Annotated in this window: 72 protein-coding genes and 1 tRNA gene (2 of these 73 running past the window's edge); 58 read left to right on the forward strand and 15 right to left on the reverse strand. The window is 36.6% G+C overall.

The window, feature by feature from the left end:
• From AC061C_RS04190 to AC061C_RS04200, 3 genes are all read left to right on the forward strand, one after another.
• Positions 1-1,425: the 3' portion of an efflux RND transporter permease subunit gene (locus AC061C_RS04190; RefSeq protein WP_478290161.1), read on the forward strand. Its footprint begins 993 nt before the window's first position; the window shows 1,425 of its 2,418 coding nt (coding positions 994-2,418); its start codon lies beyond the left edge, outside the window; the stop codon is at positions 1,423-1,425.
• Positions 1,426-1,686: 261 nt separating this feature from the next.
• Positions 1,687-2,514 (forward strand): prolipoprotein diacylglyceryl transferase, encoded by an 828-nt coding sequence (gene lgt / locus AC061C_RS04195; protein ID WP_478290162.1) that lies wholly within the window; start codon positions 1,687-1,689, stop codon positions 2,512-2,514.
• A gap of 20 nt (positions 2,515-2,534) precedes the next feature.
• Positions 2,535-3,410 carry a sulfurtransferase gene (locus AC061C_RS04200; RefSeq protein WP_478290163.1) on the forward strand — a complete coding sequence of 292 codons (876 nt, stop codon included), beginning with the start codon at positions 2,535-2,537 and terminating at the stop codon, positions 3,408-3,410.
• Between the two features lie 399 nt (positions 3,411-3,809).
• Here AC061C_RS04200 and AC061C_RS04205 read toward each other — a convergent pair whose 3' ends face one another.
• Together AC061C_RS04205 and AC061C_RS04210 are read right to left on the reverse strand one after the other, a co-directional pair.
• The gene (locus AC061C_RS04205; RefSeq protein WP_478290164.1) at positions 3,810-4,592 is read right to left on the reverse strand and encodes a TlpA family protein disulfide reductase; all 783 of its coding nucleotides are present in this window, start codon (positions 4,590-4,592) and stop codon (positions 3,810-3,812) included.
• A gap of 557 nt (positions 4,593-5,149) precedes the next feature.
• Positions 5,150-5,740 (reverse strand): S24 family peptidase, encoded by a 591-nt coding sequence (locus AC061C_RS04210; protein WP_478290165.1) that lies wholly within the window; start codon positions 5,738-5,740, stop codon positions 5,150-5,152.
• 192 nt (positions 5,741-5,932) lie between these two features.
• Here AC061C_RS04210 and AC061C_RS04215 point away from each other — a divergent pair, with 192 nt between their 5' ends.
• From AC061C_RS04215 to AC061C_RS04320, 22 genes are all read left to right on the forward strand, one after another.
• On the forward strand, positions 5,933-6,145 hold the full coding sequence (locus AC061C_RS04215) for a hypothetical protein (RefSeq protein ID WP_478290166.1): 213 nt from the start codon (positions 5,933-5,935) through the stop codon (positions 6,143-6,145).
• Positions 6,146-6,286: 141 nt separating this feature from the next.
• Complete coding sequence (locus tag AC061C_RS04220; RefSeq protein ID WP_478290167.1) at positions 6,287-8,353, forward strand: hypothetical protein; 2,067 nt, start codon at positions 6,287-6,289, stop codon at positions 8,351-8,353.
• Positions 8,350-9,282 (forward strand): AAA family ATPase, encoded by a 933-nt coding sequence (locus tag AC061C_RS04225; protein ID WP_478290168.1) that lies wholly within the window; start codon positions 8,350-8,352, stop codon positions 9,280-9,282. The genes AC061C_RS04220 and AC061C_RS04225 overlap by 4 nt, the downstream gene beginning before the upstream one ends.
• Entirely contained in the window at positions 9,282-9,923 is a 642-nt protein-coding gene (locus tag AC061C_RS04230; protein WP_458566448.1) for a hypothetical protein, read from the forward strand. Before AC061C_RS04225 ends, AC061C_RS04230 begins: the two co-directional genes overlap by 1 nt.
• A gap of 12 nt (positions 9,924-9,935) precedes the next feature.
• On the forward strand, positions 9,936-10,295 hold the full coding sequence (locus AC061C_RS04235) for a hypothetical protein (RefSeq protein WP_458566449.1): 360 nt from the start codon (positions 9,936-9,938) through the stop codon (positions 10,293-10,295).
• Entirely contained in the window at positions 10,295-10,477 is a 183-nt protein-coding gene (locus AC061C_RS04240) for a hypothetical protein (protein ID WP_478290169.1), read from the forward strand. The genes AC061C_RS04235 and AC061C_RS04240 overlap by 1 nt, the downstream gene beginning before the upstream one ends.
• Positions 10,474-10,770 carry a hypothetical protein gene (locus AC061C_RS04245; protein WP_458566451.1) on the forward strand — a complete coding sequence of 99 codons (297 nt, stop codon included), beginning with the start codon at positions 10,474-10,476 and terminating at the stop codon, positions 10,768-10,770. The genes AC061C_RS04240 and AC061C_RS04245 overlap by 4 nt, the downstream gene beginning before the upstream one ends.
• Before the next feature lie 236 nt (positions 10,771-11,006).
• The gene (locus AC061C_RS04250; RefSeq protein ID WP_478290170.1) at positions 11,007-11,699 is read left to right on the forward strand and encodes a hypothetical protein; all 693 of its coding nucleotides are present in this window, start codon (positions 11,007-11,009) and stop codon (positions 11,697-11,699) included.
• A gap of 126 nt (positions 11,700-11,825) precedes the next feature.
• A complete protein-coding gene (locus tag AC061C_RS04255) occupies positions 11,826-12,026 on the forward strand; it encodes a hypothetical protein (protein ID WP_458566454.1) in 201 nt (66 codons plus the stop codon).
• 16 nt (positions 12,027-12,042) lie between these two features.
• Positions 12,043-12,234 carry a hypothetical protein gene (locus AC061C_RS04260; protein WP_458566455.1) on the forward strand — a complete coding sequence of 64 codons (192 nt, stop codon included), beginning with the start codon at positions 12,043-12,045 and terminating at the stop codon, positions 12,232-12,234.
• A 17-nt stretch (positions 12,235-12,251) separates the two neighbouring features.
• Positions 12,252-12,368: transfer RNA gene (locus tag AC061C_RS04265), tRNA-OTHER, on the forward strand.
• Between the two features lie 21 nt (positions 12,369-12,389).
• Complete coding sequence (locus tag AC061C_RS04270; protein WP_478290171.1) at positions 12,390-12,686, forward strand: hypothetical protein; 297 nt, start codon at positions 12,390-12,392, stop codon at positions 12,684-12,686.
• On the forward strand, positions 12,661-13,032 hold the full coding sequence (locus tag AC061C_RS04275; RefSeq protein ID WP_478290172.1) for a hypothetical protein: 372 nt from the start codon (positions 12,661-12,663) through the stop codon (positions 13,030-13,032). The genes AC061C_RS04270 and AC061C_RS04275 overlap by 26 nt, the downstream gene beginning before the upstream one ends.
• Positions 13,033-13,178: 146 nt before the next feature.
• Positions 13,179-13,382, forward strand: coding sequence for a hypothetical protein (locus AC061C_RS04280; RefSeq protein WP_478290173.1), 204 nt, complete (start codon positions 13,179-13,181; stop codon positions 13,380-13,382).
• A 1-nt stretch (position 13,383) separates the two neighbouring features.
• Positions 13,384-13,617, forward strand: coding sequence for a hypothetical protein (locus tag AC061C_RS04285; protein WP_478290174.1), 234 nt, complete (start codon positions 13,384-13,386; stop codon positions 13,615-13,617).
• Positions 13,614-13,946 (forward strand): hypothetical protein, encoded by a 333-nt coding sequence (locus tag AC061C_RS04290; protein ID WP_478290175.1) that lies wholly within the window; start codon positions 13,614-13,616, stop codon positions 13,944-13,946. Before AC061C_RS04285 ends, AC061C_RS04290 begins: the two co-directional genes overlap by 4 nt.
• A 136-nt stretch (positions 13,947-14,082) precedes the next feature.
• A complete protein-coding gene (locus tag AC061C_RS04295; protein ID WP_478290176.1) occupies positions 14,083-14,400 on the forward strand; it encodes a DUF4406 domain-containing protein in 318 nt (105 codons plus the stop codon).
• Positions 14,400-14,921 carry an LvrA C-terminal domain-related protein gene (locus AC061C_RS04300; protein WP_478290177.1) on the forward strand — a complete coding sequence of 174 codons (522 nt, stop codon included), beginning with the start codon at positions 14,400-14,402 and terminating at the stop codon, positions 14,919-14,921. The genes AC061C_RS04295 and AC061C_RS04300 overlap by 1 nt, the downstream gene beginning before the upstream one ends.
• Positions 14,922-15,011: 90 nt before the next feature.
• Entirely contained in the window at positions 15,012-15,296 is a 285-nt protein-coding gene (locus AC061C_RS04305; protein ID WP_478290178.1) for a hypothetical protein, read from the forward strand.
• Complete coding sequence (locus AC061C_RS04310) at positions 15,293-15,784, forward strand: hypothetical protein (protein WP_478290179.1); 492 nt, start codon at positions 15,293-15,295, stop codon at positions 15,782-15,784. The genes AC061C_RS04305 and AC061C_RS04310 overlap by 4 nt, the downstream gene beginning before the upstream one ends.
• Before the next feature lie 220 nt (positions 15,785-16,004).
• Positions 16,005-16,586: a hypothetical protein gene (locus AC061C_RS04315; RefSeq protein WP_478290180.1), complete on the forward strand. Its 582-nt coding sequence runs from the start codon at positions 16,005-16,007 to the stop codon at positions 16,584-16,586.
• Between the two features lie 204 nt (positions 16,587-16,790).
• Positions 16,791-17,003, forward strand: a complete 213-nt coding sequence (locus AC061C_RS04320) for a hypothetical protein (RefSeq protein WP_478290181.1) — start codon at positions 16,791-16,793, stop codon at positions 17,001-17,003.
• Here AC061C_RS04320 and AC061C_RS04325 read toward each other — a convergent pair.
• Entirely contained in the window at positions 16,989-17,483 is a 495-nt protein-coding gene (locus AC061C_RS04325; protein ID WP_478290182.1) for a hypothetical protein, read from the reverse strand. The two genes, AC061C_RS04320 and AC061C_RS04325, sit on opposite strands and share 15 nt — an antisense overlap.
• Before the next feature lie 2 nt (positions 17,484-17,485).
• The gene (locus AC061C_RS04330; protein ID WP_478290183.1) at positions 17,486-18,046 is read right to left on the reverse strand and encodes a hypothetical protein; all 561 of its coding nucleotides are present in this window, start codon (positions 18,044-18,046) and stop codon (positions 17,486-17,488) included.
• Positions 18,047-18,107: 61 nt separating this feature from the next.
• Here AC061C_RS04330 and AC061C_RS04335 point away from each other — a divergent pair, with 61 nt between their 5' ends.
• Positions 18,108-18,308, forward strand: coding sequence for a hypothetical protein (locus tag AC061C_RS04335; RefSeq protein ID WP_478290184.1), 201 nt, complete (start codon positions 18,108-18,110; stop codon positions 18,306-18,308).
• Here AC061C_RS04335 and AC061C_RS04340 read toward each other — a convergent pair.
• From AC061C_RS04340 to AC061C_RS04365, 6 genes are read right to left on the reverse strand one after another with little or no spacing between them, the layout of a single operon-like run.
• A complete protein-coding gene (locus AC061C_RS04340; RefSeq protein WP_478290185.1) occupies positions 18,297-19,754 on the reverse strand; it encodes a phage minor head protein in 1,458 nt (485 codons plus the stop codon). The genes AC061C_RS04335 and AC061C_RS04340 overlap by 12 nt on opposite strands.
• A 47-nt stretch (positions 19,755-19,801) precedes the next feature.
• Complete coding sequence (locus AC061C_RS04345; RefSeq protein ID WP_478290186.1) at positions 19,802-21,127, reverse strand: phage portal protein family protein; 1,326 nt, start codon at positions 21,125-21,127, stop codon at positions 19,802-19,804.
• 3 nt (positions 21,128-21,130) lie between these two features.
• A complete protein-coding gene (locus tag AC061C_RS04350) occupies positions 21,131-21,601 on the reverse strand; it encodes a hypothetical protein (protein WP_478290187.1) in 471 nt (156 codons plus the stop codon).
• A gap of 1 nt (position 21,602) precedes the next feature.
• A complete protein-coding gene (locus AC061C_RS04355) occupies positions 21,603-21,770 on the reverse strand; it encodes a hypothetical protein (RefSeq protein ID WP_478290188.1) in 168 nt (55 codons plus the stop codon).
• Complete coding sequence (locus AC061C_RS04360) at positions 21,770-23,302, reverse strand: hypothetical protein (RefSeq protein ID WP_478290189.1); 1,533 nt, start codon at positions 23,300-23,302, stop codon at positions 21,770-21,772. Before AC061C_RS04360 ends, AC061C_RS04355 begins: the two co-directional genes overlap by 1 nt.
• Positions 23,295-23,738 (reverse strand): terminase gpP N-terminus-related DNA-binding protein, encoded by a 444-nt coding sequence (locus AC061C_RS04365; protein ID WP_478290190.1) that lies wholly within the window; start codon positions 23,736-23,738, stop codon positions 23,295-23,297. Before AC061C_RS04365 ends, AC061C_RS04360 begins: the two co-directional genes overlap by 8 nt.
• Before the next feature lie 143 nt (positions 23,739-23,881).
• Here AC061C_RS04365 and AC061C_RS04370 point away from each other — a divergent pair, with 143 nt between their 5' ends.
• The 22 genes from AC061C_RS04370 (at position 23,882) to AC061C_RS04475 (ending at position 39,356) form a co-directional block, all read left to right on the forward strand.
• A complete protein-coding gene (locus tag AC061C_RS04370) occupies positions 23,882-24,868 on the forward strand; it encodes a hypothetical protein (protein ID WP_478290191.1) in 987 nt (328 codons plus the stop codon).
• Positions 24,869-24,877: 9 nt separating this feature from the next.
• Complete coding sequence (locus AC061C_RS04375; RefSeq protein ID WP_478290192.1) at positions 24,878-25,840, forward strand: phage capsid protein; 963 nt, start codon at positions 24,878-24,880, stop codon at positions 25,838-25,840.
• Positions 25,841-25,912: 72 nt separating this feature from the next.
• Positions 25,913-26,248, forward strand: coding sequence for a hypothetical protein (locus AC061C_RS04380; RefSeq protein ID WP_478290193.1), 336 nt, complete (start codon positions 25,913-25,915; stop codon positions 26,246-26,248).
• The gene (locus AC061C_RS04385) at positions 26,245-26,733 is read left to right on the forward strand and encodes an N-acetylmuramoyl-L-alanine amidase (protein ID WP_478290194.1); all 489 of its coding nucleotides are present in this window, start codon (positions 26,245-26,247) and stop codon (positions 26,731-26,733) included. Before AC061C_RS04380 ends, AC061C_RS04385 begins: the two co-directional genes overlap by 4 nt.
• Positions 26,720-27,232, forward strand: coding sequence for a hypothetical protein (locus AC061C_RS04390; protein WP_478290195.1), 513 nt, complete (start codon positions 26,720-26,722; stop codon positions 27,230-27,232). The genes AC061C_RS04385 and AC061C_RS04390 overlap by 14 nt, the downstream gene beginning before the upstream one ends.
• A 23-nt stretch (positions 27,233-27,255) precedes the next feature.
• Complete coding sequence (locus AC061C_RS04395) at positions 27,256-27,807, forward strand: hypothetical protein (RefSeq protein ID WP_458554115.1); 552 nt, start codon at positions 27,256-27,258, stop codon at positions 27,805-27,807.
• Positions 27,807-28,961 carry a DUF2586 family protein gene (locus tag AC061C_RS04400; protein ID WP_478290196.1) on the forward strand — a complete coding sequence of 385 codons (1,155 nt, stop codon included), beginning with the start codon at positions 27,807-27,809 and terminating at the stop codon, positions 28,959-28,961. Before AC061C_RS04395 ends, AC061C_RS04400 begins: the two co-directional genes overlap by 1 nt.
• Before the next feature lie 3 nt (positions 28,962-28,964).
• Positions 28,965-29,405, forward strand: a complete 441-nt coding sequence (locus AC061C_RS04405) for a hypothetical protein (protein WP_478290197.1) — start codon at positions 28,965-28,967, stop codon at positions 29,403-29,405.
• Between the two features lie 57 nt (positions 29,406-29,462).
• Positions 29,463-29,882: a hypothetical protein gene (locus AC061C_RS04410; RefSeq protein ID WP_478290198.1), complete on the forward strand. Its 420-nt coding sequence runs from the start codon at positions 29,463-29,465 to the stop codon at positions 29,880-29,882.
• A 169-nt stretch (positions 29,883-30,051) separates the two neighbouring features.
• Positions 30,052-31,926 (forward strand): tape measure protein, encoded by a 1,875-nt coding sequence (locus AC061C_RS04415; protein ID WP_478290199.1) that lies wholly within the window; start codon positions 30,052-30,054, stop codon positions 31,924-31,926.
• 1 nt (position 31,927) lies between these two features.
• Complete coding sequence (locus tag AC061C_RS04420) at positions 31,928-32,566, forward strand: DUF6046 domain-containing protein (RefSeq protein WP_458566527.1); 639 nt, start codon at positions 31,928-31,930, stop codon at positions 32,564-32,566.
• Between the two features lie 2 nt (positions 32,567-32,568).
• A complete protein-coding gene (locus AC061C_RS04425; RefSeq protein WP_478290200.1) occupies positions 32,569-33,555 on the forward strand; it encodes a hypothetical protein in 987 nt (328 codons plus the stop codon).
• The gene (locus tag AC061C_RS04430) at positions 33,556-34,047 is read left to right on the forward strand and encodes a hypothetical protein (protein ID WP_458554126.1); all 492 of its coding nucleotides are present in this window, start codon (positions 33,556-33,558) and stop codon (positions 34,045-34,047) included.
• A complete protein-coding gene (locus AC061C_RS04435) occupies positions 34,044-34,262 on the forward strand; it encodes a hypothetical protein (protein ID WP_458554127.1) in 219 nt (72 codons plus the stop codon). Before AC061C_RS04430 ends, AC061C_RS04435 begins: the two co-directional genes overlap by 4 nt.
• Before the next feature lies 1 nt (position 34,263).
• The gene (locus AC061C_RS04440) at positions 34,264-34,557 is read left to right on the forward strand and encodes a hypothetical protein (RefSeq protein WP_458554128.1); all 294 of its coding nucleotides are present in this window, start codon (positions 34,264-34,266) and stop codon (positions 34,555-34,557) included.
• Between the two features lies 1 nt (position 34,558).
• A complete protein-coding gene (locus tag AC061C_RS04445) occupies positions 34,559-34,855 on the forward strand; it encodes a hypothetical protein (RefSeq protein WP_458566522.1) in 297 nt (98 codons plus the stop codon).
• Entirely contained in the window at positions 34,855-35,694 is an 840-nt protein-coding gene (locus AC061C_RS04450; protein WP_458554130.1) for a nucleotidyltransferase, read from the forward strand. Before AC061C_RS04445 ends, AC061C_RS04450 begins: the two co-directional genes overlap by 1 nt.
• Positions 35,684-36,166: a hypothetical protein gene (locus tag AC061C_RS04455; protein WP_478290201.1), complete on the forward strand. Its 483-nt coding sequence runs from the start codon at positions 35,684-35,686 to the stop codon at positions 36,164-36,166. The genes AC061C_RS04450 and AC061C_RS04455 overlap by 11 nt, the downstream gene beginning before the upstream one ends.
• Positions 36,163-36,999, forward strand: a complete 837-nt coding sequence (locus AC061C_RS04460) for a hypothetical protein (protein ID WP_458554132.1) — start codon at positions 36,163-36,165, stop codon at positions 36,997-36,999. The genes AC061C_RS04455 and AC061C_RS04460 overlap by 4 nt, the downstream gene beginning before the upstream one ends.
• 4 nt (positions 37,000-37,003) lie before the next feature.
• Positions 37,004-37,966 (forward strand): hypothetical protein, encoded by a 963-nt coding sequence (locus AC061C_RS04465; protein WP_458566519.1) that lies wholly within the window; start codon positions 37,004-37,006, stop codon positions 37,964-37,966.
• A gap of 30 nt (positions 37,967-37,996) precedes the next feature.
• On the forward strand, positions 37,997-38,524 hold the full coding sequence (locus AC061C_RS04470; protein ID WP_458554135.1) for a hypothetical protein: 528 nt from the start codon (positions 37,997-37,999) through the stop codon (positions 38,522-38,524).
• 193 nt (positions 38,525-38,717) lie between these two features.
• Positions 38,718-39,356, forward strand: coding sequence for a thymidylate synthase (locus AC061C_RS04475; RefSeq protein WP_478290202.1), 639 nt, complete (start codon positions 38,718-38,720; stop codon positions 39,354-39,356).
• Positions 39,357-39,560: 204 nt separating this feature from the next.
• Here the strand turns inward: AC061C_RS04475 and AC061C_RS04480 are convergent, their stop codons facing one another.
• Positions 39,561-40,019: an RNA methyltransferase gene (locus tag AC061C_RS04480; protein ID WP_309757761.1), complete on the reverse strand. Its 459-nt coding sequence runs from the start codon at positions 40,017-40,019 to the stop codon at positions 39,561-39,563.
• A 635-nt stretch (positions 40,020-40,654) separates the two neighbouring features.
• On the opposite strand from AC061C_RS04480, the gene asnS reads away from it, so the two are divergent.
• The 3 genes from asnS (at position 40,655) to AC061C_RS04495 (ending at position 44,365) form a co-directional block, all read left to right on the forward strand.
• The gene (gene asnS, locus AC061C_RS04485) at positions 40,655-42,091 is read left to right on the forward strand and encodes an asparagine--tRNA ligase (protein ID WP_458554140.1); all 1,437 of its coding nucleotides are present in this window, start codon (positions 40,655-40,657) and stop codon (positions 42,089-42,091) included.
• Positions 42,092-42,168: 77 nt separating this feature from the next.
• Positions 42,169-43,635 (forward strand): RNA polymerase factor sigma-54, encoded by a 1,467-nt coding sequence (rpoN, locus tag AC061C_RS04490; RefSeq protein WP_458566516.1) that lies wholly within the window; start codon positions 42,169-42,171, stop codon positions 43,633-43,635.
• A gap of 142 nt (positions 43,636-43,777) precedes the next feature.
• Complete coding sequence (locus tag AC061C_RS04495) at positions 43,778-44,365, forward strand: Uma2 family endonuclease (RefSeq protein ID WP_458554142.1); 588 nt, start codon at positions 43,778-43,780, stop codon at positions 44,363-44,365.
• A gap of 313 nt (positions 44,366-44,678) precedes the next feature.
• Here AC061C_RS04495 and AC061C_RS04500 read toward each other — a convergent pair whose 3' ends face one another.
• A complete protein-coding gene (locus AC061C_RS04500; RefSeq protein ID WP_417975689.1) occupies positions 44,679-45,014 on the reverse strand; it encodes a hypothetical protein in 336 nt (111 codons plus the stop codon).
• 88 nt (positions 45,015-45,102) lie between these two features.
• Positions 45,103-45,696 carry a thymidine kinase gene (locus AC061C_RS04505; protein WP_144894199.1) on the reverse strand — a complete coding sequence of 198 codons (594 nt, stop codon included), beginning with the start codon at positions 45,694-45,696 and terminating at the stop codon, positions 45,103-45,105.
• A gap of 234 nt (positions 45,697-45,930) precedes the next feature.
• Between AC061C_RS04505 and AC061C_RS04510 the strand changes: the two genes are divergently transcribed.
• From AC061C_RS04510 to AC061C_RS04535, 6 genes are all read left to right on the forward strand, one after another.
• Complete coding sequence (locus AC061C_RS04510) at positions 45,931-46,908, forward strand: DUF8457 domain-containing protein (protein WP_478290203.1); 978 nt, start codon at positions 45,931-45,933, stop codon at positions 46,906-46,908.
• A 66-nt stretch (positions 46,909-46,974) separates the two neighbouring features.
• A complete protein-coding gene (gene rsmI / locus AC061C_RS04515; RefSeq protein WP_417944882.1) occupies positions 46,975-47,688 on the forward strand; it encodes a 16S rRNA (cytidine(1402)-2'-O)-methyltransferase in 714 nt (237 codons plus the stop codon).
• A gap of 2 nt (positions 47,689-47,690) precedes the next feature.
• On the forward strand, positions 47,691-48,743 hold the full coding sequence (locus AC061C_RS04520) for a flavin monoamine oxidase family protein (RefSeq protein ID WP_458566513.1): 1,053 nt from the start codon (positions 47,691-47,693) through the stop codon (positions 48,741-48,743).
• Between the two features lie 13 nt (positions 48,744-48,756).
• Positions 48,757-49,101 carry a HopJ type III effector protein gene (locus AC061C_RS04525; protein ID WP_458566512.1) on the forward strand — a complete coding sequence of 115 codons (345 nt, stop codon included), beginning with the start codon at positions 48,757-48,759 and terminating at the stop codon, positions 49,099-49,101.
• 107 nt (positions 49,102-49,208) lie between these two features.
• Positions 49,209-50,909, forward strand: a complete 1,701-nt coding sequence (gene recJ / locus AC061C_RS04530; protein WP_478290204.1) for a single-stranded-DNA-specific exonuclease RecJ — start codon at positions 49,209-49,211, stop codon at positions 50,907-50,909.
• A 10-nt stretch (positions 50,910-50,919) separates the two neighbouring features.
• Positions 50,920-52,188 carry an MFS transporter gene (locus tag AC061C_RS04535; protein WP_478290205.1) on the forward strand — a complete coding sequence of 423 codons (1,269 nt, stop codon included), beginning with the start codon at positions 50,920-50,922 and terminating at the stop codon, positions 52,186-52,188.
• On the opposite strand, the gene AC061C_RS04540 is transcribed toward AC061C_RS04535, so the two are convergent.
• Both AC061C_RS04540 and AC061C_RS04545 read right to left on the reverse strand, forming a co-directional pair.
• Positions 52,189-52,941 (reverse strand): UDP-2,3-diacylglucosamine diphosphatase, encoded by a 753-nt coding sequence (locus AC061C_RS04540; protein ID WP_478290206.1) that lies wholly within the window; start codon positions 52,939-52,941, stop codon positions 52,189-52,191.
• Between the two features lie 4 nt (positions 52,942-52,945).
• Positions 52,946-53,410 carry a 6-pyruvoyl trahydropterin synthase family protein gene (locus AC061C_RS04545; RefSeq protein WP_417975704.1) on the reverse strand — a complete coding sequence of 155 codons (465 nt, stop codon included), beginning with the start codon at positions 53,408-53,410 and terminating at the stop codon, positions 52,946-52,948.
• Between the two features lie 310 nt (positions 53,411-53,720).
• Here AC061C_RS04545 and AC061C_RS04550 point away from each other — a divergent pair, with 310 nt between their 5' ends.
• On the forward strand, positions 53,721-54,993 hold the 5' portion of the coding sequence (locus AC061C_RS04550) for a RemA C-terminal-like gliding motility protein (protein ID WP_478290207.1). It continues 1,049 nt past the right edge of the window; only the first 1,273 of its 2,322 coding nucleotides appear in the window; its start codon is at positions 53,721-53,723; its stop codon lies off the right edge, out of view.

A 54,993-nucleotide genomic window follows, 5' to 3' on the forward strand; every position in this document is an offset into this window, starting at 1 on the left:
TTAATGACAAATTTAACAACAGCTATTGGTTTTGCTACTTTTGTGGCTTCAAACAATCAATTGTTATTAGAATTTGGAGTGGTTACATCCATCAATATCATGGCACTTTTCTTTTTGTGCATTATTGTGATTCCTATTTTTCATAGTTACATTCCCGCACCAAAAGAACGCCATATCGAACACCTGGATCGCGATTATGTAAAGGCTTTTATGGGATGGATTCTGAGAAACGTAAAATACAATCGCTTTACCATTTATGTAGTTTCCATTGTACTGCTAGTCATTAGTATCATCGGGATTTATGAAATGCGTATTTCTGGTAGTTTGATAGAAGACATGCCAAAAAAAGAGGCCTTTTTTGAAGATATTGTTTTCTTCGAAAAAGAGTTTGATGGGGTAATGCCACTAGAAATCATGATTGACACCAAGCGTAAAAAAGGGGTTATGAAGTTGTCTACCCTCAGGCGAATGGACGAACTAGAGGAGGCTATTGATGAAATTCCAGAGCTTTCAAAACCGATTTCTATTGTCAATCTAGTCAAGTATTCCAAGCAAGCGTATTACAACGGAAAACCAGAATACTACGATTTACCCACTTCGCAGGAGCAATCTTTTATATTGTCTTACGCAAAAAATGCGGCTAAAAATTCAAAGGACAACGTAATGAAAAGCTATGTGGATTCTACAGGACAATTTGCCCGTATCACAACATTTATGCGTGATGAAAGCGGTGATAAAATTGCCAAAATTGAAGCTGAAATTAGAAAAAAAGCTACTAAAATTTTCCCAGAAAACCAGTACAAAGTAACCATTACGGGCAAAGCACTCGTTTTCCAGAAAGGAACAGGATACTTGCTCAACAATTTACTTTCGTCACTAGCTTTTGCCTTTTTACTGACGGCACTTTTAATAGCATTTATGTTCCGTTCGTTCAAAATGGTATTGGTTTCTATCATTCCTAATCTATTACCATTAATGTTAACCGCCGGAATCATGGGCTTTCTAGATATTCCCTTGAAACCGTCTACGATCTTGGTTTTCGGAATTGCCTTTGGACTCTCTGTAGATGACACCGTGCGCTTCCTATCGCAATACCGAGAAGAATTAAAGAAAAACAACTGGAAAATACGCAAATCTGTTTATGCAACATTTACAGATGCCGGCTTGAGCATGTTCTATACTTCTATCGTATTGTTCTTTGGGTTTTCTGTATTTATGCTGTCTAGTTTTGGAGGAACAATTGCCCTAGGCGGATTAATTTCTTTGACCTTATTATTCGGTATGTTATCAAATTTAATGTTGTTGCCAGCTTTGGTACTCACCTTGAATAAAACATTGGCCAACGAGCAAGATTTCATCGAACCTAAAATAGACATTATTGAGCCAAGCGATGCAGCCATTGATGATTTAGAACTCAGAAAATAATATCAGGAGCTCTTTCCGGCTATGCGTTGCAATCTTCCTGTTTTAAAAAAAACAGGAAGGATTTTCACTGCTATCCGGGCTAGGGAACTGTTTGATTTAGAGAAATTTTTTAAACTAAACGATTTAAAAACCTCAAAAATAGTAGAACAGCACGTTGCACTAAAAAAAGCATTACATTAGGATTGCAATTGTTTTATAGTGTACCCCTAAAACTTACACAGCACGACTATAAATTAATACTAAAACATTGAGAAAAAAATTATGATTGGATTATATATAAATTGGGATGTAGACTCAGAAATCATCAATATAGGCGGATTCCCTATAAAATATTACGGACTATTATTTGCTGCGGGTTTGCTGTTGTCCATGGCAATACTTAAGAAAATTTATAAGGCAGAAAATTTAAATGATAGCGCACACGAAGCATTATTTCTATACGGCATCATCGGGATTTTTGTTGGAGCGAGATTGGGGCACTGCTTCTTTTATGATTTTGATTATTATTCTAAAAATCTAATCGAAATTATTTTACCAATAAAAAAAACGATCACTGGGGATTATAAATTCGTAGGTTTCTCGGGATTAGCCAGTCACGGAGGAACAGTAGGTTTACTTATTTCTCTTTATTTATATTCAAAAAAATATAAAATCAAGTACCTCAAAATCCTAGATTTAATTGCAATTGTTGCTCCACTTGGAGCGGCGTTTATAAGGCTTGCCAACTTAATGAACTCAGAAATGATTGGCAATCCTACAACAATGCCTTGGGCATTTATTTTTAAACGTGTTGACACTATACCAAGGCATCCAGCTCAATTGTATGAGGCCATTGCTTACTTTATTATTTTTCTATTACTCTTTATAACCTACAAAACTAAAAACATAACAATAGGAAATGGTTTTTACTTTGGCCTAGCAATTACGCTAATTTTCAGCATGCGAATCTTAATCGAGTTTGTCAAGATCAATCAAGTATCATTTGAAGAAGGCATGAAGCTAAATATGGGACAAATTTTAAGTATTCCTTTTATACTAATTGGATTGTATTTTACAATAAGAAATGGACGAAATAAGGAAATGAACTAAAAAAAAACCGCAATAAAATCATGGCATACAGCGAAATAACAAATACGACAAAACGCCTGTCACCACTTATTGAGGCTGCTGAGTTATTGGAATTGTACAAAAACGATGCAGTAGTTCTTGTTGATGCTAGCAACGGAAAAGATGCTAAAATAACGTACGAGGCTAAACATTTAGACCAAGCATTGTTTGTCGATTTAAATACTGATTTGGCTGATATCAAAAATGATCTCGCAGATGGAGGAAGACATCCTTTGCCAGAAATTGAAAAATTTGCGGAGACGTTGACAAAGCTCGGAATAACAAATAGCAGTCACGTTGTCATTTATGATGATAAAAACGGAGCCAATGCTGCAGCTCGATTTTGGTGGATGTTGCGATCAATTGGTCATGAAAAAGTTCAAGTTTTAAATGGAGGATTACAGCAAGCCGAAAATATGGGGTTTCCAACAAATGATAAAACAGAAACGCCAAAGCTTGTCCCAAACTACACATTCGACAATTGGAAACTACCAACTGCAACAATTACCGAAGTGGAAAACAATTCTCAGAACGAAAATTATTTGGTTATTGATGTTCGAGAAAACAGTCGGTATCGCGGCGAGTATGAGCCTATAGATTTAGTGGCAGGTCATATTCCTGGGGCAATCAACATTCCTTTTACTACCAACTTAAATCAAAATGGGCGGTTTTTATCCGCATCAGAACTAAAACAAAAATATCAAGAAATTTTTGGAGCTATTAAACAAGAGAACATCATTATTCATTGTGGCTCTGGCGTTACCGCATGCCAAACTCTTTTAGCAATCGATTATGCTGGGCTAGCAATGCCAAAACTGTTCGTTGGCTCTTGGAGTGAATGGTCCAGAAACGATAAAGCGATTATAGTTTTTAAATGATCGATTTACATCAAAATTTTTAAGCCGTTTTATACTTCTTAAAGATTTATTTGATTTTAAAACTTGATGAGAATAAAAAAATTTACGGACCCATTGTTATTAAAAATCTCGTTTGCTGGAAAATGCCACAAAGAACTAACTAAACCACTATGGACTTAAAGTCCATAGATTTTGTTTGGCAGACTGAAAGTCTGCGAGGTTAAAATGTAAAATCCACCGCAAATTCGCAAATTTAAAGACTTGCAACGTAAAAAATAATTTGCGAATTTGCGGTAAATATTTTTAGAACCTGAAAGGGAAATGCACTAAAGTACATAGTTTTAACTATTTTTGAGACCAATAAACGTATAATTAGTTTTACGAGCAATGAGCCTGATATTTTATTGCGCTCATTTTGTTCTAATTAATTTTACTGCTATTTTCCAAAGCTATCTCTAAATCTTGGTATTTTGATGTTACTTTCTCGATAATCCCATTCTTATTGACTATAAAATGAGTAGGAAAACCGCTAATTTGAAGAGTGTTATTCATATACGTTTTCAGGTTAGGAACTACGGAGTACAATAATGGTCTTTTAATTAAAAACGCCTTTAATTCCTCTGGTGAATCTTCAGCCAAGCTAATAAACACGATATCTTTTCTGTTTTTATATTTTAAAGCCATTTCATTTACCTCAGGAAATTCTGCGATACAGACCACACAATGAATGAACCAGCATTTAATTACTACTATTTTTCCTTTGAGGTTTTCATTAGTAATCAAATTCCCATCGAGGTCTTTAAAAGAAAATACGGGAAAAGGTTTTCCTTCCTTTTTAAAATTATTTATGGTATTAAAAGCTTCCGCCGCAATCGTAGCTTGTATGCTAGTATCGGAAGTAGCCTCAATTTTAAAAAGTTTGTAATAAAAGATATTTTTGTCGGTCGATACAAGCCGAATCGGGATAAAACCACCATCTGCTAATGCTTTAAGAAACTCCTCTTTGGTAATTTCTTTTGAATTAGCATCTAGGCCAATAAAATCTCTAGCGAGCATTACATTATCATAATGATAGGTCCACCAATCCATAAAATTTTTCTGAATCTCTAAGGAATTTACTTCAGGATCGCCGTAAGAAGTTGGACTAGAGCAAGAAATGAGCAGTATAAAAAAAGAGAGGCTATAAAAAATATTTTTCATCATGATTTAATAAGTGACTAATGTAGGGGCTATAAATTAAAATAAACAATATACTTAATAAAAAAAAGGTCGAAAAAAGGTCGAAAAGGCTAATAAAATCAAGCTTTTACAGAAATGTAGGGGCTTTTTTTGTGTAAAATTGAAATGTACAAGTACTATCGTTTACTACCATTATCCTACCGCTTTGTTTAGCGTTATACTACCGTTTTAATGATCTATTACCACCACAGCATAAAAAAGGGTTTAAAACGGCTAATTTACCAACAAAATAAGCACTTACAAAAACTTTGAATACTTATTTAAATACTTTTTAAACGGCTCTTACGGGTTGTTTAAACGCTATTTGTGTACATCTCAAAAAAAGCCCTTTTAAATCAATGGGTAACCTAATGGGTCACCTCATGGGTCACCTCACGGGCGCAAAAAAAAATACGATGCAATACCCCATAAATAGCAGTTTTAACAATTAAACTAATGTTTTTTATTAGATAATTACCCCCCTAGCGCACAAAAAAGCATATTTAAAAAACGTAAGTAATTGATTTTTAATTATTTGTATTTTAATACATGGAGTTGATCCTCACAGATGCCTTGATTAAGGCTAAGCCCTTGATGTTCTTGATATGAAAGTCCTTTGGCTGGTGGTGGCGGTTCTCGCTTACTAATTTGACATGCTCTGTACCAAGTTCAGACTTATGGAGCCATTTGACCAATACAAACTCATCACCATCGTCATTAATTAATGTAACTACGTACATCTCTCCCCAAAACATATTCTCAATAGCAGTACCTACTTTCTTGTACATAATAATATCGCCTGACTTTAGTAGCGGGTACATACTATCTCCACTAACATAAATCGCACCATCGCATTTAGGCAAATTGGGTATCGTAATGTGATCAACCGGAGTTTCATTATTAGAATCCTTAAATAATGCCACAACTGATGCTGAGGCTTGGATATCGTAAAGCGGTACCGACTGATGTTGAATATTAGTATCTGTTTTTAACCTAAAAACATTACTGTTAGTTGTGTCTTCTATTTTTAGCATTGGCTCTTTTCCCATCAATAGCCATTCGGGACTAATTTCTGGACAATTTTCTATTATTTTAATTAGTATTCCTTCTCCTAGATCTGCTTTTCTATTCAATTGCTTACCAAGATAGCCATTTGAAAGGCCGATTTCTTTCTCAAATGGCGAAGGCTTAACGCCTTTATAATCAATGTATTTGTATAATCTTTCAATTGCTTTCATAAATAAAATAGAAAAAAGGTTATTTTTTGCTTTGTAAATAGAAAATTGTCTATATATTTGCCTTTCAAATAAGAAACAAAAAAAGCAATGAACAAAGCTAATCAAAAAAATAAGAAGTATACCTACGATCCTAAAATATTGGATGCACTGGTTACTAAGTATGGAATGACCAAGGTATACATCAGAATGTGCTTAAAAGGTGATAATAAAAGTCTTACGGCTGATAAAGTTCAAGCGGATTATAAATCACTAAAAAATCAATTTTCGGAAGCTCTGGAAAAATTCAACAGCAAAAACTAAAAACCATGAAAACAAAGATCATTCACCACGTAAACGAAAACTTCACTAGTGAAGTAATTGAAACGATCACTCTACAAGGCGGTGCAATAAGAAGCATAACATTTAGTGAGCCTCAAGCACTTTAATTAAAAAATAAACAATTTGGAAACTCCATACGAATTTCACGATAAGAAATTAGGTGTTAAGATCAAGTACTTGATTTATGACCGCCACTTTCATAGCGATAGCTTAAAAGTGATAAGCTACAAGGCTATTAATGGCCGTATGAAGTCGTCAACGTGCACTGAACAACAGTTGCGCCGGGCTTCGCTAGGTAGTGATGCACTTGTATTGCACGGTTCTTTATCACAAGAGTGGAAAGATATGTTAGTGATACATTTTGGTAAGCCAAAAGAGGAAATAAAAAATAGCTGGTTTGCACAACACTATGTAGCAGATCGTGCAGCATGGGATTTTTACACAGGCTACACGTATGGCGAAAAGCTAAGACTTGAACTAGACACGATTGAGTTGTATGTATATCAAGCCTCAGTGCTAAACACGGTGCTACTTATCAAAAACAACCGTCAGCAATATGTAAAAGCAATGGGTTGTGCTAAAGTAGATATTTGGGATAGTTTAAGTAAAGATGTAAATGCTTTTAGAGAGGTGGATCATAAACTACCAACTACAAAGGATTCGCTTCGCTACAAGGTTACAAAGTATGCAAAAGAGGGTTATCCTGCTGTAATATCTGGGAAGTTTGGAATGCAAAACGCATTGAAAGTTAAGGAACGCGAACAAGAGGCTTTAATTGATGAGCTACTTGCTAAGCACACTAACCTTGACAATGAATTGATCGCCTCACTTTACAATATGGTTGGCGAACGCTTAAACTGGCCATCGATCACGGCTCAAACTATTGGGAATCGCAAAAAAGAGAGTAACCTAGTGATTTATGCAGGTCGTAATGGAGTTTCCGCATTATCAAATAATATGCTGATGCAAAACAAACGTCAAGCGCCATCAACGCCAATGTTATATTGGACACTAGACGGTTGGGATGCAGAACTTTTGTATCAAAAACCAGTGAGCGACAGTAAAGGACAAACAAGAATGACCTATCACAACCGCTTAACAATGGTTGTTGTTCTAGACACATTCAATAAATATCCAATTGGGTATGCCATAGGATCACACGAGACTCCAGAGCTAATAAAAGAAGCCATGCGCAACGCCATCAATCACACAGCTGAGTTGTTTGGTCAAAAATACAACCCTAGACAGTTACAGTCTGATAATTACCAGTCAAAAGTATTGACACCTATTTATCAAGCGTGCGCAAAGTTCTACACTCCTGCAAAGGTTAAGAATGCCAAAGCCAAAGTGATTGAGCCTTACTTCAATCACATCAATAAAAAGTATTGCAAGCTAATGGATAACTGGTCTGGGCATAACGTGAATAGTGGTTCTAAAAACCAGCCGAACTCTGAGATGTTAAACAAGCTGAGCAAGTTCTTTCCAGATAAACAAGGATGTCGCCAACAACTAGAACGAATCATTGAAGCAGAACGAGCTAAAAAGATTGATGAGTACCTAAGCAATTGGCAAAAAGTAGATGAAGAGTTAAAACTACCAATGCCACAAGAAAACTTTTTACTAGCACTGGGTAAAACATCAGGACAAACCAACAGATTAGTAGGTTCTGGACTAAATATCAAGATTGAAGGCAGTAAGCAAGTGTATGATTCTTACGAGCTAGAATTTAGAAAACAAGCACACCAAGATTGGAATGTATTATTTGATCCTCAAAATATAGATCAAGTTTTAGCAGTAAGTGCCGATAGTAAACACCGCTTTTTACTAGAGCGAAAATATGTACAAGCAATGGCACTGGATGATCGAGGTGAGAATGATGCAATGGAGCTTAAAAGAGTAAACGATTACAACAAAGCAGCTATTCAATACATCACAGATGAGCGAAGCGAAAACAGGGATTTATTAGAAAACCTCTTTGAAAACCCGCTACTAAGTGACACTCTGGCCAAACATTTAATAGTTGATTCCAGAGGACAACACAAAGATCAACGAAACAAGCAACGACTAGGCGAAAAAGTGTTACTCAAGCAAGAAATAAAGATTGAAAAACAAGCCGAAAAAACGTGGCAAGAAGAGCAAAACGATTATTACCAACAAAAAACAGACGTTAACAAATACTTACAACAATGACAACAGACTTGAAAAACCAAATTGTACAAGAACTAGAAAACTACCTTGAACTACACAAAATGTCGGCTAACGAGTTTGTGAAAAAGTCAGGAATTAATGAGGCTTATGTGTCTAACATGCGAAACAAGAGCTTCAAAATAGGTCCTACTGAAATTGCTGAAAGATGGTTCGAAAAAGTGGCTCAATTTATAGGCTTGGCACTTAAAAAAAGCTACTGGACACCAGTACAAACCAATCAAATGACAGCTATGATGCCAATTCTTGAAGATTCAAAAGAACACGGCTTAACCAATGTCGTGATTGGTGAAACTGGAAGCGGTAAAACATTCAACGCTGAGTTGTTTGCCAAAGCCAACCCACTCGACACATTTATTGTAAAAGTTGGAAGCTCTGACAACCTATCTGATTTGATTGATAAGATTTTAGAAGGTGCCAAAATCCCACATGCAAAAACCAAGTCAAAAAACATCAACGGCATTGTAAAGTTCATGCAAAAGCAAAAGTTTGACGGATTGAAACCACAATTAATATTTGATGAGTGCGAGTATATGAAGCAACCCACACTAGGAATGATGAAAGAGTTTTACGATGATCTAAAAGGGCATTGCTCGATAGTGTTGATTGGTACTGATGAGCTCATCGACAACTTGGACAAACTAAGAAAACGTAAAAAAGCAGGAATGCGCCAGTTTTACCGCCGTATCAAGTTTGGAATACGAGTGTTACCAAACATAGATAAGAACTACAGAGGTTTCTTAGACAACATTCAAGACAAAGGTTTATTGAGGTTCTTAAAATCAAACTGTGAGAACTATGGCGAATTGCACGACTGTCTAGTGCCAGCAATGCGAGAGGCAGACAGAACTGGTGAACCGTTAACAGAGTCGTTTGTTCGAAAAGTGTTAAACATACCAACGTCAATGTTTTAATGAAAAAAGCCTTAACAGTAAACAACATAGTAAATCAAGCAGTAACGCTCATTGACTTCAAGAAAACACACCCGCAATTGTATCAAGCATTTGGGAATCCTCAAAACAAGGGAATTTGGTTTGTCTGGGGTGGTTCTGGTTCTGGTAAGAGTAGTTTGCTTTTAGACTTAGCAAAAGCATTCTCAGAAAGCTTTAAAACCATTCATAATGAACTTGAAGAGGATTTGGATGATTTAGATTTTATCAATCGCATACGATTAAAAAACATGCAAGATGTAAAGGATAATTTTCTAACGGCATCCTACAATTATGAAGAGCTGTGTGAGTATTTAGAAAAGAGGGACAGTCCAAAAGTAGTGATCATCAATTCAGCTACCTATTTTTTTAAGGATTTGCAACAATATTTTGAATTTACAAACAAGTATAAGCGAAAGAAGATCATCATTATTTCAGGCATGGCAAAGAATAACAATCCCTACTCAGAGCTAGAAACTAAGATCATGTATGATGCCAATAAAAAGATTTTTGTTTCAGGCTATCAAGCCCTTTGCAAAGGTAGAACTATAGGACCCAATGGAGGTGTTTACATCATCTGGGCGGAGGGATATGAAAAAATAAGAGGAGCACAAGATTTAAATTAAAAGTAAAAAAACATGAAAACAACAACAGAAAAACTAGCAATTACAGAACACGAATACGAAATGATGGTTTTTGGCTTTTACTCCCGCTGGTGCGAAAGCGTAACCACCAATACGAGAGACTACCAAGCAGTTCTATCTAATGCAGCAGTCAATGCTTGGTTCTTGATGGAACTAACAAAATGCGAGTCAGAATTTCATTTATCAACAGATCGCTATATCGATTCACCAACAATTACCAAAATGGACCTGCAAAACTGCTATAACGAAAGCACTTTTAGGCTGTTTAATCTTAGACCTATGCCTCTTTTAGAAAAAGCAAAAACCAAAATACCAAAAGGAAATCAAGTGTTTAACTCAATACTCCAAAACTAATGACCCCACAGCAAAGAAAAAATAAAATAGCAGAGCTAGAGCAATGGTTAAGAGATAATCCCAACCACGCTAACCGCACCATAATAGAAACCGACTTGCGTAAGCTCACAGAACAACAGCAAGGCAGAACCTTTGAGCGTGACACCTTCGATTTAAGAAACTATAATATCTATAATGTATGAGTTACGAAGACATATACCAACGACTAGAAGACTTGCACAACGTGCTTTTATATTGCTCTGACTTACAAAAGGGAGGTCGCATTCATGTGTTCAAAGTTGGCGAACGCATCTGCATCAATCAAGAACGTGGCGCACTGCTTTCGCAATTAAGCCACATGAATCAGGAAACTTTCAGCCACGAAGTCAGGGAGTATAAAATGCCCGTAGGCATCGAGGTAAAAATAAGATTCACCATCGAAAAAATACAGGCCTCCGGATGGGGTGGCTTATCAACCGATAAATTTTTAAAGTAAATGGATCAGTTCACTCAAGAAGAAATCGACAAAGCACTTGCTGAAATAGAAACTTTAGACCGCTATACCATGTGCAAGTATTGGAGGTTTGCACCTCCCGGAACTGAAATATATTTCAGGAGTGATTTACCAACCGGTAACGCTTTCCATAAACGGCTTTTCGTTGAGCTTGGGGGCTTTACCCCCGAAATAAGTATACAACTAGGACATTAATAATTAATTCAATAAAAATCAAAATGAGCACAGAAACGCAAGAAAAACCAACTTTCAACATCAGCGAACTTACAGCTGACCAAAGAAAAGAGCTAGTACAACAGCTTAAAAAAGAGGAAAAGGAAAAGAAAATTAAAACAGCCAATTCCCGAAAGGCATTAGAGGATTTATGGTCTGAATTTGTAATTAAGAACGTCCACAAGTTTATGCCAATAAGAGAACTGGTTGAAGAAAATATTTTAGAGACATTTTCTGATTTTGAACCGCTCTCAAAATTAATAGAGGAATGTTATGGAATTGAAAAGTTAGACCAGGACAGTTTCACCAAAACATTACCAGACGGATCATTTAGTTTAACGATTGGATATAATAAAACAGATGGATTCAACGGAAATGAAGGACTTGGAGTTGATAAGATCAAGATGTATATGGACACGCTCAAAGGCGATGGCGACAACGACAACTTGACAAAGTTAGCAGCCGCCCTAGATATTTTTCTAAAGCCAAACCCAGTGACTGGAATGTTGAATCCTAGAAAGGTAAAGGACTTGAGTAAACTTCGAGACATGTATGATAGTGAGCTATTCAATGAGGGAATAGACATTATTGAAAAGGCAGTTATTTATACAAGAACATCTCAATTTATAGAAGGATGGAAATTCGTAGCATTAGAAAGCGGTCTTACTAAAAAGGTAACATTTAGGTTTTCTGTTTAATGCACCCTAGTAACTCAGTAACGGCACTATTGGCAATATTGTTAATAGTGCTCAACGGGAAAGCCATCGTTGACTATGTGTTATGGCTTCGATTTAAAATAAGAACCACCTTCAAACAAATGCAAAATGAGCGTAAGGATAACACCAATAGTAGATCACGAGAGCTACAGCGTTAACAATAAAGAAGTCTATAAAGACACCAACGGTAATTGGATATACCGCCAAGAATTGACCTCTCAGGAAGTGAATGCTTTTCATAATTACAAAAAAGCAGTAATAGAAAATAAAGCTTTCAAAAAACACACAAAAGCAACTTACAAAGGATAACAATTAAAACTAAAACATGAGTAAAAATTCAACATCATCAGGAGGAATAGGATTCGCAGGACTATTAACAATAGTGTTCATCACTTTAAAATTAACAAAATACATTGACTGGAGTTGGTGGTGGGTTTTATCTCCAATTTTAATACCGGGCATAGTTGTTATAGCGGTATTAATAGTCCTTGGGACATTATTTATACTAAAAAAATAGGTTAGGTTAATTCGGTTTCCCGAGTGGCGAAATGGTAAATGCGTCCTTTTTGTAGGACTGACTTAGGCAAGGTTCGATTCCTTACTGGCGATTGGAAAGACTAAGCAATGCGGGTTCGATTCCCGCCTCGGGAGCAAATTTAAAAAAACAATAAAATGAACCCATCACACTACTATTTAGAGGCTAATAACGCTCTACAAACCAAGAACAAGCTACAGGCAGAGTTCGCAAGATATCTACAATCGATCAGCTCAAAATTGATTGATGCCGAAAAACTTCCAGAACTAAAAAAAGAAATCTTAGAGAAACAAATTGAGCTCAACACAAAATACCCTCGTTGCACACCGCTTAATATTTCATTTTATAATCCAGGTGGAAATCACAAGCTCATTATTTCAGGGTTTTATGGAGTTACATTTTCCATCAATGACGCCTATTATGACAACAACTAAATCACCATATCTATTCGAGGGACAAGGTTCCGCAATAGATGACTACAACGCTCCAAAAAGGCAATTGCAAACCATTGTGCAAGGCGGCAGAACCCACAGTAAAGGCAACTGGGGTTTATTTAATAATAATGATCAACAGCATAAATATGTGAGATCACTATGTATGCAGGCTCAATGGACGGTACCTTCTGAAAAATGGGGTGAAGTTCCAGATATAAATAGACTGAGCGAGTTTTTAAAAAGTAATAAATCACCAATTAATAAGCCATTAAAAGACATGGAACCGGAAGAGGTTTCGAAAATTATTGAAGCATTAAAAGGAATCGTAAAATCAAAATACAAGTAAGATGGAAGAAATAATAAATGATCTACACTGGCTAATGTTTCACTGTTTTATTGTTGGTTTTTCAATTTGTTTGTTTTTATGGATTAACTGGCCATCTAATAAAAATAAAAAACGAAAATCAAAGTACCCAAAATGCGATTGCTCCGATGTTAACCAGTGCTCAAAATATTGTCACGCCAAGTATTGTTTTTCAAAAGACTTTACAGATGGAAAAATATAGCATCACGGTAGTTTGTCCCCACGACATCGCCGAAACAAGAGTAATAGAAAGTGTCGCCACCTGTGAAAAAACGGTACTAGTTTGTACCGAGTGTGGCGAAGAATTAGAAAAACCTAAAACAGAATGTTAAGATGACAGCAGAACAAATGAATAAATTCATCGATAAATTCATAAACATATATGATGATGAAGGAAATGAGATAAATCCAATTCCCGAAGATAAAAAAGTAACAGTTTACTGTGAAGGGACTAATTTGGGAGATAGAGGTTTTATTGAAAACTCTTTAAAATCTAAGCTAGGCTTTGAAGCTTTGATTGCGAAAAGTTGGATTCTTCACAAAGATTTAAAACAATTAGTTAAATGAAAATAAAACTAAAACTCTCCGAAAAACAGATCAATGCACTGGTCTATAGTTTTGGCGTAATGACCAAAACACCAACCAAGGACAGAGCCGTAAAGGTAGCACGATCGGTAATAGACAAAGTGGCACTGAAATTCAAGAAAAAACAATTAGACGTACAGCAAAGCGGTAATCTTTTTACACGAGACAAAAAGCATTGTTTCACGCTCGAAATTGTCGAAGCGCATTACTTAGAGCAATTCACAATTATTGTGAGTGAGCATCCCTTAAATGATTATGACCGCAACGTTTTGCGGTACATAGGAAATAATCTTAACCAACAATTAGCCTAATGTATCTTAACCAAAAAAAGAAACGGCCATCAAAACCTACTGAAACCGATTTCGAGCGCACTCAACGCGAACATCAGCAAGCCTTACAACTAGCACACCAATTTAAAGATATCAAACCCACTAAATACTTACTCAAATGAGCAAAAAGAAAATATACATCGCTGGCAAAGTGACAGGAGAAGCACAAGAAGCGTGCACAGAGAAATTTGCAATCGTTCAAAAAGAAATTGAAAATTTAGGCTTTGAAGTTATAAACCCGTTAAATGTCGTTGGTAATTGGGATACTCCTTGGCCTTCTGCAATGAGGAAATGCATAAAGGCGTTGGTCGACTGTGATGCAGTTTATTTACTTCCCTGCCATCTTCATAGTACGGGGGCAATGATTGAATTTAACCTTGCTTTTCGTTTGAATATCCCATTCTATTATATGATAGATCATTTAAAAGATTGCTAATGGAGCAGCTAACCACATACCGCGCACAAGGCAAAGAAATAGGCTTGGTTTTTCTATTTAAATACGATTTAAACGGCAATTTAAAGCTGTTTGAAATATGTGATGGAGAATTAAACCCTGATCAAATTAAATGGTTGTTTTCAAAGTTCCCAGCTAATGAAAGCGCAATGACAAATATTTGGATGAAGGATGAAAAATATACTAAAGTATTCCTAGTGTCAGTTTCACCCGCTGATTTATCCTTTGATGCTCTCTGGAACTTGTACGACTACAAAGTAAGCCGCCAAGATGCCGAAAAGCAATTTAAGAAACTTAAACCTTCCGAAGTAATAAAGTGCTTTACTGAGATTCCCTTTTATCTTGATCACTTAAAGAAAAACCCGGGCATTGGTAAATTACACCTCGCTACTTACATCAACAAAAAAAGATATGAAGACGAACGCCCTCAAATAGCAATGAAAGTGGGCAAGGTTTTTAATCCAATGTTAAAAGATTTAGCTAGCAAAAAAACAAGTAAGTAAACGATTATAACTGTCAAGCTAGCCGCCGTTTTTTCAATGGCGACTAGCGCAAGTTATAATCGATAAAATAACATCTTAAAAACAACAAAAATGGCAAAACAATTTACAAAGGTTACTAAAACCTACTCGACAAAAAACAAACTGCAGCTGCTAATTTTAAATGAGTTGAATACGGTTGACTGTATTCTCTTCAGTACTAAAAGTGAAGCAACCGATTATATCGTACAATTGTACAAAAACGCCTTACTAAAGTATAAAGGTAATGCAGCGGTACCACAATTAAAAAGGCACGAATCAACGAATCAAAGCATGTCGTTTTATGTTGATGATGTGATCAGTATTTCAATGTATAACGTAGAAATCGATTTATCATGATACTACCATTTAGCACAAAATTAAACGGAAAGCCTACTTATTTTGTAGAGAAGATTCATAAAGGATTCAGATTAATGGAGCTAATCATGAAAGCGGCAATTGACCCTAGCATCCATTACCCACCAAATTATAATTATGTTGCAAAGGATAAATTGCCCGCTAAACTCCACACCATCCGAGAGGACAAAAACGAAAGATGGAAACCAGGAACAAAAATTGATTTCTTTATAAATTGCCGCCAAAAAAATATGTTTCGGTTTGCTCCGGTTCTGCCAGTGGTGAGCGTTCAAAAAATTGAGATTGTTTACGATAAAGTATTTGGGAAATCCCTTTACCCGGAAATACTAATTGACAATGTAAAGTTACACCCAATGAAATTAGACGAACTAGCCCATAACGATGGTTTCGATACAATTGAAGATTTTTTTGCTTACTTCAATAAAGATTTTACTGGTAAGTTGATTCACTGGACGGATTTAAAATATTAGAAAGATGAGCATAAAATCAATAAATCAACAATTAAAAAACAGTATTATGAAGTAAAATAGCAAACCCTAAAACGACAGTATTAAATATGCTATCTGGGGAGATAATCGTTTATAAGCGACTAGTGAACAATAGTAGCTAGTTGCTTTTTTATTGCTTAAAAACCTTTGTACGTAAGATGTAACTTTCTTACTTTTGATTATTAATAAAAAACAGAAAAAAATGGAAAAAATTGACATGGAAAAACGAATAGCAACAAACAAAAAAATATTTAAGGTATTTGGGATTTTATTTGCATCATTAATTATGATTGTAATACTTGCTGAAAGTTTTGGAAGTAGTACTGTTTCAGACGATATTGTAGAAACAAAAGCATTATCGGAAATAAGTACAGCCAAAGGAATAATAGGAATGTCACCAGTTGATGTTTACCTTGATTTAGAAAAAAAAGGATATGCAATAGATAAACAATACATCCCAAACGAAGGAACAATGTATAACTGCGACAAAAAAGAATTTGCTATCACCTATAATGTGAGAATGTTTAAAAACGAAAATGACTTGGTCGAAGAAGTTAGAATAGCGGCTTCAATAACGGGTCAAGACAATAAAAGCATTGTGGCCGTAAAACCGTTTTTAAAGTACATAAGTACCGTATCCTATGAAGGTAGTGACACAAGCAAAATAACACAATGGATTGAGGAAAATTTCAATAAAGAGAGTGCTTCAATAGTAATAGGAAAAGCTAAATTTACTCTAAGTGGAAATAAGTTTTCAAAAGTCGTCCAGATAGAACCAGCATAAATAAAAAAAACCCGACTAGATCCAGTCGGGTTTTTTTATGCTTTAAAATATTATATTTGCCTACCCTTTGGGAGCATCATTTTTAATGTCAGGGAAAGTTAACGAGGTTTAACGTGAACCGCTTGAGTTAAGCTATGCCAAAGGGTTTTTTTATACCTGAAAACTCGTGTTGCACAGAACCAAAATGTGATTTAATTTTGTTTCATGGCGTATAATAAGAAAAATTATAACAAACGTGCTCAATTTATTATTGAGGTGTACAAAAACGCCAAACACGATGACGTACCTGATACTAAAATAGTACGTACTGTTTTTCCTAAATTCAATATTTATCTATCGTATCGCCAATGGATGAATATTAAAGGAACTCCAATTCCTAGTGAGGTACAAAACCAGTTGTCACTATTCGGTTTTTAAATTTAGTTTGTATCCTGGTGTGTTGTCACCTAAGCTGTAATCCTCAAACGAGCTTGTGAATATCAATTCTCTTACTCGTAAACCTACATCGTTTCGGTTTAATCCTTTGGCACTTTTACGTACCAATAATTCACAATAATCACTCTCCCAACTGGCTATTGCCATATACAACTTTTGTTCCAGCTCCAAGTATTCTAAACCTAACTTTCTCACCTCAAGAGGTGCTAAATTGTATGTTTGGCTATAGGTATCCATAACCAGAATAACAGACAATACAGGTAGCGCCATTTGGTTTTTGCCTTGTAAGTTAGAAAATTCGGTTTCAGGAAAGTCCAAAAGCACGGCGGGAAACGACATCATTTTTCGTGGATCATCAGAACCAAGTTGTCCTAAATCTTGTTCAATATAAGTTACCTCTGGAACCTCAATCTCTATGTGAGCTTGTAAGTCTAAAAATAAGCTAGCAAATGGTGAGTTCATAATTATTGCATGATTTGTTTAATATCTCGAGCTATTTGTCTCTCAATGGCATTGTTCAGCACGGGGCTGTCACTTGGATTTGTTGGCATGAACTGGCGTTTTGGTATATTCATTTTACGTTGGTGCGCTCTTACTTGACTACTACCTGATTTGTAGGTCACAGTTTGCATACGCTCTTTGCCTGTTTTGGTAAACTTTCCAGTACCTTTTTTTGCTTTGCTGTACTTGTTCCTGCTGTGCGCTTTTACGGTTACAATTCCATTAAAACCCTCGTTGTGTGCTTTGGCGTAAGGCATACTATTTTTTAATGTAGTTTGTCCTGGTTGCGTGGTGTAATAGTTGGCAGCACGCAATGCTCCTGTTTTAACTAAAGTGCTACCTCTCGGTTTTCGGCTTTTTTTCCAACGATCAAAACTTTGTCCCTGAAATCCCTGAGCTCTAAAATTACCATTGATAAAGCGCAAAGCAATGTTTCCAGCTACCGATGGATAACGGTTATTGGCATAATTTTGTATCTCTTTAGCCTTGGTATTGAGTGCCTTTGGAAATTCCTCTGGGGTCATTTTTGTATTATTTTACATTTAATTAATTGTAATTCAAGTAACATTTAGTAATTTTGTATTTATGTCTAAAGAAGAATTAAATACTAAGATGCATTCGGAGTTTATTGTTTCCGAAGAAAATAATGTAAAGCACAAGTGTTTTGCAGCATTAAGAGATATGTCAAAATTTAACTATTCAATCGATAAAGCCTCGAAAACATACAATGTTTCCATCTCACAAATTGAATCTTACACTTCTGAATTCAATAAATTAGTAGCCTAAGTAGTCTTCAAATATTCTTGTTTGTACTTTGTCCTTCAAGTTTAATTCACCTTTCCATTGCGTTTTAAGCAAGAGTTTTTTTTCGTATTCAGAGGATGATATCCTGTGCATGTCGAATGAATTACCGTTTTTCTTGAAATCTTCGTAAGACTCTTCAAAATGTTGAAGATTTGAATCTGTTAGTGTCCCTAATTCTTTTAACCTTTTTGCTTTGTTATAGACATCGTTTATGTCCTGCATATTATAAGCCGAAAACCCATATCTTCCCCATGTATAACCTCCAACATCAAGATTTGCGTGAACCGTAATTTTGTCAAGATTAGAGTTTTTATACTGTTTGTGTAGGTTTTTAAAAACCTCCTTGGAAATTCCTCCTCCTTGGAAATCCTTATTTATTTCAAAATAACTATGGTATACAGTTTTCACACCATCTTTTACAAAAAGTTTTCTTTGTAATGTAAAGCCTTTTTTGGTGTCGATATATTCAAACCAAATATTTTTATCATCTGTAAGTATTGTCTTTTTGTCAAAATTTAAATTAAATTTTTTAGAGAGATTTGTCATGTCTTTATCTAACTCAATAAAATTAAATCCTTTAAAGTTTTTATTAAATCTTTCAATTCCGTCTTTATCAATATCAAGCTTGAATTTTCTCTCTTCCAATTGTTTTAAGGTTTTATCATTAAGCTCAAATGGTGTTGGTTGCTCAATTTTTGAAGCTTTTTTATTTGTAGCCTTAAAATAAGGATGTTTGTCTGTAAACACCTTACCTGTCAATGCGGCATTGTTGTCAAAAATAGTTCCCTTAACCAACGGATCAACTACTTTGTTTGCCCAAACGCTGTCATACTCCCTACTCACATTTTTAGCTACACCAGGAATAACAGTACAACGACAACCCCAATCTAAAGGCGTGTATAATCGCTTCCAGATCGGATCAGTTTTTAAGGCGGTAAACTTGTCAAATAGTTTATGACTAGCACGCACATGAGAATCGCCAACGGTGGTAAACTCTAAATATTGAGCGTCCATAGTTTCCCATTTATGGGCCATTATTGCCGTTTGCACCACGTATTGATGCTCAGCACGTAAATAATTGTTGTTGAAAACTTCGCCTGTGTCTGCAACTGCTTTTTTGACCGTTGCAAAGCTTTGTATTTGCCCTTTTTTATTGAAAACGGCATCCTTAAACAATTGAAATTGCGTTAAGGTTTTGGCATAGCTAAATTGTTCAATGTTTTGCTTGAACTTGCTTTGCAATGCTTTCCTGCTGTCCTCATCATCAAACGAGGTTCCTCCAAGGCCTTTGTTTAATGCTGCCATTAATTGTGCAGCGGTTTTGTTGTAAAGCGCGTCAGAACTTAAGTCTTCACCATTTAGTAACTGCCGTGCAATATCAGTATATATGGCATCCCATTCGTCAGCGTTATCGGCTAAGTCAGGCAATGCAGCACAATTACAAGTGTCGCTATATAAATTGTTTAATTGCCCAACTAGTGTTGGGCTTGGTCGAAAAAATCGGCTAAGTTCTTAAAGAACCAGTCGGCTAAGTTTTGTTTTTTGGTTTCGGTCAATTGTCCTTTTTTGGGCTTTTGTCCTGGTGCCGTTTTTGTTGTTTCGGCTTCCTGTGGTTCTGGGGTTGCTAGTTGCCTTTGCTCTTCCATTTTTGCCTTGAGTTCATCGTAATTGTCGGGCTTTGGTACTCCATAAGTATTGTACCAGTAATCATCAGCAATTGGCACTTTCGAACTTACAAAAGTGTCAATCTCCATGCGAAGTTTCAACTTTATTAAGTTGAGATCAAGTTCAAACTCAAATTTACCATCAATATCAAAACCGTATGATTTTAAAATCTGCTTGAACTTCTTAGAATTCAAAAGGTTTTCTACAAATATTAAATCTGAAATCGTGAGCTCATCCTGTTGCTCTCCGTGTTCTTTTGATTGTGCATACCCACTGGAACTGCTAGAGGTGGTTGTTTCTGTATTACCCAGAATAGCAATAGACATCTCTTGATTACAAGCATCTTTTAATCCTATTTGAAGTTTCCCGTCGCCGTTAGAGGTTTTACCGTCAAGCATTTCAAATTCTGCTTGTTTAGGTATCATCAGCGCTAGTGAGGAACCGCTATCAGTTAGCAGGGTTTTTAGTTCCTGCTTGGTTTTGGTATCATAAGCGTCATACTTCATGATACGCACCGGTTGCCCAAAAATCTCTACGTATTGAGCATAATCTCCAAAGGTGCCACGCTTGTAAATAGCGTACATCGAACACGCTAAAAGCAGTCCTAAATCTGTTTTTTTACCTACTACCCAAACAAAAGGCATGTCTTCGTATTCAAAACCATTTTCAGCAGAAAGGCCGTATTGTGATTTGGTAATAATGCCTTTTTCGGGCTTGATGTGTTTTCTTGGAACTTCGTTAAAGCTTAACTCATCTCCGATAATAAACTCAACTCCTGAAGTTCCCCAAAGTTTAGATTCCATTAACAAGGTAATCAAATCACGTCCTTTTTGGCCGTTAATTAAGTCCGTTAAATCGTCATCCTGTTTACTGTCTTTTTTGGTGAACTTGATTTTTTTATTGAGTACAGCATCGATACGCTTTGCAATGATCCCACGCAAAAAACCATCCATTGAAAGGATGTCGTGGTACAAGTCATAAAGTAACACACGATTAGGGAAATATACGCTTTCGGCACTAACTACACTTTCTTTGAGTTTGCCTATATCTTTACTACTTCGGTCAGGAGCTACGATTGTTAAGTCGTGAACTATGAACGCTTCTGAATTCTCTCCTTTTTCAATATTTACTCCCATAATCTAAAATCTTTGTGTGCGTTTTTGGTTAGAACCCCAGAAAACGCCATCATTTTGTGCGCTTTCGTCTTCGGGTGTTGTTGGGTCATCGGCTTTGTATGGCCAACTAGGGTTGATGTTCCCCTCTTTGATGTCATACAGCCAACCAGGACCTTCTTTGTCACCTATCATTAATTGCCAGTCTTCACGAAAAAGCTCAAGGTTAACATTGGGGTTTGATTTGCGAACCAACCAGTAAGAAGCAATAACTTTGATAGTCTTTTTTAGGTTCTCATCAGCAACAGTAGGAGCAACAACCGGATTAACAGTATCGTCGCCAAAAAGTGCTTTTAAATCGTATTTAAACAGATAGGATTTGCAAAAATCCTGAGCCGCTTTAATCTGTGTGATTGTTTCGTTTGGATCGTTTCGGGTAATGGCCTGAATGATCTCAGGGTATAGCTCGGTATTTAATTCGGATGGTTGTACTAACATGTTACTGCTGTTTTATAATTCGTTGTAAAACGCTAAGTCGGTTCTTTGGCTTAATCAAATTGTTAATCATTTCACAAATGGTGGTATGCTCCACATAAATTGGAAATCCTAAGACATCAACCCCTATTTGATAACTTGTTGTCTGTGGTTTGGTGTTATTCTGTGCCATTACATTCTGTGTTTATTAGCGGTGCGTTTGAAACTTTCTATTGCGCCTGTGCTTTGAGTTACAACTTTATTTTCAATGACCACAACGCCACCCTCTACTGCATCGGGACCATCTATTTTTTTAGACTTCATTGTGAAGCTTGTAAACTGAGAGGCTAAACGTTTCATGTGAGGATTGCTTTCTTCAGCTTTGTTAAAGATCAGTTGGCCCAATCTGTTTTTAGGTTCTAGCGTTCCCTCAACCCTTACGTGTTTGTCAGGCTTTTTTCTTTCGTCTGGGGTAATTGGCAACGCTATGTTTTTTTCTTCGCCATTTTTAAAAATCAAAGGCAAAAGAACTTGTTCGTAAAACGGATCTTGTAGGCTGTTGTTTTCAATGTAAATATTTACAGGGTCAACGCCCGCTTTTTTTAAATAGTCAAAAGCTTCAAACATATAATCTACAAAAACCGCGTTAGTCATTTGATTGATCCAAACTTTATAGATTCCATATTTCAAACCTTTTCTTCCCACAATAACCACAACTTTACCGGATGAGTTGGTTTTGTCTTTATTACTTGGTGCAGGGTCGGCATAGGCTACTACAAAATCACAATGGCGAAGTTGTGGCAATTGTTCCCATAATAATTCTTTAAAAATGTCGCCGTCGTCCTCGGGATTATTGAAGTATTCTTTTTCTCCACTTGCGGCCGAAATTAGACTAAGTACACGGTCAATGGCCTCTTCAGTATTTTTGTTTGGCCAAGTACTCTTGCCCTCTTTGTCGCGAATGTTAACGATATCCCATTTATCGGCTTTAGCACCCATCTCAGAAATACAGCAATATTTTGCAATGATGTTACCACAAGCAATGATCAATAAACCGCTTGAGATAGAACGAGTAGGTATTAATGCTTGTTCAATCCACTTAACAATTTCTTTTACACGGTCTTCATTTCTACAAATTTCGTCTGTATCTATATCATCAATTAAGATGGTATCGGGACGGCTAGCATCGTTTCGGGTTCCACGGGGTGACTGCCCCGCTCCAATGGCTCTAAAGGAAACGCCTTTACGAGTTTTGAACTCGCTAGACTCCCAAGAACCAACTCTTTTTTGGATTCCATAGTCGGCAATAATTCTATTGTTTCGTTCTAGGATTCCTTTATAAGGTAAAAGCAACCTTTCGGCATTATCAGCTGAATTTGAGATCAAAAGAATGTTTTTCTTTTTGCCTATCATTGCCAGATAAAGTACCTCCATCATGGTGCGCCCTGACTTGGAGAGTTCTCGCGCCCATGAGCGTACTTCGTACCATTCGTCATTAGCTAATACACGTTTGGTTGCTTTTATATGAAAATCAGCGGGTTCGCTGGTATAGTAATTTGGAAAGTAGTATTTGAACCACTCTTCGGGGTTTTTCTCCAGGTGCGTGATGCGCCTTAGTTTTGCACCGTGGCTTTCGGTTAAGTCAATAGGTGTGGCATTGTCCATGTTTTCACAGAACTCTCTCCACACATCTAAATACTCCTTATTGCTTACTTTTTTAGCCATTCTTTAATTTTGAGTTGATAAACTCATCAATATAATTTTTGAATTTTTTAGCGTCAGTCAGATCAATAGACTGGATGAATGTCAATAGTTTTCGGGACACCTCTACATATTCGCCTAAACCTATTTCAGTCTCTAGTCTCTGAATGTTTGAGGTAATTTTACTCATGACATCCGCCTCTTTAGAATCGGGTACTGGTAAATTTCTTTGCGCAATGTTCTCATTCATTGCCTCGAGCTGGTTGTACCAGTGTACTAATTGATTCTCTTTAGTAGTCAGTAAACTTTTTCGAAGTTTCGCCCAATTATCTAGTTCAGCCCATTTACCAATAGTCTTCTCGGTGACACCAGTGCGCTCAGCAATCTCCTTAAAGGTGATGCGCTCATTTACATATAATATTCGAGCGTACTCCCGCTCTTGTGCTTTGGAAATTCCCATTTTACTACTTGATTACAGGGCAAAATTGACTAAAAACGACCCCGTTTTAAAATAACCCTGCAAGGTTTGCACACTTATTTTCAAGCCTTTGGAAACATTCGCAAGTTTGTACTCACTTTAAGAAATAACCAAAATGACATGTAGTGAGTAGTACGTTTAAAAAGATTGACAAAGAGTTTTGTTTAACAGATAACAGTGTGAATGTATACGGTTATCGGTTGCTAACGGCAGGACTGGACTTGGCTCAATACAAAAAAAATCCTATTGGTTTTTTAATGCACGATCGTGAAGGCGGTGTATTAGTAAAATGGGAAGATTTGCGTATTGAAGGTGATAAATTATTTGGAAAGCCTGTTGTTAATTTATCACACCCAAAAGGGGAAGATATTGCGGCACAAGTAGAAAACGGATTTATCAATGCAGCATCAATGGGTAAGATCATTGTGCTTGAAGCATCGGACGATAAAGATTTGATGTTGCCCGGACAAACAGGACCTACAGTTACGAAGTGGTTTCCTCGTGAAATATCATTTGTTGATATTCCGGGCAATCACAATGCACTAGCAAACCTCTACGACATTAATGATAACGAGCTAAATCTAGCTGATTTTGTAAAACCTAAACCTAAAGAAATGAGTAAAATTCTTTTAACAGCCGCTTTGCTTACGGCTCTAAACCTAAGCGACAAGTCCTCTGATGACGAAACTACAAAAGCGATTCAGGACTTAGTAGATACGGCTGGTAAAGTACCAGGACTGGAAAAAGATTTAGCCGATCAAAAAACGGCTTTGACTGTTAAAGAGACAGAGTTGAAAGACTTGAAAGCTGAAGCGGTAAAAAAAGAAGTTCAGGACTTGCTAGACAAAGGAAAAGCAGACAAGAAACTGACCGCGGAATTAGCTACTGAGTTAGCAGACAGTTTTGCAGGAAACCCAGCAGGATTAAAAAAAGTAATTGATGTTATGCCAGCGCAAACATTAGTTACAAGTCAGTTGGGTGACAAAGACGCTACTGCTTTTACGGGCAAAAAATGGGACGATCTATACTCATCTAATGAGTTGGAAGCCGTGAGAACTCAATTCCCTGACCTGTACGAACAATTGAGAAAAGAAAAATTTCCTAACGCTTAATTTACAATTATGGCAAATCCTAAAATACCGCAAGAGTTTTGGAGCTCTTACATCGTCGAGAAATTAAGACGAACAAATCCACACATCATGTTGTGTTTCGATGAGTCGAAATATGTACAAGGTGGTTCTATTGTGTACTTGCCACAAGCAGGCGCAAAACCAAGTGTCGTAAAAAATAGAGCTTTTGGTGCTGCAACGGCAGTACAACGTGGTGACACGGCAGTAATGTATGCACTTGATGTGTTTACAACTGATCCTACAGCAGTTACTACATCGGAAGCGATGGAAATCAGCTACGAGAAAACAGATTCAGTACTTGCAGATCACACTGACACTTTAGCTGAGGCTATTGGTGATGAGTTGACTTACAACTGGATCAGAGGTGTGAAGCCAGCCGTTAATGGTGGTACTACTGTTGAGTTTTTACCAGCAGGTAGAAGAATTGCAACTTTAGGAGCGGCTATCGCTGTAAACGCTGAAGACGGACAAACTGGATCTAGAAAAGCAACTACTTACAAAGAAGTTCAAGCAATGCAGGCAAAGTTCAACAAGGACAATGTGCCTAGAGACAACCGCTATGCCATGATGGAAAGTTTTATGTATCAAGAATTCCTTGATTCATTATCAGCAAATCAAATGGCAGCGTTTCAAGAATCAGCGGATTTGACAAACGGTGTTGTTGGAAAATTTGCAGGATTCACATTCTTAGAAAGAAGTTCAGTTTTAGCTATTCAAGCTGACGGAAATTTTAGACTACCGGGTGAAGCTCTTGGAGCAACGGACAACTTGGCTAGTTTCTTCTGGCAAAAAAATAGTGTTACTAAAGCACTTGGAGACACTAAGCTTTTCCAAGATATGGACAACCCATTGTATTATGGTGACATCCATTCAGGATTGGTGAAAATGGGAGGTCGTTGCCGTCGTGAAGATTGGAAAGGCGTTGGAGTTATTGTTCAAGCTGCAACCGCTTAATTATAAAAGTACGAGAATATAAATGTATTAAAGGCTGTCCCTGATGGCAGCCTTTTTTTTAAACCTACAACTGTGATTGAAATATTTAACGACATCATGGATTTTATTAAAAAATATAATCCCTACATACTGGGCGGTGCTATAGGTTCTGTCATTCATAGAATGAGAAATGAGATGTCCTGGAGTGCTTTTATAAAATCGGTGGTTGTTTCGATATTCATTTCTATATGTGTGGGTATCGCTTGTAAAGACTACTTAAAGATTGAAAATGAAAACATCATTTTCGTGGCTTGTGGCTTATCAGGTACCTTTTCTAAACTCATCCTAGATGAGATTGAACAAATTTTAAAGCTAGCCTCGGTTTATGCCAAAGTTAAGTTGGGAATCACCAAAAAAACAGACGAATGAGAACCGCAAAAGGAATTAAGTATATCGCGATTCATTGTTCAGCTGGGTTTGGCAAACTTGCTTCAATAGAAGCCTTTTGGAAATCCAAAGGATGGCAATCAGCAGGTTATCATAGATTGATTGACACTAACGGAACCATTCATAATTTATTGGATTTTGACAAAAATTCAAATGGCGTTTTAGGCTTTAATTCTCAAATTATAAATATCTGCTACATAGGAGGTGTTGAAAACAAGGGAACGCCAAAATCACCAGTTTGGAATGCAAAAGACACCCGTACTGAAGCTCAAAAAGTAGCACTCGAAACTTGTATTAAAGAGGCTCAAGAATGGCTACAAAAAAACAAAAACACTAACAAAATTATCATTCAAGGACATCGAGATTTTTCCCCAGACAAAAACAAAAACGGAATTATTGAAAGTTGGGAAAGAATAAAAGAGTGTCCCTCATTTGATGCAAAAAACGAATACAATGAAAAATTTTAAACTCAAAAATCTGTCCATACTGTTGTTTTTTTGTTTGTTGGCCACAACGCTGGTAGCTTGTAAAAGCGCTAGCGTTGTACCACCAACAACAATTGAAACCACGAATACAGTTACTAAAACCGAAGTCGTAAGAGATACGGTTTTTAAAATCCAAAAAGACAGTAGCTACTACAAATCCTATTTGGAGTGCGTCAATGGTAAAGTGGTTTTTAATCCAAAGGCAAAGCCCGAAAGTAAAAAAGGCAAACACCTAAAGCCTCCAAAAGTCAACATCAAGGACAATATAATTACAGTTGATTGCGAAGCTGAAGCACAGGAACTATTTGCACAATGGAAAGATGTTTATATAAAAGAGCACCAGCAAAAAATTGAAAAAATACCCTATCCCGTCCCAGCTCAATTGTCATATTGGCAAAAGACACAAATCATACTAGGGCGGTTATTGATCTTAATTGCCGTATTGATCGGTTTAGGATTTGCCTTTAAAAATCGAATTTAAAAACCATTTAAAACCATTTTAAAATGTCAAAAGATAAAGCAGCTGATTATTTCAGCAGACACCAAAATGACGAATGTCACATCACATCAGATGGACGTGTTTTTCACACCATCGGATCAGCTCAAAGTTTTGCCGCTGGATTGAAAGATGCCAAAATCGATTCTTTTAAAAGAACTGATGTTGAAAAAGAAACTAGCGAGGACTCACAAAATCAAGATAAAGAATCTCGTTTTAAATCTCGTGTTGATCGTTTAATTGCTCTTGGTTTTGAGAGAAATGTAGATGTTTTTGCTCAAGCCGAAAAAGGAGCTTCTATCGATGCTACAGCAGTTTATGAAATTACAGATGAAGAGTTTGAAACTGGCTTAAATCCGTTAATTGTTAATGTTGCAGGAGAAACAAAAACAATAGCCTTAGAGTTGTTGAAAGCCTTTGATCCTGCTACGGCGACTTACGAGGATGCTAAAGTATTAGTTAACTCTTTAGCGCTGGAAACTCAAAGCAAAAAAAAGGAGGATTTGTTTGCTGCAATTGAGGCTTTCAAAAAAACTATTAACCTAGAAGTTCAAGAATAATGGCACAAGGAACTGGAACGCCTAAAGTAAACGTAGAAGTTACTAATGGCAACCTACAACGTCAAGCACAAGTACTGGATGGCGTTGCAGGACTCGTAGGAACCTCGGTTTCTAAAATTGGTGAAATTGTAACGGTATTCAATTACGATGATGCAGTTGCAAAAGGTTACACGATAGGGACCGAACCATTTTTGAACAAAGCAATTCAATTGTTTTATCAAGAATTGGGAGGAAATCAAGCCTTAACCATTCTTGGTGTTGAAGACACCATGACATTAACGCAAATGGTTACTGCAACCAATGCAAATGGATTGAAAAAGTTATTGAATGCTACTCAAGGAGCTATTACAATGGTAGGGTTAATTCGTAAACCTAGTGTAGCTTACGCAATGGTACCTGATCACTTTTTGGATAAAGATGTCGAGGACGCCTTATTAGCCTCCAAAGCATTGGGTCAATACCAACAATTAATTAATAAACCGGTTCGAATGCTGATTGAAGGTAGAACCAACGATTTAACTGCTGAATTGTTTGAACCTAATACTGTTGAAAATGGTTATGCTGGAGTAGTTCTAGGAAGCAACCTAAACGATGGTTCTGGTGCGGTTACCCTAGCATTGGCTAGAGCGGTTAAATACCCATCTCACGTAAAATTGGGTAACGGTCAAAACGGAGCTTTGACTATTCCACAGGCTTACATTGGCGATAAGCCACTAGAGGAATTTTACCCAGAGGAATTGGACGCCTTTGCTAATGCGGGTTATATTATCATGCATCGTCGTGATGGTGCGGCAGGATATTATTTTGCACGTGACAACATGGCCTCTACTGATGATTTTAGAATCTTGGTGCATGGTAGAATTGCTGACAAAGCGCAACGTGTGGCTGTAGCTACTGCAACCCCATTACTTGAAACAACAATTCGTGTTGAGGATAATGGTCAAGTAAATGCTACTGATGCAAAGCATTTAGAAAACGAAATCAGTCAACAAATTCGCTCTCAAATGGCTGGTCAAATTAGTGATGTAGATGTTAACGTTCCTACGAATGTGGACATAATAAACACAAGCACTGGAGAGATAGAAGTAAAAGTGTTGCCGCTAGGTTATTTGACTTGGATTCGAGTGACGATAGGTTTAACCGCTAATTTATAAAAGATGTCACAAAATGTAAATATCACCTCAGACGAATGTGCATGGTCCCGATTTGAGGTAAAAATATTGGGGCGAACCATTAAAGGACTGCGAGGGTTTGGCTTTAAAAAAGAAGTTGAAAAAGAGCATTTATATGGTGCTGGTGACGATCCTATCGACATCATGTCTGGTAACAAGAAAGGTACCGGAAGTATCAAGGTTTTAGGTTTTGAAGCCGATGCCATGAATAAAGCCGCTAGAGATGCAGGATTTAGTGACATCACAGATGTACCACACGAAGCCATTGTTATTACTTGTGCTTTCAAAAAAAGATTGATTGATCCAGTTAAAACTTATGTAGCCTCTGGAGTTGCCTTTACTGAGGCAGGAACCGATCTTGAGCAAAATGCCAAATTTAGAGAAATTACATTGCCTTACCTGGCAATGAACGTGATCTTACCTTAAAAAAAATCCCCTCTTCTGGAGGGGATTAAATCAAAAAAACATCAAAAAAACAAAAAAATGAAAAACAATGTAATTCCAGCGGGTGATCTAAAGTCCGCATTTGCAAATAGACAGGCAAAAGAATCCGAAAAAACAGCACCGTCTAGTGATTTATCTGACAGTAAGGCGGCATTTATTGCTCGTTTTACTCAAGAGAAATTAGATAAATGGAAACAAGAACACGGTGGCCGTGAGTTGATCTGTTTGAAAGTGGAGAGTGATATGGCCGTTTTACGCCCTGTTACCGCTGATGATTTAGGCGATTATATGACCGCAATAGGTAGTAATGGTATGAGCAAAGCCGTTGCTTACATTATGGAAAAATTATGGCTCGAAGGCGATCACCCATTGATTGAAGACGAAGACAAATTCATTGCAGTATTCTTGCAAATAAACAACATCTTGGAAGGGAAGAAAGCCGAGTTTTTTCGCCTTTAGTGATAAAGGTATAAAAGACTGTCAAGAACAAAAAGCAGGAATTGATTACTTGATCGTATACGGCAGTATGAAGTTTGGAGCAAACGCAATAAAGGAATGGGGCGAAGAACTGTTTTTTTATCGCACCGGAATAGCACTAGAATTGGCTAAAAAAGAAGGTAACTAAGACATGAATAATACGATTGAATTTGTTTTAAAAATGCGCGATATGATGAGTTCGAACATAACGAGAGTTGGTTCGGCCTCACAATCGGCATTTAATAGAATGGGCCAGTCTGTTGATCAAGTTACCAGGAGAAATCAAGTTTTAGGAATGAGCTTTAACGAGCTTCAATCTAGAATTAGAGAGGTTGAAAATATCATTTCAAGAAGTACCATTCCTAGCCAAATAGCCGCAGCGCGAAGAGAGCTTGCCGGTTTGCAAAGAATGTCAAGCAATCACGCTGGCAATGTTGGCGGTTCTAGCCGTAGTGGTGGAATCGGTATAGGAGGTGTTGCAGTAGGTTCTATGATTGGAGGTATTGCAACTGCTGGTGTTGCAATGGCAGGCAGTGGTTTAGGTTCAATTGTTCAAGGAGCCATGAACAAAGAAACTAACATCAATGGTATGTCTACTTTTTTAGGAAAGCAGGGAGCCAATACGGCGTATGCTAATATCGAAAAAGATGCTGAAGCTACACCATTTGACACACAATCACTGTTAGAAGTTAATCGTTCCTTAATTTCGGCTGGAGCCAATGCTAAGGCTGCAAGATATGACAGCATGAACTTAGCGAATGCAGTTGTAGCGGTTGGTGGTACGAGCGACACACTAACTAGAATGGCAGCTAATATGCAACAAATAAAAACGGTGGGTAAAGCTACCGCAATGGATGTGCGTCAGTTCGGTATAGCTGGTATTAATATTTACGCTTTATTAGCAAAAAGTACAGGTAAAAGTATTGACCAAGTCAAGGAGATGGATGTTACTTATGAGCAATTATCAGCCGCTTTATCTATGTCAGCATCAAAAGGAGGTTTATACTATGGAGCTCTAGAAAATGCACAAAACAGTATGCAAGGAAAGTGGAGCAATTTCCAAGAAAAAATGATCAATACACTTGCAAGAATAGGCGTTGCATTTATGCCCTTGATTACAGGAGCGCTTGATATTGGCACCGCTTTTTTAACTGCTGGAAGTTATATCGTTGAATTTGCAAATTGGATAAACTCAGGCACCACTAGTGCTAATATTTTTATTGTTACTCTTGGTGTTATTGGTGGCGCATTGGTAACTTATCAAGCTATAATGGCAGTGCTAGCAATTAAAACTGGTATTGTTACGGCTGCTCAATGGTTGCTAAATATAGCTATGACTGCAAATCCAATAGGCATTGTTGTTGTTGCTATAGGGGCTTTGATAGCTGGACTTGCAATTGCTTACAATCGTTTTTCTGGATTTAGGTCAATGGTTGACGGTGTTTGGGGAGTGTTAAAACAAGTAGGTAGTAATATCATGGGGATGTTTAGCAAAATACCTAATATGATTATAGAGGCTTTTACTCAAATTCCCAAAGCAATTTTAAAAGTATTCTCGGGAGTTGGTAATTTGTTCAGTGCTATTTTTAGTGGAAACTTTAAAGCCATACCCGGAATATTATCTAGTATAGGAGGCAATCTATTAAAAACAAACCCTATTACAGGTTTTGCAACAAACGTTTTTGCAGAGGCAACAAAGGGAAGCGGAACAGCATATACTAAAGCAAGGAACCAATCATTGCTTGATAGCAAGGTTGCTAAAGCGAGAGCCGATAAGGAAGCAAAAGTAAAGGAATCACAATTAGGCTCAGGCGCAGCAGTTATGGCATCAAATAATGCCTCTAGTCAGTCAGCAGGTGCCACGGTATCGGGAGCGGGTCCTAAAGTGATCAATATTACTGTAGGGAAGTTTTTTGACAACTTACAATTTACCACTTTGAACGCTGGCGAATCTGCTAATGAGATTGAAAAAATAGTAATGGAGTGTTTTGCGCGAGTAGTGTATAACGGTTCAAAAATGGTTTAAAATGAGTACAAACACGGCATTTGATCTGTATAAATTATACAAGACGTATTTTAATAATTCGCCTTATTTCATTAATCCAGACGGCAACACCAAACCTATTACTGAAGAGATAGGTTATTCCATCACAACGGAAAATTCAAGACCAAAAGGCAGTATTGACTATTCAAGTAAAAACATTGCTTTTAATAAAATTGGGACTTACGGTCAGGATATTTGGTTTCCGATAACTTTCAAGTCATTTTTTGTTGAAAACAATAGATTAACTCCTATTGAGATTGAAATCGAAGCTTGTACCGTAGGCGTAAACATGATGAAGGAAATCATTAGAACACCAGTTAGTGAACGCAAAGGAAAAGTAAAAGAATGTTTTGCCATTGATGACTATCGTTTTTCAATAAAAGGCTTTTTGATTGGTAAAAACCGAATGGTTCCCGAAGATCAAATATTAAAATTGAAAGACATTTTTGAAACAACTGAGCCTGTAGAGCTACACGGTGGTTATCCTGAAATATTTTTAGATAAAAACTGTAGAGTTGCTGTTAGTGCTTTAGACTTTCCAGAAGTACAAGGAAAAGCACCATGGATTCGACCGTTTACAATGACTGTAGAGACAGATTATATTGAAGACTTAACTTTTTAAATATGTTTTACCTAACCAGCGATATCACTATTGGAGGCTATCCAAATATAAAACCTTCAAAGGTTACTTGGAAAACGGATGTTAACAGTTTTACAGATACATGCACTATTGAGCTACCTAGGATTAAATATTTGAATAATACGAAAACAGTAACAGTTGACATTCAAGAATCCGACAAAAAGCCTCAGTATCTTTTTAAAGAGAATGACAAAATTAGTATTGCTCTTGGTTATGATGGCAAAAACACAAAACGCTTTGAGGGATTTATAAAGCGGGTCAATATGGGCATTCCAGTAAAGATAGAATGCGAAGGTTATAGTTACTTATTATATGATGTGATTTTTAATAAAAGTTACTCGAGCGTCACGGTTAAACAATTGCTTACTGATTTGTGTTCTGGTACAGGTATAGTTTTATCGTCTGAAATTCCAAATATTCCATTGACGAATGTAAGGTTTAAAAATGCTACTGGTATTCAGGTTTTAGAATGGTTAAAAAAAGAATGTCGGTTAGCGGTTTATTTCAATTTTAATGAGCTGTATGTAGGTACACAGTTTGGTAAAAAGGGCAAAACAATAAAGCTTCGATTAGGTTGGAATACCGTTAAAGATGATGATTTTAAAAAGCGAATCGTTGATAAAAATGTTCGTGTAGTGATCCAGGAGAAAGATGGAAAAGGAGAAGTAAAACGCACTAAATCGGATACTGATAAATACAGTAATGAAAAAGCTGTGAAAATAAAAGCGGGTATTCCTGCTGATTTACTCAAGCAAATTGCAAACCGATTGCAGACAAAAAGTAATTATAACGGTTACGAGGGTAATATAACAGCATTCCTAGAACCCGCCTCCAATAAGGGTGACATAGCCGAAATTGACGGGTTTAAATATCCTGAAAAATCAGGTTCGTTTTTTATTGAAGCGGTATCGGGTGAGTTTGGAACTGCTGGAGGTAGGCAAACAATTGAATTAGGATTTATAACACAGTAAATGGCAACAGCTGAACAAATACGAGAAGGCTTTAAAGCAATGGCTAAAAGTGACGGTCCTGCCGTGAGTAACATTGCTAAGGTAAAATCAGTAGATGAAACAAAGGCAACCTGTGTTTTAATTGATGAAGACGGACAGGAGTTTTTTGACGTTCGACTTCGCCCGGTTCTCACAGGTAACAAAAGTTTTATCCTGGTGCCAAAAGTAAGCAGTTATGTATTGGCCGTTCGTGTGGAGGATGATGAGGATTGGATGGTTATTGCTGCCGATGAAATTGAAAAGATAGGCTACTATATTGGCAACACAATATTTGAGCTAACAGATAAAGTACATGTTGAGGCTGGTGGCGAAAATTTAGCCAGTTTAATTGATGATTTATTTACAGCTATTGGTAACATGGTTTTTACAACCAACGTAGGACCTACGATTAAGCTAGTAAATGAAGTTGAGTTTCAAGAATTGAATACAAAATTTAAAAAGCTTTTAAAATGAGTTTAAATAAAGCAGCACTTAAAAATGCTTTGATTGAATTGTTTACTGCTGAGCAAGAAGAGGAGCAAAATGCAAGTCAATCTATAGAACGATTAGCTACAGGTATTGCAAATGCTTTTGAAGCTTTTGTAAAATCTGGACAAGTTAGTGTAAATGTAACAACAACAGGAACGGCAACCAGTCAAACAGGTACCGGAACCGGTAATATAAATTAATATGCCACAAGACATTCTTTTATCAGAAAGTTTAGATGTTCAAATAATTGATGGGGATTTTTTTGTAGGTGAAAGTACCGCACAACATCAAAAAATTTTGATTTTAAGCGATAAGTGCGAGTTTAAAGAGGTTCCTATGAGAGGTGTTGGAGCTCTTAGATATTTAGAAGATCAAACGCCAGAGAATCTAGCCAGAGAAATTAGACAGGAATTCTCAGTAGACGGAATGAATGTAAATAAAATACAAATTGCCCCTGACCTGACAATAGAAGTTGAGGCAACTTACCAAAACTAAAATGATAACAGCTCTAGTATTACAAACATGGTTTGACATTGCAATACAAAGCACCGGAAGCGTTGTAAATGCTTATGCAATAGCAATGGCAAATGGTCGCTCAGTAACCGATCATATAATCGCTGGAGAAAGTATAGTGATTCCTCAGGGAATCGAAGTTTTGAAAAGAGAAATTCAATTTCTTGAAAGCAAAAACATCATTCCAGCAACAGGTATTACAAACGACAATTTAGAAACGATTAACCCAACATTGGGAATAGGAACAATGACAATAGGAACCACATTTATAGTAAGATAATGGCGCGATCAATTCAAGTAATACAAAACGAAATCTTTGCTAACATCACAGCAAATGAGAACTTATCCTCACTAAATTCCACTAGTAAATTTGCCATTTTTAGACTATTCGTGTTTGCAGTTTCTTTTTCAATATGGTTATTAGAGGCGCTTTTTGATACGCATGAGGCAGAAGTCACAACCAGGTTAGCAAATCAAAAATCAGGTCGACTGTCTTGGTACAAAACAATGGCTTTACAGTTTCAATATGGTTTTGACCTAGAGACTGATAAAGATTATTTTATAAACGGAGTCGCTACTCAAGAAGAGATCGAAGCCTCTAAAATCATCAAGTATGCTGCAGTCAATGAGTCAGATGCTGAGAAACGTGTTATCATAAAAATTGCGGGTGAAATAGATGGCTTACTCTCTCCTATAACACCAGGTCAAAAAGAATCTTTTGAAGCTTACATTAAAGAGATCAAGTGGGCAGGAACTGATACGACAGTGATCAATTATTTACCAGACAGGCTGTTTTTAAATATTCAAATAAAACGAGATGCTCTTGTGCTTGATGCTAATGGAATGAGCATACAAAACGCAAATAATCCAGTAAATGAAGCTATACAGGAGTTTATGAAGGAACTGCCATTTGATGGTGATTTAAGACTTTCAGCATTGGTTGATAAGATGCAAGCGGCACCAGGAGTTATAGACGCCACTCTTTTAAGTGCTGAAAGCTCATGGATAAGGCCAGAGTTGAACGGCTATGGAACTCCACAACCAATTTACATATCAAAAGTCGCTGAAAGTGGCTATTATGAAGTTGTAACATTTGAAAATATAACCTATGTGGTATGATATAAACTGGCGCGTTTTTACGATCAATTTATTGCCTACTTTTTTAAGGAACCTGATAGTGGTAAATTTTGTGCAGGCACTTATAGCCCCCGTTGAAACCCTTTATGATAAGTGGTTTAATTTTCGGGTAGATAATGTCTATAAACTAAATAATACAGGGCAGGTTTGCTTTTTAAGAGGCACTTTGAACGACAAGTTTGATCCAGTTCAAAGGCGTATTTACATAAGTGATGGACAATTTTTTGACACTACTTACATATACACCGAAGCTGAAGGGCAAAATGTAAACGTGAGGACTGAAATGGAAGAGCCAACGCTATGGCTTAGAACCGAAAGCGAAACGGCAGACACGGGGCTTGATTTTATAGTTTTTGTTCCTACTGAACTAGCAGTCTCACAAGAATTTGGATTAAAAGCGCACATTGATTTTTATAAAGCTGGCGGATTTAGATATACAATATTTTTAATATGAATTATACAAGTTTTAATCAAACAGGTGGTTTTCCTTTAAAAACGGAACGATTGCAGGAACTACAAACTGCTTTCGAAATTTTTCAAGCCTTTGGAGAATTGGCGGGCAACTTAACAATCATATCGGGTTGTGAGTTGGTAGGCTCTACCATAAAAAAAGGCGTTGTTTATATCGATGGCGAACCTTTAGAATTTAGAGAAGCTGCCGTTACAGGAACTTCGGATGTAATCATTATCGAAGAGCCCGTAAATCGTGCTTTTGAAAATGGTTCAGTAAAGCAAGTTCACACCTTTCGTTATGCCACATTTGGAACCTCAGAAACATCGTGGCCGTGGTCAGATTTTAAGCGTATCGATCCAGTTGTACAGTTAATGGTTCGACTTGAATCGCTTGAGAAAAAAACGGCTGTTTTTCAGTCTGGTGGGGGTATGTTATTTTGGAATAAACCCGCAGCTGATATTCCTGCAGGTTGGCAAGAAGTGGTTGACTGGCGCGGTCGAATGCCTGTCGGGCTTGATGAGGATCAAATCGATTTTGAAAATATTGGTAAAACGGGGGGGGCAATTAAGAAAATGCTTTCGGTTGATGAGCTACCACAGCACAGCTTTTTCATGTTTTCTAACGACATAGTAGATGCGGGAGTCGCACTTACAGGAAATAATTCTCCAGTAAAGGAAGGTTTTAACGCAGGCGGAGATGGAAACCAGAATTACCGAATTAGAAGCAGTAGCAATGCTCCTACAATAGGTAAAACAAATACAGTGGGTGCCAATCAAGAATTTTCAATACTGAACCCATATAGAGTAGTATTATTTATTGAATATATAGGATAAAATTATGGCAACATTAGCACAAATATATGACTGGTTTATGACTGGTAAAAAGCCTACACAAGCCCAATTTTGGGCTTCGTGGGGTAGTTTTTGGAACAAAAGTGAATCAATACCGCAAAGTGCAGTATCGAACCTTAGCTCTACTCTGAATGCAAAGGCTGAAAGGGAACAATTTGAATTGCATAAGCAGGACGCAAACGCACATCCTGATCTTTTTGCCGCAGTAAAAATATCGGGTCGTTTTTTAATCAATAGAAATAACCTCATTTTTTTTGCGGATGAACCTACAGCGGGCGATACTGTCACGGGTATGGTTGAAGGTGAATATTTAAATGCTGGAACTTTTTACGGGGGCAACTTTGAGCAACTTAGTAGCTATGTTGAACCTAACTTAATTGGACGCATATTGTCTTATTCAAATGGCTCAATATCAGTTGAAGTAAATGAAGGTATAATTTCTAGGCTTAATACATCAGGAGGTCCAATCTGTAATGTGAGAATTACAACTCCAGATGGAACTATTTTTGAAGATGCATTATACTCATTTGAAGAGCGATTAAGCAACCCCATAAATACATTTTTACAAGGAAGTTTTCCTTTCGGGTCTGTTTTTGTTTTGTACGATCCATTAAGCGAATTTGAGGATTCTTTACCTTTTGTATATGAACAAAGCGTGCCGGTTTTTACCGATCTTACTTTTGATATTGTAAATGTTTCTCAAGAAACTGGCATTGTGCTTAATGTGCTCTCCGGCACCGATAAAACAATAGTCAATAAACTAGTTCATTACTCAGAGTTTGGAGATTTAAGAAACACATATTTTTTTAGGTTAGATCAATTGCTATTTGTCGAAAGTAATGGAATTGAAACTTATAATTTTTATGGTTTTGTGCCCACTTACGGACAAATAAACATAGAAAATAACGAAGGAAGAAACGTGTCAAACCTTTTTATAATATCTATATAAAACAAATTAATAACCTAAATAAATGTAACTATGTCAAAACAAGTAATTGGAAAGAAATTAAAACTTATGGATGTGCCAGTAGCAACTGGTGAAGTTCAACAATTAGTAATTACTCCAGAAGGCTATGTGCTTAAAAAAGAATTTACTAATACTGAAGTTGAAGAATATGTATTCATGTTTAGAGTAGGGAAGGCGCAACCCCCAAATCCAGGCCCAAATCCAGCGGAACCGGTTTTAATTTATGAACACTATCATACAGTTGGGCTTACTGCTCAAGACGTAACCCATTTGCTTAGTAATCCTGGTCAGACAGATGTTCAAAAACGCTCAAATACTGTCAACGAGCACTTTCACGATGTGACATTTTATTACGATGCGGGCACAAATACTTTTGTAGCAAGTAATATTACATCAGCTTCGGATATCGAACATTCCGCGCAATTAATAGCAATTAATGCCCCAAATCAATTAATTGGTTGGACGGGAAGCTTTAGTATTTCACCTGAGACAACTCTAACTTATAATAATGGAATTTTAACAGATGTAACTTCGATTTAATTATAAAATTCACAGGATGACGTGAAGTAAAAAATAGTCCTCCAACAATTAAAAACTTCTCACGGTAATTTAATTAAGCACAAAGCCACAGCGTTGGAGGACATAAGTCTTCTATGCTGTGGCTTTATTGTGTTTTATAAATTCCGTGAGAGATGCAAATATAATCAATCATCAATCAAAAATCGAATTAAAAATGAACAAGTATCACGAAGTGCTAAGCAAAATCCTTGATAAAGGTAAGCTACAACAAAACAAAAAAGGTTCAATCACCTATCTTTTGAATCAGACTTTAGAATTAAAACCGTTAGACCTTTTAGTGTTGTTTGAGAGCCACGCAGTTGCAAAAAAGAAGTTAAGAGACGAACTTGGTCTATTTATGGCAGGAGAGCGTTCTACGGAAGCCTACAGGGATATAGGCGTTACTTGGTGGGATTATTGCGGTCCCATTCTAGTAAATAGTTATCCTACCTACTTTGAGCAATTACCGAAGCTTATAGAGCGAATAAATAAAGAGAAACGTACATCAAAGAATTACGTATTGTTCCTTGGTTCTAACAACACTGAGAGCAATCAACAGCCGTGTTTAAGTCTTGTCCAGTTTCAAATAGAGAAAGGAAAGGTTGTTATAAGTGCTTACCAGCGTTCTAGTGACGCTAACTTAGGTCTACCCTCTGATATCTATCACCTATACTTGATAAGTAAACAAATCAATCTACCACTAAAGTCGATCACATTGTTTCTAGGCAATGTTCACGTGTATGAGAACAATATAGAGCTAACCAAAGAACTACTGAATGGTGAGTCAGTTAAATTCAGTTTAAATGTGGGTTAATTGGTGTTTAAACTATAATTAAAAAGCCAGTACTTTGATGTACTGGCTTTATTTGTTTGATTGAAAAAATGTACATTTCATTTTAGATTTGTGTACATTTGATTTTTTCGATTATAAATGTAACCGATTTAATCTGATAGAACAAATAATTTACTTTATGCGCCGCTTTTGGGCTTAAAATTAAACAACAGTTGAAAAACGGTATCAGGATCTTGGTTTAGCAAGACCTCTATCATAAAGCACAATACTGCCTGCAACAGATACGTTTAAACTTTTCTCAGATTTGAATTTAACCAAATGATGGCATTTTGCGATAGCTGCTTTCGATAGACCGTTATCCTCGGCACCTAAAAGATAAACACAACGTCGTGGATGTTCAAACGTTTCGAGATCAACAGCGTTTTCATCGAGTTCCACACCTACTAAGCGAGCGCCTTTGGGTAAGTTGTTATAGAAATCCTCAAAATTTTCGTAATGAAAATAAGGGATTGACTTTACAGCATTATGCGTATCACAAGCTTGCTTAGCGTATCGATTTCCAATAGTAAAAATATAACTTGCACCAAGATTTTGTGCGGTACGCCATAAAACCCCTAAGTTCTCCGGTGTTTTTCCGTTTTGAATGCCAATGCCAAAATACTCTGTTACAAAATTGTCGTTCATGAGGCAAAAATACAAAGTGTTATTCGGTTTGTCAAGTTTTGATTTTCAAAGTGGCAGCATTTACAATTGCAACAGTATTTTTTAGTCATAATTCGTCATTCTGACAAAGGAAGAATCTTCACAAATTGCACACTATACAGAGATTCTTAGTTGCTCAGAATGACAAAATAAACGGAGAAAAAAACAAAATAATGCTCAAATTATACAAATTTTTTATTCTGACAATTGTGAAATCCTCACAACTTGAGCAACAAACACAGATTCTTCGTTGCTCAGAATGACAAAATAAACTCAGAAAAAAGCATAAAATAATGCTCAAATTATACAAATTTTTTATTCTGGCAAAGGAAGAATCTTCGCAAATTGCAAACTAAACACAGATTCTTCGTTCCTCAGAATGACAAAACAAGAGCAAAATATTCTTTTAGCCACTACACCCTAGCCCCGATAGAAATGGAAATCCTTATTGTTTTTGTTTCAAAAAACAATAAGATTGCAATGGATAGCGGGAAAGAGCTCCAAAAAACAGAAACAGCGTTGGAATGCTTCATTTCTCACCGTGACAATTACAAACAAATCATTTATATTTGCAGTTCGGTTACGAGACAATTTTTAATATCAACTATATACATAAAATGAGACATACAAAAGTTAAAGACTTACTAAACAGCACAAAAACGCTTCATGAAGTAAATGCAAAAGGATGGGTGAGAACTTTTAGAAACAATCAATTTATTGCCTTAAACGATGGTTCGACCATTGATAATATACAATGTGTTGTCGATTTTGAGAACACGCCAGACGAAACGCTGAAGAGAATTACTACTGGAGCAGCAATATCTGTAACAGGAACTTTGGTAGAAAGTAAAGGTGCGGGACAGAAATTTGAGATTCAGGTGGCTAAACTGGAAATCCTTGGAGATTCAGATGCGGAGAAATTCCCGATACAACCAAAAAACAAACCGAGCTTAGATTTCTTGCGTGAAAATGCACATTTAAGAGTTCGTACTAATATGTTTGGAGCGATTATGAGAGTACGTTCGGTATTATCGTATGCGGTTCACAGTTATTTTCAGGAGAAAGGTTTTGTATATGTGAACACCCCAATTATCACGGGATCTGATGCAGAAGGTGCCGGTGAAATGTTTAAAGTTACGGCTTTGCCATTTGACGGAACACCAAGAACCGAAGACGGAAAAGTAAATTACAAAGAAGATTTCTTTGGGAAAGAAACGAACCTTACCGTTTCTGGACAACTAGAAGGAGAAACTTTCGCGATGGCTTTGGGCCAAATTTATACTTTTGGACCAACCTTTAGAGCCGAAAACTCGAATACTTCGCGTCACCTTGCAGAATTTTGGATGATTGAGCCAGAGGTGGCTTTCAATGATTTGAATGACAACATGGATTTGGCTGAAGATTTTATTCAATATGTGATCAAATACACCTTGGACAAATGTCCTGAAGATTTGAAATTCTTGGAAACACGATTATTGGACGAAGAGAAATCGAAACCAGTTGCTGAAAGAAGCGAAATGGCGTTACTTGACAAATTAAACTTTGTTTTAGAGAACAATTTCAAACGTGTTTCATACACGGAAGCCATTGATATTTTAAGAGAATGTACGCCAAATAAAAAGAAAAAATTCAACTATATCATTAACGAATGGGGTGCTGATTTACAATCAGAACACGAGCGTTATTTAGTGGAGAAACACTTTAAATGTCCGGTAATCTTGTTTGATTACCCGGCAAATATCAAGGCATTTTACATGCGTTTGAACGAAGATGGAAAAACAGTTCGCGCCATGGATATCCTTTTTCCTGGAATTGGAGAAATCGTGGGTGGCTCTCAAAGAGAAGAGCGTTTTGATGTTTTGGTAGAAAAAATGAAAGCCTTAGGGATTGATGAAGAAGAATTGTGGTGGTATCTTGACACCCGAAGATTCGGTTCGGCGGTTCACTCTGGTTTTGGACTTGGATTCGAAAGATTGGTCTTGTTTGTAACAGGAATGACAAACATTCGTGACGTAATTCCTTTCCCGAGAACACCAATGAATGCAGAATTTTAAAAATTTGTTTCCCGTTTAAAGTTTCAAGTTCAACAACCTGAAACTTTAAACCTTAAACAAAAACAACAAAATATAAAATGCTAAAGCAATTCTTAAATTTAAAATTATCCCAAAAATTATCTCCACAGCAAATTCAGCTGATGAAGTTAATTCAATTGCCTACGCAAGCTTTTGAGCAACGTTTACTCGAGGAAATGAACGAAAATCCAGCTCTTGAAACTGGAAAAGAGGAAGAGGATTACGAGAAAGACGAGTTCGAAAACGAAGATTATGATGATTATGATGATGCCGAATCAGAGCGCATTGAAGCCGAAGACATCAATATTGACGAATATTTAAGCAACGATGAAACGCCTGATTATAAAACACAAACCAGTAATTACAGTGACGATGATGATGATCGCGAAACGCCATTTGCTGCACCAGTAAGTTTCCACCAAGATTTAATCAATCAGTTAAATACTTTTATCCTGAATGATGATGAGCGTGAAATAGCTGAATTTCTAGTAGGAAGTATTGATGACATGGGTTACATCCGCCGTAGCGTACCAGATATGGTAGATGACATGGCTTTTACTCAAGGCATTTACACCGATGAAAAGATGGTGCAAAAAATGCTGCAAGTCATTCATGAACTAGAACCTTCTGGTGTAGGAGCACAAGATTTACAAGAATGCTTGCTGTTACAATTGAAACACAAAACACCCACAGAATCTGTTGATTTAGCGATCGATATTATCGAAAATCAGTTTGATGCTTTTACTAAAAAACATTACGACAAATTACTTCAAAAGTACGGTGTCTCTAATGAACAGCTTAAAAAAGCCATTCACGAAATTGAGAAACTGAATCCAAAACCAGGCGGCTCGTTTACTGGAAACAACAAAGTCACTGAAAATGTGGTTCCTGATTTTGCGATTAGGATTGTAGATGGCGAATTGGAACTGACCTTGAACGGACGGAATGCACCATCGCTGCACGTTTCTAAGGATTATCAAGAAATGATGCAAACGTATAAGGATTCTCGAGACAAATCGGCTCAGCAAAAAGATGCAGTACAGTTTATTAAACAAAAACTGGATTCGGCTAAATGGTTTATCGATGCCATTCGCCAACGTCAGGAAACGCTTTTTGTTACCATGAACGCCATTATGCACTATCAAGAAGAATTTTTCCTAGATGGTGATGAAACCAAACTGAAACCAATGATCCTTAAAGACATTGCTGATATGGTAGGTCTTGACATTTCGACCATTTCACGTGTGGCCAATAGTAAATATGTAGAAACACCGTATGGTACAAAACTAATCAAAGAGTTTTTCTCAGAATCGATGAAAAACGATCAAGGTGAAGATGTTTCTACACTCGAAATCAAGAAAATCCTTCAGAACACGATTGAAGAAGAAGACAAGAAAAAACCACTTCCAGACGATCAACTTGCCGAAATCTTGAAAGAAAAGGGCTATCCAATCGCAAGAAGAACCATTGCAAAATACAGAGAACAACTCGATATTCCAGTGGCGAGAATGAGGAAGAAGATGTAAAAATTGTTGATTTCTGATTCAGTTTTATAGATAACAAAATTCACTTTTTCTGGGTTAGCCTTCTTTGTTTGTGTTTAATAAGTTGAAATGCCTTCAAATACAGGAGTGATAAATTTTAGTAACTTTGCAAAAAAGAAGCCTTATGATAACGGACATCAATCAATTAGATTTGAATAAAACCTATTCCTATGCCGATTATTTAACGTGGCAATTTCAGGAAAAACTGGAATTGATAAAAGGAAAAATTTTTAAGATGAGTCCGGCACCAAGTACTACTCATCAACGAATTTCTGGAAATCTGCATGGACATCTTTTTAATTTTTTCAAACCACATGCTTGCAATCTTTTTGCTGCTCCATTTGATGTTCGATTGATAGATAAAAAAAAATCGAAATTAGACCAAGAAATTTATACTGTGGTTCAACCTGATTTGTGTATAATTTGCGATGATTCCAAAATAGACGAACGAGGCGCTATTGGCGCTCCTGATTTGGTTATAGAAATTCTATCCCCCGGAAATTCCAATAAAGAAATGAAGTATAAATTTGATTTGTATGAAGAAGCTGGAGTTCTTGAATATTGGATTGTAAACCCAGCCGACAAAACGGTTTTCATTTATGTTCTAAAAGAAAATCAATTCATAGGAATGCATCCATTAATTGAGGAAGATACCATTCAAAGCAAACTATTTCCAGAACTAGATTTTACCTTAGAATCTATTTTTAACTAAAAAGGACAAAGCCTTTCCACTTGTGAAAGACTTTGTCCTTTTTAAAAAATTTATATTTCAGTTCCGTTTGGATTCCCTATAAATGTATCGGGCTTTGGCGAGATTGCTAACTTAAGGATTGATTGTTTTTTGTTAAAAAAATTCTTAAAATATAATTATAAATTTACTTGTAAATTCGTACTATTTTCAAATACCTGAAAGTGTATGTTTTACATTTGTTAGTATCTTTCAAGTAAATTCATTTATTTAAATCTTAAATTTATTTAACATGCAGTTTATACTACTTGAACATTGAAAATATTATATTTTAGGTTCAGACGGATCTACTCTTTAATAATTTTCGAGTAATTTTTTTTGCAGTTCTTACCATTTTATTCAATTCAAAAGTTTTCCCCTTTATTTCAGTTTTTAAAATATTATCATTTTTATTATTTTCAGACTTTTCAAAATAGTCAATTATAATGGTAATATCATCTTGCTTGTCATTCTCGCTGAAAAATTGTTTAACTTTTGTCCAATCAAAATTTTGTAACTCTTGTTTGCTATTACTTTTAATTTCAAAAGCATTTACTTTAGTAGAACTTTCTTTACTTTGAGAATAAATTGAGTTAACGAAAAAAAGAATGAATAGTAAAAATAGTTTTTTCATAGTTTTAATTTTTAAAATTTTTGTTGTTAATTTATCGGATTCGTCTATTTTTTAAATAACCGCAAACATGAGCATTGCGATGTTGCTTTCATTTTTTATCTGCATCCTTCCGCATCGCATGATAATATGCGGCACGACTTAATGGCTCGTATTCTTCGGTTTCGCCTAACATCACAAGCTTGTCATTATCGGTTTTACGAAAACTATAATTTGCTAAATTTCCGGTGCGGGTACAAACCGCATGCACTTTAGTTACATACTCAGCAGTTGCCATTAAGGCAGGCATGGGTCCAAAGGGATTTCCTTTAAAATCCATATCCAGTCCAGCTACAATCACACGGATTCCTTGATTGGCCAAATCGTTACAAATTTTGACTATTTCATCATCAAAAAACTGTGCTTCATCAATGCCTACTACATCGCAACCTTGCGCCAAAATAGCAATGTTAGCAGCTGCGGGAACGGGCGTAGAACGAATTTCATTAGCATCATGAGACACTACCATTTCCTCGTCATATCTCGTGTCTATTGATGGTTTGAAGATTTCTACTTTTTGTTTGGCAAACTGCGCTCTTTTCAAACGACGGATCAGTTCTTCGGTTTTACCCGAAAACATAGAGCCGCAAATGACTTCGATCCAACCAAATTGTTCTTTATGATTTACTGTATTTTCGAGAAACATTTTGTATTTTTCTGACTTAAAAAATGAATAGTTTTTATTACTTCGTAATAGATAAACCGACTTAAAAATTTTATACTTTTACGTCGTTTCAAAAGTATACAATTTATATCAAATCGAGTATTTGACTGCAGTTATTTAAAAAAATAAATCTTATCCATAAAGAATTCCTTTTCTAAAGAAGATATACAATAACCATAGACACAGACCTGCCTAACACGCTATAATTTCAACAGTATGAAAAAAAAATTGGAAGCCGATTTAATCAGCATTGCACACCGAATATTACAGCTAAAAAATAAATCTGACATTAACCAATTGTATCTAGAGACACAGAAATTGTATGAGAAACTTTCTGTATTGCGCTTTATAGAGGAGCACTTTAGCGAAGTACAGCCTACAATTGGAGGAGTCGCATTAGAACAAAAAATCGAATCTATTTTTGACCAAGAAGCATTGCCACAAACCGAAATTAAACCCATAATTGCAGCAACTGTTTCGGAAGAAATCCACGAAATACCGGTAGAAGAAACCACGCAAGCTGCAGAAATAAATGAAGTGGAACCGATACTTGAAGCGGCAGTGGAAACTGAAACTCTTATAGAAGTAAGCGCACGTACTGAAGTAAGAACACCAGAATCAGAAGAATTAATGGTTGTTGAGGAAGAAAAAGAAATTGAAGAAGAAATAATTATAACCACTGAAATCGCTTCAATCCATCCCGATTTTGAGCTAACTCAAGAGGACGGAACAGAAACGGAACAAGAAATGTCAAAGAAAAAGGAACCGGTCCAAATTTCTTTTGAAGATTTATTAGGTGGAAATTACCATGACACTCAATTTGTAAAGGTCCAAGAAATTAAAGATACTCCTAAAGAAGCTGTGATCAACCCTCCGAAAGAAATCATTGTGAAGGAGGAAAAAGAAGAAATTATAAAAGAAGAAACTGTTGAACAAAAAGCTATTTCCTTGAACGAAAAATTAGCTAAAGGAATCAACATTGATCTAAATGATCGTATTGCTTTTATAAAACACCTTTTCGGTAACAGCAGCGAAGACTACAACCGTGTTTTAAACCAATTGATCACGTTCAACACCTTTTATGAAACCCGCGATTTTGTTCAAGAAATGGTGAAACCAGACTACAACAATTGGGAAGGAAAACAAGATTATGAAGAACGTTTTATGGATATTATAGAGAAAAAATTCTTGTAAATATCCTAGATTTCCATTGCGATCAGAAATGATACTTTTGGAGATTTTTACTAAATTATTTCAGCTATGTCAAAATTATATATCGTTCCTACACCCATTGGCAATCTCGAAGACATGACTTTTCGAGCCATTCGAATTCTTAAAGAAGTTGATTTGATTCTTGCCGAAGATACCCGTACGAGCGGAAAACTATTAAAGCATTTCGAAATTGGCACACACATGTACAGCCATCACATGCACAACGAACACAAAACTGTCGAGAATCTCATTTCGAGATTGAAAGCTGGGGAAAACATAGCTTTGATTTCGGATGCGGGAACACCAGCGATATCAGATCCGGGTTTTTTATTGACTCGTGCTTGCGTTGAAAACGGAGTTGAAGTGGAGTGTTTGCCAGGTGCAACAGCATTTGTACCAGCTTTAGTCAATAGTGGTTTACCCAATGATAAATTTGTTTTCGAAGGATTTCTACCTGATAAAAAAGGACGTCAAACTCGTTATTTGGCTTTAGCCGAAGAAACAAGGACCATGATTTTATATGTTTCCCCTCATAAATTAGTGAAGACTTTAGCGGAATTCATCACCTATTTTGGCGAAGACCGTCAAATATCGGTTTCTAGGGAATTATCCAAACTGCACGAAGAAAATATTCGTGGCACTGTAAAAGAGGTCGCTGCTCATTTTGACAAAATAGCGCCTCGAGGTGAAATTGTAGTGGTTGTAGGTGGAAAAATAATAACTAAAGAACCTAAAAAAAGTAAATTTTCTGAGGAAGAATAATCATGAAAAAAGAAAAAGTTATTTTAATTGGAGCTGGACTCTGCGGACTCTACACTGCTTTTTTACTTCAAAAAAAAGGAATTGAAATACTGATTTTAGAGGGCAATTCACGAATTGGAGGTCGCATAAAAACGATCACAGGCACAACAAAAGTGACTATGGAAATGGGTGCCACTTGGTTTGGGAACCAACACTATAATCTGAAGAAAGTACTACACACTTTAGAAATCCCTTTTTTCAAGCAACATACTCAAGGCATTTCATTATTTGAAACTATGTCGTTTGCACCGCCACAAAAATTTGAAATCTCCGATGCGGAAGAACCTTCTTTTCGAATTGAAGGTGGAACGTCTGCGTTAATTAACAAATTAACTACTGAAATTGGTATTGAACACATTAAAACAAGCACCAAAATCATCTCAATAAAAGAGGAAAATAAAAAATTAATTCTAATGGATTCAGAGGGAAATAGCTATTCTGCTGATAAAGTCATCAGTACTATTCCACCTAATTTATTTATAAACTCGATACTATTTGAACCTAATTTACCTGAAAATATAATTCAATTGGCAAATAAAACCCATACTTGGATGGGTGAATCCATAAAGTTTTCAGTAGAATACAAAACTCCTTTTTGGAAAGAAAAGAATTATTCTGGAACCTTATTCAGCCAAGCCAGTATTATTCAAGAAATGTACGACCACAGTACCGCCGATAATTCAGGATTTGCTTTAAAAGGATTTCTAAACGGTGCAACAGCGGTACTTTCTAAAGAGGAACGCCAACAAAAAGTAATCCAGCAATTGATTACCTTTTTTGGCCCCGAGGCATCCGATTATATCGCCTATTTTGAAAATGTTTGGAGAGAGGAACCTTTCACATTCCATCCCTACAAAGAGTTGGTTTTAGCACATCAAAACAACGGACATCCACTATTTAAAAATCCCTTCCTAAACCAAAAATTATACATTTCTGGGGCAGAAACAGCTGCACAAAATCCCGGCTATATGGATGGAGCTATTTTTGCTGCAAATACAATTGCATTAGAATTCTAATACTACTATAATTATGACTATCCCTGCTTTTTTAGAAAAATTAAATCAAACACCAAAAGCCATCACCTTTGCTGAAACTATGGCTGTAATTGAAGATCACTATACCTTTGAACCAACAGCTTTTGAAAACGGCTTACAGCATAATGCTGCCGGAGAAAACTCAGGATCTTGTAAATTATTTTCTTTTGCGGAACTGCAGGAACTAACTCCAGAAGAAACTTTAGCTTGCTTTGGCGCTTACTATTTTGAAGATGTTTTAGGAAATCCAAACGGTACTGATCATCAGAACATACGCAATTTCATGAAAACGGGCTGGGATGGAATCGCTTTTTACGGAAGTGCTCTAGTGTTGAAATAAAAATACAAATTCTCTTTCAGGTCGAGCGCAGTCGAGACAGATCAATTAGTCTCGAATGCGCTCGAGCTGACAAAATTCCTAACACAATTTTAAAACACCAAATCAATATGCGTTGGACCTTAAAACCAAAACCTTCAGAGGAGACTGTGAAACATTTGGCGACAGCCTTAAATGTAGAAGATTTTGTGGCCACTTTATTAGTGCAACGTGGCATTAACACTTTTGAGGAAGCAAAAGCATTTTTCCGTCCAAGTTTAGATAATTTACATGATCCATATTTAATTAAAGATATGGAAAAGGCCGTAGAACGCATTGAGAAAGCAATCGAAAACGAAGAAAATATTCTTGTTTTTGGCGATTATGATGTTGATGGCACTACTGCTGTTTCGCTCGTTTCTTCCTATTTAAAAACCTATTACCCTAATGTTGCTACCTATATTCCGGATCGGTATGACGAGGGTTACGGCATTTCATTTAAAGGAATTGACTTTGCAGATGACAATGGTTTTTCGCTTATTATCGCTTTAGATTGTGGTATAAAATCGATCGATCATGTGGTCTACGCCAAAGCAAAAAATATTGATTTTATCATTTGTGACCACCACAGACCAGGAGAATTCTTACCCGATGCCGTTGCTATTCTTGACCCAAAACGAGACGATTGCACTTATCCTTATGATGAATTGTGTGGTTGTGGAATCGGTTTTAAATTGATTCAAGCATTGGGTCGCAACCAAAACCAAACTACCGAAGATTTGATTCCGTATTTGGATCTAGTGTCGGCTGCCATTGCCGCTGATATCGTTCCCATGACTGGAGAAAATAGAGTATTAGCTTACTTTGGACTGCAAGTCATTAATTCTAACCCAAGGCCAGGAATCAAAGCCATCATTCACCAAATAAAAAAGAAAGTTCTAGATATTACCGATGTTGTTTTTATTATCGCACCCAGAATAAACGCTGCAGGACGTATTAAACATGGGAATCACGCGGTGGAATTGTTAACCGAATTTGATTTTGAGCAAGCCCAACAATTTGCTTCTGAAATCGAGGCGTATAATTCAGAACGAAAGGATTTAGACAAATTAATCACCAAAGAGGCCTTACAACAAATCGAGCAAAACAATGAAAAAAAACGCTTTACTTCCGTCGTTTTTCAAGAAGATTGGCATAAAGGTGTCATTGGAATTGTCGCGTCTCGATTGATTGAAACCTATTATCGCCCAACACTTGTTTTTACCAAAAGCGGCGATAAGTATGCTGCTTCGGCTCGATCTGTAAAAGGATTTGATGTATACAATGCATTGGAAGCATGTTCAGAACATTTGGAACAATTTGGAGGTCACATGTATGCTGCGGGAATGACGATGAAGAAAGAAAACTATCAAATCTTCAAGGATGCTTTTGAAAAAGAAGTAGAAAAAACCATTCATCCGGATATGTTAACACCAGAAATTGCAGTTGATGCCGAAATTGATTTTGCTGATATCACACCAAAATTAATCCGAATCCTAAAACAATTTGAACCGTACGGACCCCAAAATATGACGCCCGTTTTCTTGACTAAAAACATCAAAGACACCGGTTATGGAAAACCTATGGGTCAGGAGGATGAACACTTAAAACTTTTTGTCAAACAATCCCAAAGCCTCGGGACTGAAGGCATTGCTGCAATTGGTTTTAATTTGGGCAACAAAATCAAACTAACTACGCACCAAAAATCTTTTCAAGCCGTGTATTGTATTGATGAAAATGAGTGGAACGGCAAAACAAGCTTGCAATTGCGGTTGCGAGATATTAAAGAATGATTGCTAAACTATGAAAAAAAACGACCCTTACTCGGCGCTGCGCTACAGAGAATTCAATATATTTTTGTTATTGCGTTTTGCAATGGTTTTTGGATGGTCCATGCAGTTTATTATTATTGAGTGGGAAGTGTACAGCTTAACCAAAAATCCGTTATCATTAGGAATCATCGGATTAATGGAAGTCATTCCAGCCATTTCGATGGCTTTGTTTGCCGGACACATTGTAGATCAAAAGGAAAAAAAAGGTTTGCTTTTCAAATGTATTTTAGGATTTTCAATTATTAGTTTGGGCTTATTTTTATTTACTTGGCCTCCTTTTATAAAAGATTTTGCTACCCAAACTATTTTATACTCCATTTACTTTTTCGTGTTTTTAGGAGGATTAGTACGTGCTTTTCTGGGTCCGACCATATTCTCTCTTTTGGCCTTAATCGTTCCTAAAAAAATATATCCAAATGCTGCGACTTGGAGTAGTTCCGTTTGGCAGATTAGTTCTGTTTTAGGACCTGCAGTTGCGGGTTTCTCTATCAATTGGATTGGCGTTCATGGGTCTATGTTCATCGTTTTGGGATGTTCACTTATCGCATTGGTTGCTTTGACCCAAATTGAAACGAAACCAATTTTGAATCCAAAAATTGGCGAACCCATTATGGAAAGTTTGAAAGAAGGCGTGAAATTTGTTTTCAACAACAAGACTATTTTAGGCGCTTTATCACTAGATATGATTGCAGTCCTTTTTGGCGGAGCCGTTGCTTTGTTGCCCATTTTTGCTCAGGATATTTTGAAAGTAGGACCTCAGGGATTTGGCGTTTTGAGAGCTGCGCCAGCTGTTGGCGCTTTTTTGATGCTAATAATCTCCGCTTACATTCCTTTTACAAAAAATGCGGGTATGAAACTGTTATCGGCAATTTTTGCGTTTGGAATTTGCATCATTGTTTTTGGACTATCCTCTATTTTTTGGTTGTCTGTAGCCTCTTTGTTTTTTAGTGGTGTTTTTGATGGGATTTCAGTAGTCATACGCCAAACCATTCTTCAACTGAAAACTCCAGATCACATGCGGGGTCGCGTAGCTGCTGTGAATTCTATATTTGTGGGCTCTTCTAACGAATTGGGTGCTTTTGAAAGCGGCTTAACGGCTAAACTAATGGGTACTGTGAGTGCAGTGGTCTTTGGCGGAAGCATGACCTTAATTACTGTTATTTTCACGGGCATTGTATCGCCAACTTTTAGAAAATTAGACCTGCAACAAGATGTTGAAGATCATGAAAAGAGCGAGTAATTAATACTTTTTGATTTCGAAATTTTCCCCATCAAAAACTCCGTATGTAAAATACGTAATCCAGTCACCCAGATTCACATACTCGGCATTTTCGCCTACAGGTACTTTCATTGGTAGATGACGGTGGCCAAAAATAAGGTAATTGTAGTGCTTGGTTTCTAGTTTTCTCTTGGAATACAGAATAAGCCATTCGTTGTCTTCACCAAGAAAAGTCACATCCTCATCACCAGAGATCAGTTTGTTTTTAACGGACAGGTATTGTGCTAATTTCACGCCAATGTCCGGATGCAACCATCTAAACAACCATTTAAAAAACGGATTGGTAAACACTTTTTTCATGCGTTTGTAACCCTTATCGCCAGGACCTTTGCCGTCTCCGTGACCAATAAGAAATGTTTTATCTCCAAAAGTATATTCTTGATTGTCATGAAAAACTGGAATGTTCAATTCCTTCTGGAAATAATCTTCCATCCACAAATCATGATTCCCCACGAAGAAATAAATAGGAATACCACTATCACGAAGTTCTGCTAGTTTACCCAAAACACGGATGAAACCTTTTGGCACTACGGTTTTATATTCGAACCAAAAATCGAATAAATCGCCCAATAAAAAAAGAGCTTCGGCATCACTTTCAATTTCGTCGAGCCATGCCACGAATTTTTGTTCTCTAGGAAAACTCAATTCGGGTGTTGGTGCGCCAAAATGCTGATCGGATGCAAAATAAATTTTCTTATTGTGGGGTAATTGCATGAAACTAAAGTATAGATTTAAAATTATCACTTGCAAACCACTCCGCAAAAGAAGATTCGGTTTCTTGCAGTTTTAAGGAGAAAAGAGATATTCCTTCCGGCAATCGACTGGTAATTCGTTGAGCAAAATCAATTACCATATTCTCACTTGTGGGCTGGTAATCGACTACTATAACATGATGCCCACGGTTGATCAACTCATTGGCTAAATCAATATGAGGTGTTGTTCCGTTAAAAACGGTCGCGTGATCAAATTGATCTACAATTTCTTCTTTTACAATTTTCTTTAAATCCGTAAAGTCTATTACCATTCCGAATTTTACATTAGAACGATCCGTAATTGGAGTGCCAATTACGGTTACTGACAATTTATAACTATGACCATGTACATTTTTACATTTCCCATCATAACCATATAAGGCGTGACCGGTTTCGAAACTAAATTGTTTTGTAATTCTGATATTGCTCATTGGAGTTTAATTTTGAGGCAAATTTAGTGATTTTTTGACTTGCAGTAAAAGCTTTGTTCATCAAACCACTTGAAGCAAAATAAAACCCCGAATTCAAAAAAAATTTGCAGTAAAATATCACGTTTATTCCGATTAAAATTTACAATTAATTAACATACCGATTGCGTTGCCAATAATATTAGTAATATATTTGACATTCAAATAATTGAAAGCAAATAGAATGATAGTACATGCTCTATGATTAGAGAGTGCCTATCCTTATTTTAATTATTTGAATAAAACTAACTAACACTTATTTATTACTTTTTCTATGAAAAAAACTTTACTTTCAAAAAATGCTTTGCACTCATTATTTTGGTGTTTTGCTTTATCAATATTACTGCCAGGAAAAAGCTTGGGCCAAGCATTATTAGTAGATGACTTTACCGGAACAACTGGATCAGCACTTACAGTAAACGGATGGACAGCTCATAGTAGTGGTGGCACAACTCCAAATGTAATTAATGTTACTCCTTCCTCTATTACCTATCCTGGATATACCTCCTCAGGTATTGGAAATGAAGTGACAATGACTACTTCTGGTGAGGATGTCAATAGGGTTTTTACAAGCCAAACCACAGGAATAGTTTACACTTCATTTTTGGTTAATGTAACTTCTGCTACAATTGCAGGAGATTATTTCTTTAATCTAGGTGCAACAACAATTTCAACAAATTTTAGAGGAAGAATTTTTGTAAAAAGAGACGCAAGCAATAACGTATCTTTCGGTATAGCGCAATCTACCACTGCAACTACAGCGAATTATTCTTCAGCTATTTATGCTCTTAACACTACCTATTTAATTGTATTAAAATATGATCTAGTATCAGGTACTACAAATGATGTAGCTTCTATTTATATCAATCCACCACTTAATTCTGTTGTTCCCACCACAGGTTGGATTTCAAACACGGATGCAGCTGGTGCCGATTTAACAAATGTAGGTTCCGTTGCATTACGCCAAGGAGGAGCAACAACAGCGCCAGGACTAAAACTTGATGGCGTAAGAGTAAGTACAGCTTGGTCTGACATTGTAGGAGCAGTTACATCAACCACTTGGGACGGGACTGCGTGGTCAAATGGTGCACCTACATCAACAGTTGATGCTATAATTGCTGGTAATTATTCAACAGGGGCAAATGCAATTAATGCCAAAAGTGTAACTGTAAACTCTGGCACTCTAACAGTGAACACCCTAGGTAGTTTAACCATTCAAAATGAATTAAACAATGTAGGAGGCACCGTTGATATAGAAAACAATGCCAACCTGATTCAAGTAAACAATACTGCAAACACTGGTGAAATCACTGTTAATAGAAGCGGAGCTTTACTTATGCTTTTGGATTACAGTTTATGGTCTTCACCAGTAAGCGGACAAAAATTAAAAGCATTTTCGCCTAACACGTTAGACAATCGTTTTTACACCTACAATCCAAGTTCAAACATCTACGTAGCCGTTGCTGCTCCAGCTACTACTGATTTTGCAGTAGGAAATGGCTACTTAATTCGTGTTCCAAATGATCATCCTACTACTCCTACCACCT

It is taken from the genome of Flavobacterium sp. GNP010 (assembly GCF_056428945.1).

What these genes read in the sequence shown, in the direction of transcription:
- AC061C_RS04475 (WP_478290202.1), top strand. Translation starts at nt 38,718, where the DNA reads ATGAACAAGTATCACGAAGTGCTAAGCAAAATCCTTGATAAAGGTAAG.
- AC061C_RS04500 (WP_417975689.1), bottom strand. Translation starts at nt 45,014, where the DNA reads ATGAAAAAACTATTTTTACTATTCATTCTTTTTTTCGTTAACTCAATT.
- AC061C_RS04395 (WP_458554115.1), top strand. Translation starts at nt 27,256, where the DNA reads ATGTCAAAAGATAAAGCAGCTGATTATTTCAGCAGACACCAAAATGAC.
- AC061C_RS04420 (WP_458566527.1), top strand. Translation starts at nt 31,928, where the DNA reads ATGAGTACAAACACGGCATTTGATCTGTATAAATTATACAAGACGTAT.
- AC061C_RS04445 (WP_458566522.1), top strand. Translation starts at nt 34,559, where the DNA reads ATGATAACAGCTCTAGTATTACAAACATGGTTTGACATTGCAATACAA.
- AC061C_RS04355 (WP_478290188.1), bottom strand. Translation starts at nt 21,770, where the DNA reads ATGGCACAGAATAACACCAAACCACAGACAACAAGTTATCAAATAGGG.
- AC061C_RS04235 (WP_458566449.1), top strand. Translation starts at nt 9,936, where the DNA reads ATGAAAACAACAACAGAAAAACTAGCAATTACAGAACACGAATACGAA.
- AC061C_RS04430 (WP_458554126.1), top strand. Translation starts at nt 33,556, where the DNA reads ATGGCAACAGCTGAACAAATACGAGAAGGCTTTAAAGCAATGGCTAAA.
- AC061C_RS04425 (WP_478290200.1), top strand. Translation starts at nt 32,569, where the DNA reads ATGTTTTACCTAACCAGCGATATCACTATTGGAGGCTATCCAAATATA.
- AC061C_RS04385 (WP_478290194.1), top strand. Translation starts at nt 26,245, where the DNA reads ATGAGAACCGCAAAAGGAATTAAGTATATCGCGATTCATTGTTCAGCT.
- AC061C_RS04315 (WP_478290180.1), top strand. Translation starts at nt 16,005, where the DNA reads ATGGAAAAAATTGACATGGAAAAACGAATAGCAACAAACAAAAAAATA.
- AC061C_RS04525 (WP_458566512.1), top strand. Translation starts at nt 48,757, where the DNA reads ATGACTATCCCTGCTTTTTTAGAAAAATTAAATCAAACACCAAAAGCC.
- AC061C_RS04250 (WP_478290170.1), top strand. Translation starts at nt 11,007, where the DNA reads ATGAGCACAGAAACGCAAGAAAAACCAACTTTCAACATCAGCGAACTT.
- AC061C_RS04345 (WP_478290186.1), bottom strand. Translation starts at nt 21,127, where the DNA reads ATGGGAGTAAATATTGAAAAAGGAGAGAATTCAGAAGCGTTCATAGTT.
- AC061C_RS04375 (WP_478290192.1), top strand. Translation starts at nt 24,878, where the DNA reads ATGGCAAATCCTAAAATACCGCAAGAGTTTTGGAGCTCTTACATCGTC.
- recJ (WP_478290204.1), top strand. Translation starts at nt 49,209, where the DNA reads ATGCGTTGGACCTTAAAACCAAAACCTTCAGAGGAGACTGTGAAACAT.
- AC061C_RS04480 (WP_309757761.1), bottom strand. Translation starts at nt 40,019, where the DNA reads ATGAACGACAATTTTGTAACAGAGTATTTTGGCATTGGCATTCAAAAC.
- AC061C_RS04455 (WP_478290201.1), top strand. Translation starts at nt 35,684, where the DNA reads ATGTGGTATGATATAAACTGGCGCGTTTTTACGATCAATTTATTGCCT.
- AC061C_RS04290 (WP_478290175.1), top strand. Translation starts at nt 13,614, where the DNA reads ATGAAAATAAAACTAAAACTCTCCGAAAAACAGATCAATGCACTGGTC.
- AC061C_RS04200 (WP_478290163.1), top strand. Translation starts at nt 2,535, where the DNA reads ATGGCATACAGCGAAATAACAAATACGACAAAACGCCTGTCACCACTT.
- AC061C_RS04295 (WP_478290176.1), top strand. Translation starts at nt 14,083, where the DNA reads ATGAGCAAAAAGAAAATATACATCGCTGGCAAAGTGACAGGAGAAGCA.
- AC061C_RS04410 (WP_478290198.1), top strand. Translation starts at nt 29,463, where the DNA reads ATGAAAAACAATGTAATTCCAGCGGGTGATCTAAAGTCCGCATTTGCA.
- AC061C_RS04240 (WP_478290169.1), top strand. Translation starts at nt 10,295, where the DNA reads ATGACCCCACAGCAAAGAAAAAATAAAATAGCAGAGCTAGAGCAATGG.
- AC061C_RS04365 (WP_478290190.1), bottom strand. Translation starts at nt 23,738, where the DNA reads ATGGGAATTTCCAAAGCACAAGAGCGGGAGTACGCTCGAATATTATAT.
- AC061C_RS04245 (WP_458566451.1), top strand. Translation starts at nt 10,474, where the DNA reads ATGAGTTACGAAGACATATACCAACGACTAGAAGACTTGCACAACGTG.
- AC061C_RS04510 (WP_478290203.1), top strand. Translation starts at nt 45,931, where the DNA reads ATGAAAAAAAAATTGGAAGCCGATTTAATCAGCATTGCACACCGAATA.
- AC061C_RS04300 (WP_478290177.1), top strand. Translation starts at nt 14,400, where the DNA reads ATGGAGCAGCTAACCACATACCGCGCACAAGGCAAAGAAATAGGCTTG.
- AC061C_RS04225 (WP_478290168.1), top strand. Translation starts at nt 8,350, where the DNA reads ATGACAACAGACTTGAAAAACCAAATTGTACAAGAACTAGAAAACTAC.
- AC061C_RS04280 (WP_478290173.1), top strand. Translation starts at nt 13,179, where the DNA reads ATGTTAACCAGTGCTCAAAATATTGTCACGCCAAGTATTGTTTTTCAA.
- AC061C_RS04520 (WP_458566513.1), top strand. Translation starts at nt 47,691, where the DNA reads ATGAAAAAAGAAAAAGTTATTTTAATTGGAGCTGGACTCTGCGGACTC.
- AC061C_RS04400 (WP_478290196.1), top strand. Translation starts at nt 27,807, where the DNA reads ATGGCACAAGGAACTGGAACGCCTAAAGTAAACGTAGAAGTTACTAAT.
- rsmI (WP_417944882.1), top strand. Translation starts at nt 46,975, where the DNA reads ATGTCAAAATTATATATCGTTCCTACACCCATTGGCAATCTCGAAGAC.
- AC061C_RS04260 (WP_458566455.1), top strand. Translation starts at nt 12,043, where the DNA reads ATGAGTAAAAATTCAACATCATCAGGAGGAATAGGATTCGCAGGACTA.
- rpoN (WP_458566516.1), top strand. Translation starts at nt 42,169, where the DNA reads ATGCTAAAGCAATTCTTAAATTTAAAATTATCCCAAAAATTATCTCCA.
- AC061C_RS04335 (WP_478290184.1), top strand. Translation starts at nt 18,108, where the DNA reads ATGTCTAAAGAAGAATTAAATACTAAGATGCATTCGGAGTTTATTGTT.
- AC061C_RS04505 (WP_144894199.1), bottom strand. Translation starts at nt 45,696, where the DNA reads ATGTTTCTCGAAAATACAGTAAATCATAAAGAACAATTTGGTTGGATC.
- AC061C_RS04350 (WP_478290187.1), bottom strand. Translation starts at nt 21,601, where the DNA reads ATGTTAGTACAACCATCCGAATTAAATACCGAGCTATACCCTGAGATC.
- AC061C_RS04460 (WP_458554132.1), top strand. Translation starts at nt 36,163, where the DNA reads ATGAATTATACAAGTTTTAATCAAACAGGTGGTTTTCCTTTAAAAACG.
- AC061C_RS04270 (WP_478290171.1), top strand. Translation starts at nt 12,390, where the DNA reads ATGAACCCATCACACTACTATTTAGAGGCTAATAACGCTCTACAAACC.
- AC061C_RS04405 (WP_478290197.1), top strand. Translation starts at nt 28,965, where the DNA reads ATGTCACAAAATGTAAATATCACCTCAGACGAATGTGCATGGTCCCGA.
- AC061C_RS04540 (WP_478290206.1), bottom strand. Translation starts at nt 52,941, where the DNA reads ATGCAATTACCCCACAATAAGAAAATTTATTTTGCATCCGATCAGCAT.
- AC061C_RS04230 (WP_458566448.1), top strand. Translation starts at nt 9,282, where the DNA reads ATGAAAAAAGCCTTAACAGTAAACAACATAGTAAATCAAGCAGTAACG.
- AC061C_RS04465 (WP_458566519.1), top strand. Translation starts at nt 37,004, where the DNA reads ATGGCAACATTAGCACAAATATATGACTGGTTTATGACTGGTAAAAAG.
- AC061C_RS04535 (WP_478290205.1), top strand. Translation starts at nt 50,920, where the DNA reads ATGAAAAAAAACGACCCTTACTCGGCGCTGCGCTACAGAGAATTCAAT.
- AC061C_RS04415 (WP_478290199.1), top strand. Translation starts at nt 30,052, where the DNA reads ATGAATAATACGATTGAATTTGTTTTAAAAATGCGCGATATGATGAGT.
- AC061C_RS04495 (WP_458554142.1), top strand. Translation starts at nt 43,778, where the DNA reads ATGATAACGGACATCAATCAATTAGATTTGAATAAAACCTATTCCTAT.
- AC061C_RS04440 (WP_458554128.1), top strand. Translation starts at nt 34,264, where the DNA reads ATGCCACAAGACATTCTTTTATCAGAAAGTTTAGATGTTCAAATAATT.
- AC061C_RS04310 (WP_478290179.1), top strand. Translation starts at nt 15,293, where the DNA reads ATGATACTACCATTTAGCACAAAATTAAACGGAAAGCCTACTTATTTT.
- AC061C_RS04390 (WP_478290195.1), top strand. Translation starts at nt 26,720, where the DNA reads ATGAAAAATTTTAAACTCAAAAATCTGTCCATACTGTTGTTTTTTTGT.
- AC061C_RS04435 (WP_458554127.1), top strand. Translation starts at nt 34,044, where the DNA reads ATGAGTTTAAATAAAGCAGCACTTAAAAATGCTTTGATTGAATTGTTT.
- lgt (WP_478290162.1), top strand. Translation starts at nt 1,687, where the DNA reads ATGATTGGATTATATATAAATTGGGATGTAGACTCAGAAATCATCAAT.
- AC061C_RS04285 (WP_478290174.1), top strand. Translation starts at nt 13,384, where the DNA reads ATGACAGCAGAACAAATGAATAAATTCATCGATAAATTCATAAACATA.
- AC061C_RS04470 (WP_458554135.1), top strand. Translation starts at nt 37,997, where the DNA reads ATGTCAAAACAAGTAATTGGAAAGAAATTAAAACTTATGGATGTGCCA.
- AC061C_RS04255 (WP_458566454.1), top strand. Translation starts at nt 11,826, where the DNA reads ATGAGCGTAAGGATAACACCAATAGTAGATCACGAGAGCTACAGCGTT.
- AC061C_RS04205 (WP_478290164.1), bottom strand. Translation starts at nt 4,592, where the DNA reads ATGATGAAAAATATTTTTTATAGCCTCTCTTTTTTTATACTGCTCATT.
- AC061C_RS04320 (WP_478290181.1), top strand. Translation starts at nt 16,791, where the DNA reads ATGGCGTATAATAAGAAAAATTATAACAAACGTGCTCAATTTATTATT.
- AC061C_RS04450 (WP_458554130.1), top strand. Translation starts at nt 34,855, where the DNA reads ATGGCGCGATCAATTCAAGTAATACAAAACGAAATCTTTGCTAACATC.
- AC061C_RS04215 (WP_478290166.1), top strand. Translation starts at nt 5,933, where the DNA reads ATGAACAAAGCTAATCAAAAAAATAAGAAGTATACCTACGATCCTAAA.
- AC061C_RS04545 (WP_417975704.1), bottom strand. Translation starts at nt 53,410, where the DNA reads ATGAGCAATATCAGAATTACAAAACAATTTAGTTTCGAAACCGGTCAC.
- AC061C_RS04325 (WP_478290182.1), bottom strand. Translation starts at nt 17,483, where the DNA reads ATGAACTCACCATTTGCTAGCTTATTTTTAGACTTACAAGCTCACATA.
- asnS (WP_458554140.1), top strand. Translation starts at nt 40,655, where the DNA reads ATGAGACATACAAAAGTTAAAGACTTACTAAACAGCACAAAAACGCTT.
- AC061C_RS04275 (WP_478290172.1), top strand. Translation starts at nt 12,661, where the DNA reads ATGACGCCTATTATGACAACAACTAAATCACCATATCTATTCGAGGGA.
- AC061C_RS04330 (WP_478290183.1), bottom strand. Translation starts at nt 18,046, where the DNA reads ATGACCCCAGAGGAATTTCCAAAGGCACTCAATACCAAGGCTAAAGAG.
- AC061C_RS04360 (WP_478290189.1), bottom strand. Translation starts at nt 23,302, where the DNA reads ATGGCTAAAAAAGTAAGCAATAAGGAGTATTTAGATGTGTGGAGAGAG.
- AC061C_RS04305 (WP_478290178.1), top strand. Translation starts at nt 15,012, where the DNA reads ATGGCAAAACAATTTACAAAGGTTACTAAAACCTACTCGACAAAAAAC.